Here is a 56,185-nt window from a genome sequence, read left to right as displayed (position 1 = left end):
TGAATCCGCCCTCGCCCTGGATCGGCTCGATGATGATCGCCGCGACGTCCGCGACCCCGACGTGCTTCTCGATGACGCCGATCGCCCGCTTGGCTGCTGTGGTGCCATCGAGCCCGTCTCGGTAGGGGTACGACATGGGCGCCCGGTAGATCTCCGGAGCGAACGGCCCGAACCCGGCCTTGTAGGGCATGTGCTTGGCGGTGAGCGCCATCGTGAGGTTGGTGCGCCCGTGGTAGCCGTGATCGAAAGCGACGACAGCCTGGCGTCCGGTGTGCTTGCGCGCGAGCTTCACCGCGTTCTCGACCGCTTCGGCGCCGGAGTTGAACAGCGCCGTCTTCTTCTCGTGGTCGCCGGGAGTGATCCGGTTCAGTGCCTCGGCCACGGCGACGTACGGCTCGTAGGGCGCGACCATGAAACAGGTGTGCGTGAACTGAGCCACCTGCTCGCGAACCGCAGCGACAACGGCGGGATGAGAGTTGCCGATCGAGGTCACGGCGATCCCGGACCCGAGGTCGACGATCGAGTTGCCGTCCGCATCGAGCAGGATGCCGCCGCCCGCGGCCACGATCGACAGGGGTGCGGTGTGCCCGACACCGGCCGACACGGCAGCAGCCTTGCGCGCCATCAACTCCTGCGAACGCGGTCCGGGGATGGCCGTCACCACGCGTCGCTCCTGCGGGAGAGTCGGTCCGCCGAGCGGAACTGTCGGGGATTCGAGTTGGCTCATGTCGCGAGGATAGCTGGACGATCGATCGCGCGCGACCCGTGCGCCTTGAACGTCGGAATCCGTCGCGATTCTGGTTCCACACGACGGCACCCGTCGTGCGAGAATCACTTCGTGATCAATGGAGACGTGTCCTGGTGGTGGCGGGACACCGGTGGCGTGCCGAACCCGCGTGAACCTCTCCCCGGCGACCTCGCGATGGACGTGTGCATCGTCGGGGCCGGGTACAGCGGCCTGTGGACGGCGTACTACCTGAAGACGCTGCAGCCCGACCTGCGCGTCTGCATCGTCGAGCAGAGATTCGCGGGCTTCGGAGCGTCAGGGCGCAACGGTGGATGGCTGACCAACTCGGTCACGGGCGGACGCTCGCAGTACGTCGAACGTCACGGACCAGACGCGGCGATCGCGCAGCAGAGGGCGCTGAATGAGACCGTGGACGAGGTGATCGACGTCACCCGGCGCGAGGGAATCGACGCCGATGTCGTCAAGGGCGGAGAGCTCGAGATCGCGCGGACGCCGGCTCAGCTGGCGCGACTACGGAAGGCTGCCGCGGAGGAGTCATCCTGGCCCCACACCGACGTCGTGGAGCTGGATGCCGCGGCGACGCGGGCCCGCGTCGCCGTCGCGGGGGTTCTCGGCGGTCTCTGGCATCCGCACTGTGCGCGCATCCACCCCGCCAAGCTCGCCTCGGGGCTTGCGGAGGTCGTGGAGCGGCTGGGCGTGGTGATCTTCGAGGGCACGACGGCGCGATCCCTCGAGCCCGGACGTGTCCAGACGGACCGGGGCACTGTGCGCGCGGATGCCGTCATCCGCGCCACGGAGGGCTTCACCGCGAACCTGCATGGCCAGCACCGGACCTGGTTGCCGATGAACTCGTCGATGATCGTCACCGAGCCCCTCCCGAGCGCGGCGTGGGATGACATCGGCTGGTCGGGAAGGGAAACGCTCGGCGACTTCGCGCACGTCTACATGTATGCGCAGCGAACCGCGGACGACCGCATCGCTTTCGGTGGGCGCGGAGTCCCGTACCGCTACGGATCGCGAGTCGACACCGACGGGCGGACCCAGGAGCGCACCATCCGCGCGCTTTCTCGACTACTCCACGATTTCTTCCCCGTCGCCCGACAGACGCCCCTTGCCCACGCCTGGGCAGGTGTGCTCGGCGTTCCGCGGGACTGGTCGGCAACCGTCGGTTACGACAGCGCGACCGGCATGGGCTGGGCGGGAGGCTACGTGGGGACGGGCGTGACGGCGACCAACCTCGCGGGCCGCACCCTCGCTGATCTCGTACTCCGCCGCGACACCGACCTCACACGCCTGCCGTGGGTCGGCCATCGCGCTCGCCGGTGGGAGGTCGAGCCGTTGCGATGGACGGCTGTGAACGCGATCTACACGGCATACCGCGGCGCCGACAGACTCGAGTCCCGCGGCGGATCACGAACGTCAGCGCTCGCCCGGATCGCGGATCTGATCGCGGGCCGCTGACAGCGGGCGGGAGTCCCGCCATACGCGCGCGGCGAGAGTCACTGGGGCGCGTGCGCCTCGAGAAACTCGTAGACATCCGTGGTGTCGACACCCGGAAAGGCGCCCGTCGGGAGGGTCGCGAGCAGCGTCCGAGGGGTGCGAACGTTGGGCCACGAGTGATCCCGCCACGAACTCTCGAGATCCGCGGGCGCCCGCCGGCAGCAGACATCGACGGAGTGCCGGGATACGCCACGGTTGGTGGTCTCACGCCCGATGAACCACTTCGTGTCGTCGAACCGCACGCCGACGCTGATCGAGTGCAGCCCCTCGGACGACGGCTCCACGCGCGCGGTGCACCAGTAGGTGCCGTTACCGGTGTCGGTGTATTGGAAATAGGGATTGAAACGGTCCGGGATGTCGAACACGACGCGACTGGTCCACTTCCGGCAGCACATCTGGCCTTCGATCGAGCCGAACCGGTCGGTGGGGAAGTTGACGTCGTCGTTCTCATACGCCTTCGTGATCGTTCCCGATTCGTGGACCTTCAGGAAATGCACCGGCATATCCAGATGGACCGTCGCAAGATTCGTGAAGCGGTGGGCGGCCGTCTCGTAGGAGACCGAGTACGCGTCGCGCAGGTCCTCGATCGACAGCGCCCGTCGCGCCTTCGCGTCGCGGAGGAATGGGACGACGTCATCCTCGGGCATGAGCAGTGCGCCGGTGAGGTAATTGATCTCGACCCGCTGCCGCAGGAAGTCCGCGTAGCTTGCCGGCTCAGCGTGCCCGAGGATCCGGCTGGCCAGCGACTGCAGCACGGCGGTGCGGGCGTCGCGCTTGCTCGCGATCGTGCTCGACAGATAGAGCCGTCCGTGCTTGAGGTCCAAGACGCTGCGCGTGGTCAGCGGCACATCCGACACGTAGTGGATCGTGAACCCGAGGTGGGCAGCGATGTCGGATGCCGTGCGCTGTGTCAGCGGTCCGCCACTGTGCCCCACGGCGTCCAGCAGTCGCCGCGCATGAGCCTCGAGGTCGGCGAAGTAGTTGTTCTGGCTCGTCATGAGCCGACGGAGGGACAGGTTCGCGCGGCGTGCAACCTCGGGCGTCGCGGCCCGCTCGTCGCGCAACCGATCGATCTCACCCTGCAGCGCGAGCATCGCCGCGAGAACCTCGTCGGGGATGGACCGACCGATTCGGAACGGTGCGATACCCAGCGCTTGGAAGGTGGGGCCGCGCATCGCCCGCTCGAGCGCCACCTCCATCGTCGCCCGCTCATCGAGCGGCTCGGACTCGAGCAGCGCGTCGAGCGTCGTGCCGAGTGCTCGTGCGATCGACCGCAGCAACGAGAGCTTCGGCTCGCGCCGTCCGTTCTCGATCATCGATAGCTGGCTGGGAGCTCGGTCCACCTCCGCGGCAAGGTCGTCCAGCGTCATCCCCCGCTCGGCGCGCAACTGCCTGATACGCCGGCCGATCGTGAGCGTGTCGACGGCGTCGTCGGCGTCCGTCGCGGTCAGGGGGAGGGACTCTTCCGGGGCGGCAAGGCTCGTCATGCCGGCGATTCTGTCACGGATGCAGAAGTTTGAGCAATCTTCACAGCTCAAGTGGTCACTCAACGCCACGAAGTTCACTCAGAGTGGTGTCACGACGCCCCTAGCCGACGAACCTCCTCGCCGGACGACACAGACAGGAAGGATGCGCCATGACTCCCTCCACGACCACACCGATGCCCACCCGTTCAGGGGCGGCACCGATGACGACAACCGAACCCACGATCGAGGTTGTCGGCCCCCTTCGTCCGCGGTATGACGAGATCCTCACCCCGGACGCACTCGGTTTCCTCACCGAGCTCCACTCGCGCTTCGCCGCGCGCCGCCACGACCGACTCGCCGACCGGATGCGGCGCCGGTTCGAGATCGGCAACGGCCACGACCCGCAATTCCGCGATGACACCGCCCACATCCGTGACGACGACGAGTGGCGCGTGGCGGGTGCCGGGCCGGGTCTGGAGGACCGGCGGGTTGAGATCACCGGCCCGACCGATCCGAAGATGACGATCAACGCGCTCAACTCCGGCGCGAAGGTGTGGCTCGCCGATCAGGAGGATGCCACCAGCCCGACGTGGAAGAACGTCATCGAGGGGCAGCTGAGCCTTTACGACGCGATCCGGGGGCAGCTCGAATACACCAGCCCCGAAGGCAAGAGCTACCGGGTGACGGCCGAGCAGACTCCGACGATCGTGATGCGCCCCCGCGGCTGGCACCTCATCGAGAAGCACCTGCGCTACACCGACCGCGCGGGACGCACGATGGACGCGTCGGGTTCGCTCGTGGACTTCGGTCTCTACGTCTTCCACAACGCCGCGCAGCTCATCGACAACGGCGTCGGGCCGTACTTCTACATCGCCAAGCTCGAGTCTTCGGAGGAAGCCAAGCTCTGGGATGACGTCTTCACCTTCACGGAGCGCTACCTCGGCATCGCGCACGGCACGATCCGCGCCACGGTCTTGATCGAGACCCTGCCTGCCGCGTTCGAGATGGAGGAGATCCTCTTCGAGATGCGCGACCACATCGCGGGCCTGAACGCGGGCCGCTGGGACTACATCTTCTCGATCATCAAGAACTACCGCGGTCGCGGGGCGCGCTTCGTGCTTCCCGATCGCAGCGAGGTGACGATGACGGTGCCGTTCATGCGCGCCTACACGGAGTTGCTCGTGAAGACGTGCCACAAGCGGGGAGCCTTCGCGATCGGCGGCATGAGCGCCTTCATCCCCAACCGCCGCGACCCCGAGGTCACCGAGCGCGCCTTCCAGAAGGTCGCCGCCGACAAGAAGCGCGAGGCCGGTGACGGGTTCGACGGCACCTGGGTGGCCCACCCCGACCTCATCCCCGTCGCGCGAGCCGAGTTCGATGCGGTGCTCGGCGACCGGCCCAATCAGCTCGACCGGCAGCGTCCCGACGTGAACGTGCGCGCCGCGGACCTGATCGACGTACACATCGGCCGCCCGATCACGGCGTCCGGCGTGTACGGGAACGTGTCTGTCGCCATCCGGTACATCGAGGCATGGCTGCGCGGCTTGGGGGCCGTCGCGATCGACAACCTCATGGAGGATGCCGCCACCGCCGAGATCAGCCGCTCTCAGATCTGGCAGTGGATCCACCAGGACCGTACGACCGAGGACGGCACCCCCATCACCCGGGAGTACGTCGAAGGCCTCATCGCGCAGGTGCTCGACGAGGTCTCGCGCTCCGAAGGCGATCGCTTCGACGACGCCGCGGCGGTGTTCCGCGAGGTCGCTCTCGGGACCGAGTTCCCCGCGTTCCTCACCCTGCCCGCCTACTCGCGCTATCTGGTCGAGACCGACTGATCGGAGCGGTTCGTCTCGCTTCGCTCGCTCAACGCCCCCGGTCGTTGAGCGAGTGCGGCGAGCCGAAACGCACCCCCTACCTCGAACAACACCGACGACCGAAGGACATGACATGACCGCCTACCAGGACGACATCGCCGCCATCCAGAGGCTCAAAGAGCAGCACGGATCCAGCTGGGATGCCATCAACCCCGAGTCCGTGGCGCGGATGCGGGCACAGAACCGGTTCCGCACCGGCCTCGAGATCGCCCAGTACACCGCCGACATCATGCGCCGCGACATGGCCGAGTACGACGCCGACTCGTCGCTGTACACGCAGTCGCTCGGTGTCTGGCACGGCTTCATCGGGCAGCAGAAGCTCATCTCGATCAAGAAGCACCTCAAGAGCACCAACAAGCGCTACCTGTACCTTTCGGGCTGGATGGTCGCGGCTCTGCGCTCGGAGTTCGGGCCGCTGCCTGACCAGTCGATGCACGAGAAGACCGCCGTGCCCGCGCTGATCGAGGAGCTGTACACGTTCCTCCGCCAGGCCGACGCGCGCGAGCTCGACCTGCTGTTCACGAAGCTCGACGCGGCGCGTGCCGCCGGTGACGACACGGCAGCGGAGTTCATCCAGTCTCAGATCGACACCTACGAGACCCACGTGGTGCCGATCATCGCCGACATCGACGCGGGCTTCGGAAACCCCGAGGCCACCTACCTCCTGGCCAAGAAGATGATCGAGGCAGGGGCCTGCGCCATCCAGATCGAGAACCAGGTCTCGGACGAGAAGCAGTGCGGCCACCAGGACGGCAAGGTGACGGTCCCTCACGAGGACTTCATCGCGAAGCTCACCGCCGTGCGCTATGCGTTCCTCGAACTGGGGATCGACAACGGGATCATCGTCGCGCGCACCGACTCGCTCGGGGCGGGGCTCACGCAGAAGCTCGCCGTCACGCACGCACCCGGGGACCTCGGCGACCAGTACAACTCCTTCCTGGATGTCGAGGAGATCTCGGACGCCGATCTCGGCAACGGGGATGTCGTCATCAAGCGGGACGGCAAACTGTTGCGTCCGAAGCGTCTGCCGTCAAACCTGTATCAGTTCCGTCCCGGGACCGGCGAGGCGCGCGTCGTGCTGGACTGCGTCACATCGCTGCGCAACGGCGCCGATCTGCTGTGGATCGAGACCGAGAAGCCGCACGTCGAGCAGATCGCCGGGATGGTGGACGCGATCCGGGCCGAGATCCCGAACGCGAAGCTCGTCTACAACAACAGCCCGTCGTTCAACTGGACGCTCAACTTCCGCCAGCAGGCCTACGACGCGCTCGCGGCAGACGGCAAGGACGTCTCGGCGTACGACCGCGCCGACCTCATGAGCGTCGAGTACGACGACACGGAGCTCGCGCGGCTGGCCGACGAGAAGATCCGCACCTTCCAGCGCGACGGCTCCGCCCGCGCGGGGATCTTCCACCACCTCATCACCCTGCCGACGTATCACACGGCGGCCCTGTCGACCGATGACCTCTCGAAGGGGTACTTCGGCGACGAGGGGATGCTCGCCTACGTGCGGGGCGTGCAGCGTCGCGAGATCCGTGAGGGCATCGCAACCGTCAAGCACCAGAACATGGCAGGCAGCGACATCGGCGACAACCACAAGGAGTACTTCGCCGGGGATGCCGCTCTCAAGGCGGGCGGTCAGCACAACACGATGAACCAGTTCAGCTGAACACCCATCCCACACGGATGCCCCGGGCGCACACCCGGGGCATCCGTGTGCCGCTGTTCCCGGGTGAGTGCTCAGGACGTGCGCGATAGGCACTCCGAGCAGGTGCCGACCAGAGAGCTCTGGACCGCGTCGAGTGCGAAGCCGCCGGTCGCGCGGGCCCGCCGGGCGGCGGACGCGAGAAGGTCCGCCGGCAGGGCGACGATGACCCCGCACGATCGGCACACACCGTGCAGATGTGCGCGGTGATGCTCCGCCGTCGCAAGGTGGTAGCCGGTCGAGCCCTGCGCGAGCGGGCGCGTCGTGACGATCCCGAGGGCGTCGAACAACTCGAGCGTGCGATAGACCGTTGCACGATGGATGCCGAGGTGAGTGAGCTGGGCGGCGACCTGCTCCGCGGTGCGATGCTTGTGCTCGCGCGCCAGGACTCCGATCACGGCGCGGCGCGCGGGCGTGATGCGCTCGCCGCGCGCCGTCAGCTGTGCCACGACCGCGTCGGCGAGGCTGCGGGGCGCCTCCGCATGAAGGTGCTCGTGCTGGTCCGACCCGCCCATTCCGCCATCGTGACACAGGGCCCGTCCAAAAGTCGGCCCGGCGCACAACATCGCTCTTGTATGGTGCGACTGAGTCGCAATAGTGTGAGCGCATCCTCGATCAAGAAGGTCGCCCATGCACGTCCCCGATGGATTCCTCAGCGTGCCAGTCTCGATCGCCACGGGCGTTGTGGCCGCCGGCGCGATCGGGCTCGCCCTCAGGAACTCCCGCGCGGAACTGCTCGATGACCGCAAGGCCCCGATGGTCGGGATCGTGGCGACCGTCATCTTCGCCACCCAGATGATCAACTTCCCCGTGGGTGCGGGCACGAGCGGGCATCTCCTGGGCGGCGCGCTGGCGGCCGTTCTCCTGGGCCCATGGACCGCGATCCTCGCCCTCAGCGCAGTCGTCATCGTGCAGGCCCTGCTGTTCGCGGACGGCGGGCTGACAGCCCTCGGCACGAACATCACTCTGATGGGGCTTGTCACCGTCACCGTCTCCTGGTGGGTGTTCCGCGGCCTGATCCGCGTGCTACCCGCGCGCAGATGGTCTCTCGCGGTCGGCGCGGCCATCGGCGGTCTGCTGTCGGTGCCGGCATCGGCGATCGCCTTCGTGGGCCTGTTCGCGATCGGAGGCCAGGTTGCCGTGCCCCTCGGTCCGGTCCTGACCGCGATGATCGGGTGGCACACCCTCATCGGGATCGGCGAGGCGATCATCACCGGGCTCATCGTCGCCGCCGTGCTCGCCTCACGCCCGGATCTGGTCTACGGGGCACAGTTCCAGCGTTCCGCTCCCGCGGCCATGACGGAGGCGGTCCCGACATGAGTGCGTCCTCGACACCGCGGGCGCGGATCTCCACGCGCGCCTTCACCCTGTGGGCGCTCGGGATCGCCCTCGTGATCTCCACCGCCGTCAGCATCTGGGCCTCATCGAGCCCCGACGGGCTCGAGTTCGTCGCAGGCGCCTTCGGCTTCGACGAGAGCGCAGCCGCGAGCGCGACCTCCGGTTCGCCGCTTGCCGACTACTCCGTCGTCGGCCTTGACGGGAACTGGCTGTCGGTCCTGATCGTCGGTGTCGTCGGGTGCGCGATCAGCTTCGCCCTCGCGTGGGGGCTCGGAAAGCTCGCGAAGCGGCGCGCATGAGGCGACAGAGGGGCACGTGAGCGCCATCGCCTGGGGCCATCGTGAAGGCGGATCCGTCCTGCACCGCCTGCCTGCGCGGACGAAGCTCATCATCACCGTCGCTTTTGCCGCCGTCGTCGTCGCCACGCCACGCGAGTGGTTCGCGGCGTTCGGCGTCTACGCGGTCATCGTGGTCACCGGGCTTGTCATCGCACGCGTGCGGCCACGCGTGATCGCCCGACGGATGACGATAGAGCTGCCCTTCGTCGTGTTCGCACTGCTCCTGCCGTTCATCGCGCTGGGTCCCCGCATCCGGGTGGGGCCGGTCGAGCTGGCCGTCGAGGGGATCTGGGGCGCGTGGGGGCTGCTCGCGAAAGCAACACTCGCCGTCGGCGCCGCCACGGTGCTCATCGCGACCACAGAGCCGCGGCGCATGATCCAGGCCCTCTCCGAACTGCGACTGCCTCACGTGCTCGTCTCGATCATGGGCTTCATGATCCGTTACCTCGACCTCATCGTCGACGAGTCCCGGCGCATGAAGATCGCTCGCGAGTCTCGCGGGTTCCGGGCGCGCGGACCCGGCTCCTGGGCGATCATCGCGCACGCGGCGGGGGCAGTGATCATCCGGTCGCACGCCCGCGGCGAGCGCGTGCACCTCGCGATGCTCTCCCGGGGAGGGTCGGGATGAGCGCAGCATCCGTGTCGGTGCAGCGCCTCGAGTTCGCCTACCCGTCGGGAGCGCGGGTGCTCCACGGCGTCGATCTCGAGATCGCGGCGGGCGAGCGCGTCGCCGTGCTCGGTCCGAACGGGGCGGGCAAGACGACCCTCATGCTGCATATGAACGGCATCCACCTTCCCCAGCGCGGGGCCGTGCGCATCGGGGACACGGAGGTCACGCGCTCAACCGTGGCCGACGCCCGACGGCGCGTCGGCGTCGTCTTCCAGGACCCGGACGATCAGCTGTTCTTGCCCACGGTCGGCGAAGACGTCGCATTCGGGCCCCGCAACCACGGGATCCGCGGAGCCGAGTTGGACGCGCGCGTGGATGCTGCCCTGACGCGCGTCGGATTGGAGCGCGAACGCGATGCCGCGCCGGGCCGGCTCTCGCTGGGTCAGCGGCGCCGCGCGGCGATCGCGACCATCCTGTCGATGGATGTCGACGTGATCGTCCTCGACGAACCGACGTCGAACCTCGACCCGGCCGCGCGCCGCGACCTCACACGCACGCTCGCCGAGGTGGACGCGACGATCGTCGTCGTCACGCACGACCTGCCGTACGCACTCGAACTGTGCCCCAGGTCGGTCATCCTCGACGGCGGACGGATCGTCGCCGACGGCAGGACGTCCGACATCCTCGCTGACGACGGGCTGCTCCGGGCCCATGGACTCGAGTTGCCCTGGGGATTCGATCCGCGCCTGCCCCGTCCCGTCCCGGCGCCCGGAGCCGAAACGCCTCTCAGCCGGCCGTCAGTCGGCGATTGACGCGAGCGAGTTGGCGTCTGATCCGTTCGTGCAGCCCTGTCGCGGTCTCGGCATCCGTCACTTCGGCGACGGCTCCCCAGTGGATCGCGACATGCTCACCCGGCTGCGCACTGTCCCCGAACGGCACCCCCACTCTTCTGGGCGCGTCATCGTCTTCGAGGACGAGCGTCCCCTCCCGGTATCGAAGTCGCGGCCCGACGACCGACCACTGCACCTCGGACGACTCGACGATCCGCGCCGGCAGGATCGCGCACGACTCGAGTACCTCCACGGGTTCGGACCGCCCCGTGCTCAGCAGCCGGGTCCAGGGATACACGCCGAACACGTGAAAGGCGTGGTGCGGTGCCGCCTCAGCGGCGAGTGACTCGTCGAGATACGCCCAGTAGGAGCCGGCTTGGGGGCCGATGATCGCCAGCAGATCCCGCCAGAAGGCTGACGGATCGATCGCGTCACCCTCGGCAGACCCGGTCCAGTATGCCCGCACCGCCCTCTCGTCGAGCGGGTCGCATCCGAGCAGCCGGCCGATGACGACCAGATACGGCCAAGCTCCTGAGAAACGGGCCGCCGCGGCACGGACGTCGACCTCGGCGCCCTCACCACGGGCGACCTGCGCGAGCAGCGGTGCACCGTCGGGCCCGCAGTAGCCTTTCTCGTTCGGATGGTAGGCGTACCGGGCGAACACGCGCTCCCCGGGTGGTCGGGCGCCCTCGCTCACGCGCGCGCCACGGCCTGCGCGGCCTCCCGATGCAGGCGACCGAAGTTGTAGTACGCGGCACATGCCCCCTCCGGCGACACCATGCACGTGCCGATCGGCGTCTCGGGCGTGCATGCGGTACCGAACACCTTGCACTCCCACGGCTTGATCACACCGCGCAGCACGCTGCCGCACTCGCACGCGGGCGGGTCTTCGACCCGCACGCCGGGCAGGGAGAACGTCTTCTCGGCGTCGAAGCGTTCATAGTCGGGATGGATGCCGTACCCGGACCGAGGGATGTACCCGAGGCCACGCCACTCGAACGTGTCCCGCACCGCGAACACCTGCTGCATCAGCGCGAGTGCCGCCGGATTCCCCTCCCGCCGCACGACCCGGGAATACTGGTTCTCAACCTCGCAGCGCCCCTCCTCGAACTGTCTGAGCAGCATCTCGACGGACTGGAGGATGTCCAGCGGCTCGAACCCGGTCACAACGATCGGCAGACCGTATTCGGCGGGGATGAAGTCGTACACGGTCGTCCCGACCACCGTCGAGACGTGTCCGGGACCGATGAAGCCGTCCAGGTCGAGGTCATCGGCATCCAGGATCGCCCGCAGCGGGGGTTCGATGAGCACGTGGTTGCAGAAGATCGAGAAGTTCCGCACGTCCAGGGCTGCCGCGCGGGCGATCGTGACCGCCGTGGAAGGTGCGGTGGTCTCGAACCCGACGGCGAAGAACACGACCTTCTTCTCGGGGTTGTCGATCGCGATCTTCAGCGCATCCAGCGGTGAATACACGAAGCGGACGTCCGCTCCGGCCGCCTGCGCCTGCAGGAGGCTGCCTTCGGTCCCGGGCACCCGCATCATGTCGCCGAAGGTCGTGAAGATCACACCAGGGCGGTGTGCGAGCCACACCGCATCATCGACGCGACCCATCGGGATGACGCACACGGGGCACCCGGGGCCATGCACGAGCTGGACAGCCTCGGGAAGCAGGTGCTCGAGGCCGTGCCGGTAGATCGTGTGGGTGTGGCCGCCGCAGACTTCCATGAACGAGAGCGTGCGCCCGAGTCGCTCCGTCTGGGCATCGATGACCTTCAGCAGAGAACGGGCGGCAGCGGGATCGCGGAACTCATCGACGAATCGCATCAGACGATCTCCGTTTCCATGAACGCTTCGAGCTCTTCGTCGTAGGTGCGCCCGAGCTTTCGAATCTGGTCGAGGGTGACATCCGCTTCCCGTTCGTCGATCCTGCTCATGGCGAAGCCCACGTGGACGAGCACCCAGTCCCCCACCTCGAGCGGCTCATCAGCGAGCAGGCGGGTGGAGATCACCCGGCGGACACCGCTGACCTCCACGGACGCGAGGTGCTCGTCGGCATCGACGACCTCGACGATCTCACCGGGTATTCCGAGACACATGGCTGACCTCTCTCTCAGCAGATCCGGGGAAGGGGGTCGCCGACGAGCATGTCGACGATGCGAGTGCCGCCGAAGGCGTTGCGCACGGCCACGATGTCGGAGGGGCTGGCGACCACCTCACCGATGACGGCAGCGATCTCGCCGCCGGGGAGCGACCGGAGCGCGGCAAGCGCGGCATCCGTGCGTGCCGCCGGAACGACGGCAGCGAACATCCCCTCGTTCGCGACGTAGAGCGGATCGATGCCGAGCATGTCGCACGCGCCACGAACGACGGGCGCGACCGGAACCGCCTCGTCATCGATGATGACCCCGTGGCCGGACGCCTGCACGAGCTCGTTGAGCACGGTCCCGAGGCCACCGCGCGTAGCGTCCCGCATCCAGCGCGTGTGCGGCGCGGCGTCCAGGAGCGCCTCGACGAGTCCGTTGACCGCGCGGGAGTCGGAGTGGATCTCTGCGTCGATCGCGAGGTTTCCGCGAGCGAGCATGACCGCCATCCCGTGTGCGCCGATCGGACCGGAAACGAGGATGCGGTCTCCGGGTTCGACCAGGGATGCGCCGAGCCGCCGCTCGTCGGGGACCGTGCCGATCCCGGCCGTCGTGATGAAGAGCTTGTCCGCGGCGCCCCGCGGCACCACCTTGGTGTCGCCCGCGACGATCTGGACTCCTGCGGTCTCGGCGGCCGCCCGCATGTCGGCCGCGATCTCGCGGAGGGTCTGCACGGGAAGCCCCTCTTCGATGACGAAGGCTGCGGTGATGGCCGTGGGCACCGCGCCGCTCACAGCGAGGTCATTGACGGTGCCGTTGACCGCGAGATCTCCGATGCTGCCGCCGGGGAACCGGATCGGGTTCACCACGTACGAATCGGTGGTCAGCGCGACTCGACCCGCCGGTCGAGCGAGCACCGCGGCGTCTCCGGGATCGCCGGGAGTGGGCGACCCGAACGCTTCGAAGAACACGGCGTCCACGAGGGCCGCGGATGCCTTCCCGCCTGCGCCGTGAGCCAGGGTGACCACCTCGTCGATCAGGCGGGGGCGGCGGCGGCGGAACGCCTCGATCCGCGCGAGAACTTCGTCCTCGGACTCGTTGAGTCGGTTCTTCCCCCGACGGGCGGTGTCGGATGCCGTGGGTTCAGCGGTCATGACATCACCGCCGAACGCGTCGGCACGACCACAGCGTCGGGGAGCGGAACCGTCGCGATCGCCATTCCCGCGTGAATGAGCACCAGATCGCCGGGCGAGACCCGACCGACGATGGTGACGTCGATCTGCTCGACACCGTCCGCAGTGCGCACCCGCGCGGGAGCGAACAGCACGGGTGGGGCCGCGACGACCTCGCCGAGGCGCCCCTCGTCGCTGCAGGTCACACAGACCTCGTCGGTGCACTCCACGACGGCCGGCTCCAATGCCGCGGCATCGTGTCGTAGGTCTTCCGCCAGCACGAGGATGCGGGACACGATCTCGGGACCTCCCTCGACGCACACGGTGGCCACTCCCTCGGGAGGGCGCTGTGACGAGCCCACCCAGATCCCGGCGACCCCCCACGCCGGGAGGCGCGCAAGCAATCGGTCGCGGTCGGGGAAGGCTCCCACGACGATCGCGGCGTCCCCGGTGCGGGCCGCGGACCGAAGCTCCGCGCACGGATCCTCGCCCGACACGACGGAGATGGTCGGCACATCCACGGGAGCGTCGGAGACGACGTGGACGGACCGGCCTAAAGCCCATGCCCGGGCGACATGAACGGCCGCGATGCGCAGGTCGCTCGCCGGTGCGGCGGTCACAGTCCGACCCTCGCTTCGGCAGCGATCGCGCCGTCATCGTCGACGATCCCGGCATCCTGCATCGCACTCATGACCTGATCCACCTGGTCGGCCGGGACCCGAGTGAGGGCGAACCCGGCGTGCACGATGACGTAGTCGCCGACCTGGAGATCGGGCAGGAAATTGAGCTTGACGTCCCGGGTCTCACCGGCGAAGTCGACCTCGGCGACGATCGCGCCGTCGGGCTCCTCCCACCGCTCGAGGATCCGGCCTGGAATCGCAAGGCACATCGGCTCACTCCCCTCCGCCGGACCGACCGGCGATCATCAGGTGTCCAGCGAGGGCTTGGCCGAGGCTCAAGCCGCCGTCTCCGGCGGGTACCCGACGGTGAAACATCGTCGGGACGCCGTCGCGGGAAAGTCTAGACCGCACCCCACGCAGCACGATGCGGTTCTGCGCGACCCCACCCGACAGGCCGGCCGCGTCAGCGCGCCCCGATCGGACGAGATCACTGAGCGCGGACGCGATCCACGTGGCGGCGCCGTCGTGGAACCTGCGCGCGAGGCACGGCACTGCCTCTCCTGCCCGCATCCGGTCGACGATGTCGGCGACAAGCGCCGGCAGGTCGCCGGGCACATCACCGTGGCCGCCGTGAACGCACGCGTCCGCTGCCGCCTCGAGCTCCATCGCTGCCTGCGCCTCGTACGTCATGCGTAGACGGATGCCGAGAATCGCCGCGACCGCATCGAAGACCCGGCCCAGGCTTGTCGTCGCGACGACCCCGGGGGCGTCCGGCGCGTCCAGCTGTGAAAGGACGAGGGCCAGCTCTGCCGGCGGCGCATCGAGCGTCGCAGGGATGGCGGACCCATCGATGTCCCAGTCCCGCAGGAGACCCGCCGCAGCGCGCCATGGCGCACGGGCGGCGGCGTCGCCACCGACGAGACGAAAGCTCGGCACATGCGCGGCGCGGTGGTAGTCGAGGGGGTCCGCCCCCAGCACCAGCACCTCACCGCCCCAGATCGTCCCATCATCGCCCCAGCCGGTGCCGTCGACGGTGGCGACCGCGACACGTGTACCGACGGCGCCGTGTTCGGCGAGCAGGCTCAGCGCGTGCGCGTGGTGATGCTGGACCTGGACCAGGGGGGTACCCGTGCGCTCGGCTTCGCGTTCGGCCCACCGCGTGGTCGCGTAGTCAGGATGCAGATCGGCGACGAGCAATGCCGGCGCACTCCGGTGCAGACCCTCGAACTGGACGACGCCGCGCTCGAACGCCTCCTGGCAGGCGAGCGACCCCATGTCGCCGATGTGCGCGGAGAGGAAGGCGCGCCCGTCGCGCACGATCGCGAACGTGTTCTTGAGTTCTCCGCCGACGGCCAGGACAACACCGGCACTCTCGGCGGGGGGCAGCCGAATCGGCAGCGGGGCGTATCCGCGGCTGCGCCGGATCGGAATCGGGTCCGGCGCGCCGTCATTTGCGACGAGGACCGAATCCTCAACGGGAACATGGATGCCGCGGTCGTTCGTGAGGAACAGATCGGCAATGCCCCCCAACACCGCGACGGCGTCATCGTCCCGATAGCACAGCGGGTCGCCCGAGACGTTCCCGCTGGTGGCGACGACGACGTCGGTCGGGTCCAGCAGGAGCTCGTGGACCGCGGCCGAGGGCAGCATGATGCCGATCCGCGACAGCCTCGGGGCGACGGTGGGCGCGAGGTCGAAGCCCTCCGCTGTGTCGGCGATGACGATGGGGCGCGCAGGGCCCGCCATGTCGCGTGCCGCCGTCGGGTCGAGCCTGGCGATGCGCGAGGCCTCCTCGATGGACCCCGCCATCACCGCAAACGGCTTGTCGGGCCGACGCTTGCGATCTCGCAGGCGTCGCACGGCAACGTCGTTGCGAGCGTCGCACAGCAGGGTGTATCCACCGAGGCCCTTGACCGCGATGATGCGCCCTTCTCGGAGCGCGGATCGAGTGGCTGACAGCGCCGCCGCTGCGGAGCGCAGCGGCGATCCGGTCGAATCGGTGAGCGTCAGAGTCGGACCGCAGTCGAAGCAGCTGATCGGCTGCGCGTGGTAGCGCCGATCGAGCGGGTCCTCGTACTCGGCCTGGCACGCGGCGCACATGGGGAAGACCGACATCGTCGTCAATGGCCGGTCGTACGGAAGATCCTGGATGATGCTCAGGCGCGGGCCGCAGTTCGTGCAGGTGATGAAGGGGTACCCGTACCGCCGATCGGTCGGGTCGCGCAGTTCGCGGCGACAGTCGTCGCAGCATCCGACATCCGGCGGGATCAGCGTACGAGCCCCCTCCGTGCGTCGGCTCGCGACGATCCGAAAGCCGCTCTCTCCCGGGATCACGTCCCGCGGGAGAGTGCTCATGTCGTCGATGTGCGCGAGCGCGGGCGCTTCCTCACGCACCGCCCGGAGGAACTCATCGATTGCCACAGGGTCTCCCTGCGCCTCGATGAACACGCTTTCGTCGTCGTTGCCGCACCAGCCCGTGATGCGGCACGCCGCGGCGGCACGGGCGACATGCGGCCGAAAACCGACACCCTGCACCACACCGTGCACGGTCACCGCCACGCGCGTGGTGGGCACGACAGCGACGCCGAAGCGTGGCGTGTCAGTGCCCGCCGCAGCCACAGCCCTCGGGGCCGCACGAGCCCGCCCCGGTTCCACAGGCGCCCGCCGATACTGCTCCGGGACCGCGGAACAGGGACTCGAGGCTCACGAATGCGACGGCGCGCGTCGAGTTCGGCGCCGCGGCGGGAGCGGTCGCCTCGGCCGTGGCGGACGGGTCGGGCATCCGGATGATGCCATGCATGCCGAGCAGCATCCGCACCGCCGGATCGTCGACGAGTTCGAAGAGCAGTTCCTTGCCCCGCGGGTCCTCGCGCAGCCTCCGCACGATCGCTGTCAGCCCGTCCTTCGACACGGCATCCAGGGCGAGCGCGAACTCCTCGGCGACGGCCCGGCTTGCGGGGTCGAGCCGGCTGATGTCCGCGACCGCCGCATCCAGTCGGGCAGCCGTGCTCTCCAAGGTGTCAGTGTCGAGCATCGTCATCGGATTCCTCCCCATTCGTCCTGGCGGGCCGGCATCACGCCGAGCTGCCCGCCGCCACCAACTGATCGCGCAGATCGCGCACGATCGCCGCCGAGTTCTCGTCGCCCTTCGAGGCGAACAGGAACTCCGCCTCGTCGAATCGTCCGCGCGCATCCTCCAGGAGCCCGAGATGAGCCAGCGCATTCCCCTGGTTGGAGAGCACGCGGGCGCGCCCGAGTGCATCCTTTTTCGGCGAGCGGGTGCGCAGCACCACCTCGTAGAGGTCCACCGCCTCCATCAGGTTGTCGCGCTGTCGGGCCGACGGGGCGTAGACGAGGGCATTCGCCAGGTTCAGCCGCGCGCTCGCCCACTCCTCGGCATCATCCTTCTCATCGAGCAGCCGCGCGGCGGTGCGCAGCGACTGGATCGCGATCCCGACGCGCAGCATGTCGGCATCGGACATGACCGGCGCCGCCAAGTACGCCGTGCCGAGATTCAAGTGGAGACGAGCGAACAAGGGCCGGTTGTCGGACTCATCCAGGAGGCGGAGCGCGTCGGTGTATCCCTGGATCGCTTCCGCGACCGACCGCCGACCTTCTATTGCCAGCCCGTGGATCAGTCCAGCGCGGTGATAGAGCGCTTCCGCATACGCCGACCGGAGATCCGTGCCCTTCAAGAGCGCAACGGCCTCATCGGCATCAGCGAGATCATGCGCGCGGCCGGCGAGCTCACTGAGGATCACACCCGCGAACGCGGACGCGATGCCGCGCGCCTGCTGGGCGGCGGCCCGCAGGCACTCCACCGCCTCGTCCTCGTCGCCATCGGCCAGCGCGTGGGCTGCTTGCGACGTGAGGACGAGGGCGGCTACCTCGCCCGTAGCCGATCCGACCTCGGGGGGGATGCTGGTGTGCCCCAGGGTGAAGGCGACGTGGTCGACCAGGGGGCGCCACTGCTCACCGAGCGCCGCGGTGACCTCCGCGCGCGTCACACTGTCGGGATCCACGACGAACAGGTTGTACCGATCCACTGGGCGATCGGATGCCGCGAAGACAACAGCGGCGTCCTCGACCCGTCCTTCGTAGGCAAGTCGGATGCCCTCGAGCACGTCCGGCCACGCCGCGGGGAGGCGGCCCGACACCAGCGACTCCCGAACGGCATCCGTGCCCTCGCCGACGACGAGCAAGAGCCCGGCCGGCAGCGGAAAGGCGCCGAGGGGCTGGGGACGGGCGATCTGGGTCATCAGGCACGCTCCTCGATGATGGTCAGCCGGCGACGCTTTCGCGACCACTCCGCGGAGACGAATCCCACCGGGTAGTCGTCGGCGAGCGCCTCTCGCAGCAGGACGCTTCGGTCACCCGCGACGTTTCGCTGCTTGAGCATGAGGCCGCCGGAAGCGGCGACGCCGACCGGCATCACGACGATCTCGCCCGTCGGGGCACGCAGGGCCGCAATCCGGTCGTCGGGGAAATGGGCGCGGGCGAACTGCGCGGGGAGCCGGAGGTGTCCCTCGGGCGTGAACTCCACAGTGACCTGCTCCACCTCGTCAGTCATCACCGGACTCCGCAAGGGACGCGATGCGCTGACGTACGATCTCGAGCGCCCGCTCGATGGCCGTGTCGACGACCGGGCTGAGCGGGTCACCGAAGGCGAAGGAGCCTCCCTCGATGAGGAGGACGTCGATGTCATCAGGCATGAGAGGACCCAGGAGCCACCGGCCGAAGGCAATCGCGTGGTCCCACCGGAAATCGTGGCTTCCCATCGCGCCGGCCGGGGGTAGTTCGGCGACGATGTCTCCGGGAACCGCGAACAGCGTTCCCGGCTCTGCTCCCGTGCGGGACGCATCGATGATCAACACCCTGTCCGCATGGCGCATCTCGAAAGCCACGCCCATACCGCTCGTCCCCCCGTCCGCGATCCGAATCCGGTCCGGAACCGGACCGGATTCCCACAGCCGCCGGATCAGGACAGGCCCCGCAGCGTCGTCCCCACGGAGAATATTGCCGCATCCGATGATGAGCAGATCGACGCGCGGATGCTCTTGTCCGTCGTCGATCAGACGCCACGGATGAACAGGCTCGAGCACCTGCGCAGGCTCTCCGCCGTGCGCCGCGTCTCTCGTTCCCTGCTCTCCCACGCTCAGCACATGTTGTTGATGACGAACGACGACATCTCCCGCCCGGTCTTGCCGTCGTACGCGTGCACGGTGCACACCAGGCACGCGTCGAAGCTGCGGGTGACGTGTCCCAGTTCGACGGGGTCTTCGAGGTCGTACACCGGAGCGCCGATGAGCGCCTTCTCGATCGGACCGACGACAGCGTCCTTGTCCCTCGGCCCGATGTTCCAGGCGCTCGGCGTGATGACGTTGTAGTTCGCGATCTTTCCGTCCTCGATCACGATCCAGTCCTGAAGCGCACCGCGCGCGGCCTCGGTGCCGCCGTACCCGCGCGCGGACACGGGGTCGGTGGGCTCCGCGAAGAACGAGCCGTGCAGGTCGATCTGGTTCAACCAGTTCTTCACGAGCTTGTAGTACTTCGCCGCCTCGTGCATGCGCGCGAGCTGACGCACCAGAACCGAAGGGCCCTTCTGCGCCATGACATCGGTGAAGAGCGGGTCATAGTCCTGGAAGTCCTTCGTCTGCGGCTTTCCCGCGACGACCTGCCGCGCCAGCGGCCCCGCCTCCAGCGGGAGACGTCCGACGCCGGGGACGTCGTAGCGCGGCGCCTTCGCGAACGAGTACTTGTCCTGCTTCGCGCCGAGTTCCGGGTCGATCGCGTTCTGCTCCCCATCGAAGGGGTGCACGACATCGTCGCCGCGGTAGAAGGAATGGGCGACGTCCTCGCTCACGCGCGCTTGGTCGTACTCGTGGTGGGAGCCGTTCGCGTAAACGCCAGACCGGACCACGAGAGCGTCGTTGCGTCCCTCGATGGTCGGCCGGTCATACGAAGCGGGATCGAAGTACGTGCCGGCGGCGATGTAGTTCCCCCAGCCCTGGCCGTACGTGTCGAGTCCGATGTCGAGGGCGTACCGGATGAAGAAGCCGCAGTCCGAATTGCGATGAGCGTCGCTCTCCTCCACCCACGCGAGGATGTCCTCCCACGTCTTGTTCTCGAGCCACCTGTCGACCGTGCAGCCGAGCCATTGCTTCTCGAGCCACGCGTTCTTCCAGTTGTCGAGAATCGCGTGCGAGCGCGTGACGTCACTGAGGGTGGGTGCACCCATGATGCCGCCGGGGACCATGAAGGAGGAGTGCGGCCACTGTCCGCCGAAGATGGCGTAGATCTCGACGGGCTTCTGGCTGAGCACGACACCGGGCTGGTAGCTCGTGCCGACGTAGGCCGAGAACCGGCGGCACGCCTCCTCGTACAGCGGCGACGCCTTGTATTTCTCGTGCGTGAGGTCGATCGCGAAGATCGCGTAGAAGTACCGCGGGATCGACTGCAGCGTCTCGACGGCCTGACCGATGTTGCGAACGAGCGTCGCGTTGTGCGGCACGAACGTCTGGAACGCGGTGTCCAGCGCGTAGCACGCCTTGTAGAGGTGGCTGCCGCCGCAGATCCCGCAGATGCGCGGGGTCATGATGAGCCCCGCGCGCATGTCCTTGCCGCGCAGGATCGTCTCGAATCCGCGGAACATCATCGCCTGGGTCCAGGCATCCGTCACGACGCCGTCTTCAATGGTGACGCGCACGTCCAGGTCGCCCTCGACACGGCCGAGGGGGCTGACGTGCAGATCGACGGTAGAACTCATGTGCTGTGCCTTTCGGGCTAGACGACGAACATGTCCTCTTTGGACCACTTGGGTGCGGAGATCCGCGCCGCGGCGGCCATGGCCATGTACGTGACGTGGTCCTCTCCGGGCGGGAGGTCCTTGGGGATGGCGCCGGCGATCAGCTGCGTCTTGAAGACCGATCCCGGCATGAGGTCGGCGAACGGGAACTCGGGCTCGGTGCACCCGAGGCAGGGCATACCTGCACGGGTCTTGGACGACTGGCGGTTCCAGAGGATGCGGTTGCACGGCGCGTGGGTCATCGGGCCGCGGCATCCGAACTCGTAGAACAGACACCCGGTGCGCGTGCCCTCACCGAAGCTCATCGTCGACTGCTTGAACTCGAAGAACGTGTTGCGGGTGCAGCCGTTGTGGACGAACTGGGTGAAGAAGGTCTGGGGTCGGTTGAGGTCATCGAGGGCGATGTCGCCGACGCGCCCGGTGGCCAGGGCGACGATGATCTGCGTGATCCAGTCCGGGTGCGCGGGGCAACCGGGGATGTTGATCACGGGCAGGCCCGACTTGCTGCGCCAGTCAGCGCCGAGGAAGCCACCCTTTGCCTTTCGGTGGAATTGGAGTCCCGTCGAGTCGCTGGGGTTGGGGGCCACCGCGGGCAGCCCCCCGAAGCAGGCGCAGTCGCCGATGGCCACGACGATGGATGCCGCCTCAGCGAGGTCTGTCACCCAGTCCTTCATGGGACGGTCGGCGAACATGTCGAAGCGACCGGTGCCGTCGGGGCCTTCGATGACGGTCCCTTCGAACACGAAGATGTCCAGCGGTCGCTTTCCCTCCGCGCAGTCCGTGAAGATCTTCTGCGCTTTCACCCCCATCTCGAGGCCGAGGGTCGGGTGCCAGAGCACCTCGAGTCCGAAGTCCACGATGAGGTCGACGACGCTGGGCTCGTCGGCGTTGAGGAACGACATGGTGTTCCCCGAACAGGCACCACCCTGCAACCACAGCACGCTGGTCATGGCCGCTCTCCTTCCGTTGCGGTCGCCTCATCCTCTTCGCGAAGGGAGCGACCGAGTTCCTTGACGATTCGCAGCGTGAAGGCCAGGCCCCGTCGAACGTCCGGATCGCGGGTCATGCCGCTGATCGCCAGGATGCTCGGCGGTTTCTGCTCCGCTTCGGCCTGCGCCTGCTCCGTGGCACGGCCCACGCCTGCGGCGAGGCGTGTCAGCAGATCAAGAAGCGCGGGTTCGAGCAGGCCCGAGGAGCCGATCTTCTCGACGAGGTCGGCATCCGCGACGTGCTCGAGCACGGGAATCGCCTGATCCGCAACCTTCAGGAGCGCAGGACCCGCGGCGACGGCGCGCTTGCCGACAGGGCTCTCCGTGACCATCGCCACCGCTTCGTGGTAGCTGGTCGCAACGTTTTCGACGATGTTGTCGGAGTGGGCGAAGAAGCCGCCGACCACGTCCAACAGGCCCGCGACCAGTTCGGCGTTGTCCAGCAGGTGGTTCAGGGATGCGACGGTTTCGGGATCCGCGAGGCGCTGGCGCAGTCGCTCGGCCTCGATGTCGGCGCCCGTGATCTCATTCACGTCGTCAGTGGTGAACACCGCGCTCATGCCATCGGCCTCCGATCAAGGCCCTCTGCGATGACGGGCCCCTGGCATGAATGTATCCCTCAAACGACACACGATGTATCCATCTGGCGCATGAACTATCCTGAATGCGAACCTCTCGGAGGCACTGTGACTCGTCCCCTGCGCACGCCACCGGCCCTCGCCGGCGCCCCATCGATTCGCACCGATGACCCGCGACTGCTGGCCGCCGAGATCAGTGCGATCCTCGGGCGCGCCACGCTCGCCACGCACGACGGCCGCGCCGCGCTCGACGGCGCACTGTTCGTCCGACAGTTCGACTCCATCTCGCTCGCGTACCTGGACATCGGCGCGGCCACGACCGTCGACATCCCCTCGGCCTCGGATGCCGTCATCGTGTGCATGAACCAGGGCGGGGGGCTCTCAGCGCGCATCGACGGGCTTCCGGTGCGCACGAGCACGGTGCAGGCGATCGTGCTCTCCCCGGGCGTCGGGGTACGTCTCGAGATGACTCCGGATGCCCCCCAGCTCCTGGTGCGCCTCGAGCGCGCGGCGGTCGAGGCCGCCCTCGCGCGGATGCTGGGTCGGCGCGTCGGTGAACCCCTGCGGTTCGACCCCCTTTTCGAGCTGAGCTCACCCGAGTCGATCCGCTGGAGCATTGCCGTGCAGCTGCTGAGCACCGAGTCCATGATCGACGGATCGCTCCTGACGCTTCCGTTCGGCCGCCAGAGCATCACCGATCTGCTGGTGTCGTCGCTCTTGCTGTTGCAGCCGTCGAACCACTCCGCAGCGCTTCGACAGGAGGCGGCATCCGGTCTCATGGCGGATGCGATGACGCACATCGAAGAGCACCTCGCCGAGCCGTTTCGCCTGGAGAGCCTCGCGCAGGCCGTGCATGTCTCACCGCGCCACCTGCAACAGTCCTTCCGTCGCCGGCTGGGCACGACCCCGTCCGCCTACGTGCGCGACCGACGGCTGGAGCGCGTGCGGGCCGAACTCGCCGACGCCGATCCGCGGCGCGGCGCGACGGTGGCAGGAATCGCCCAGCGGTGGGGATTCACCCACGTCGGGCGCTTCGCCATCCAGTATCGCGAGCGCTTCGGAGAGTCCCCCTCCCGCACGCTGCGAGCGCACTGACACGGCAGCTTCCCGGCGTGCGGACGCCGGCTCTAGGGTGAGGGAGCACAGAAGCAACAGCCGAGTCGTCGATCGGAGCAACGGATGCACGAGCTTTCGCTGTGCCGTTCTATCGCGGCGATCGCCGAACGATCCAGCGGCGGCCGCCCGGTGTTGTCCATCCAGCTGGACGTCGGTCAGCTCCGACAGGTGGTTCCCGAGACCCTCGTGTACTGCTGGGGCATCGTCTGCGAGAGTTCGCCCTCGTTGGCGGGCTCCCGCCTCGAGGTGACGTCGGTACCCGCCGTCGTCGCCTGCCGCGAATGCTCCGCCGACTCGACGATCACGGGTGTACCCATCCTCGTGTGCGCGTCGTGCGGAAGCGGTTCGGTGGTCGTACGATCTGGGGAGGAGTTCCTCGTCCGGTCAATGGAGGTCGGCGAGCAGGAGGGGATGTCAGATGGGTCGCTTTCACCGCCACGATGACGGGACTGTGCATTCGCACGACCACGATCACGATCACCACGACCACAACCACGACTCCGGTCATACCCACGGCGAGGACCACATCGGCGATCACTCCGGGTACGAAACCGGTGCGGAGCGGATCGACGTGCTCGAGCGGATCTTCAGCGAGAACGACGCCGCCGCGGCGCGGAATCGGCGCGCTCTGGATGCGGCATCCGTCGTCTCGATCAACCTGATGTCCTCGCCCGGAGCGGGAAAGACGACCCTCTTGGAGCGAACCCTGGCCGAACTCGAGGGGCGCGTGCGGGTCGGGATCGTCGAAGGCGACATCGAGACAGCTCTGGACGCGGACCGACTCACCGGCTACGGCGCGCAGATCTCCCTTCTGAACACCGGCAACGGGTTCGGTGGCGAGTGTCACCTCGACGCTCCCATGGTCGACCGCGCATTGCGCGGCCTCGAGCTCGATGCTCTCGACCTCGTCGTCATCGAGAATGTCGGAAACCTCGTGTGTCCGGCCGAGTTCGACACCGGCGCTCACCACCGCGCGATGGTCGCCTCGGTGACCGAGGGGGAGGACAAGCCCCTCAAGTATCCGGTGATGTTCCGATCGGTGGACGTGGTGGTCGTGAACAAGACCGACCTGCTCCCCCACCTGGATTTCGACCTCGACGCGTTTCTCGCGAATGTGCGCGCCGTGAACCCCACGGCGCGCGTCATCCTCACCAGCGCAAAGGCCGGGGACGGGCTCGACGAGTGGTTCTCCTGGATATCGGAGATCACCGCGTCGACCTCGGCGATCAGCGAGCGCTGACGTCGGCGGCGCCGGATCAGCGATCCGCCGATCCCGCCGCGGGTCAGGCGACCTCGCCGGCAGCGACGATCTCCGCGAGCCCGGCGACCCGCGAGAGGTGGTACACCCCGTAGGCGTCGGCTTCCCGGATGCGGCGCACATCGGCATCCGTCGGGCTCGTGTGAGCGAGGGTGGCGGTGAGCATCCGCGCGTGCATGAGCCCGCCCGCGAGGAACCCGAGCAGCATCAGGTACGGGACACTCACGGCGTATGCGTCCCGGGTCATCCCGAACCGCAGGAGCTGAGCGGTCGCGGATTGGGCTGACGCACGCGCCGTCTCAAGTCGATCTGCGGTGCGCGCCGCGACCGGATGGTCCACTCCCCGCAGCTGCGCGACCGCCTCCGAGACCTCGTCGAGCACACGCCCGACCGTCGCCCCGTCGTCGCGGATGACCTTTCGCCCGATCAGGTCGTTGGCCTGGATAGCGGTGGTGCCCTCGTAGATCGGCATGATCCGGGCGTCGCGGTAATGCTGCGGGGCACCGGACTCTTCGATGAAACCCATGCCGCCGTGCACCTGGATCGCGTCCGAGGTGATCCGCAGCGCCTCCTCGGTCGTCCAGCCCTTGAAGATCGGCACGAACAGTTCTGCCAGACGGATGCCGTCCTCGTTGTCGGCGCGGTCGAACAGGTCACCGACGAGGACGCCGAGCGCGCGCATCGCGCTGATCTCGCTGGCCATCGACAGCAGCAGGCGACGCACATCGGGATGCTCGGCGATGGGCGACCCCGCGGGACGGTCCAGGACCGACCCCTGCATGCGTTCCTCGGCATATGCCCGCGCCCGCTGGTACGCACGGTCGCTGATACCGGTGGCCTGCAGACCCATACCGACGCGGGCAGAGTTCATCATGACGAACATTCCGGCGAGCCCGCCGTGGAGCTCGCCGACGAGGTAGCCGGTTGCGCCCTCATAGTCCAGCACGCAGGTCGGGCTGCCGTGGATGCCGAGCTTGTGCTCGACCGAGACGGTCGTGACGGCGTTGCGCTCCCCCGCGTTGCCGTCGGCATCGAGCAGGTACTTCGGGACGACGAACAGCGAGATCCCCTTCGCGCCCTCGGGAGCATCCGGGGTGCGCGCGAGGACCAGGTGGACGATGTTGCCTGCGACATCGTGGTCGCCCCACGTGATGAAGATCTTCTGGCCCTTGAGCGACCACGAGCCGTCCCCGTTCGGCGTGGCCATCGTGCGGATCGCGCCGAGGTCGGTGCCCGCCTGCGGCTCGGTGAGGTTCATCGTCCCGGTCCACTCGCCGCTCACGAGCCGCGTGAGGTACTGCTCGCGCAGCTGGTCGGAGGCGTAGGCATCCAGCGCGTGGATCGCTCCCGTCGTGAGCGCGCTGCACAGCGCGAAAGAGGTGTTGGCCGCGTTCCACATCTCGCCCAGGCCCGCCTGTACGAGCGCCGGCAACCCGTCACCGCCCGCGGACTCGGGAGCCTCGGCGGTGATCCAGCCGGCCTCCACGACGGCGCGATAGGCCTCGGGGAACCCGGACGGGGTCTTCGCCTGGCCGTCCACGACCGTCACGCCCTCGCGGTCGCCGGATGCGTTCAGCGGTGCGAGCACCTCGGCCGCCAGCTCTCCCGCCGCCGAGAGGGCATCGACGGCATCCTCGGCGGACAACGCTCCCCCCGTGGCGCGCGCCACGAGATCGGTTCCGAACGCCTCGGCGAACAGGAACGCATAGTCGTCGACGGGAGGGACGTAGGCAGAGGTGTCGGCCATGGCGGACTCGCTTTCACACGGAAGTGGAACTGAGACTCATGATACGTGACACTCCGTGTCATCCGTCCGCGCAGCATCCATCTCTCTTCCCGCCGAACCCACATCTTCCGCGCCGAACCCACAGCTTTCGGCACGCAAGTCCTGTGGGCTCGCGCCGGACTCTGTGGGTTCAGCGAGGGTGGCAGGGGCGGGGCGCGGGGACCGGAGGGTCAGATGAGGCCGCGCTCCAGGGCTACCGTCACGGCGTGGGTGCGGTCGGCGACCTCGAGCTTCTCGAACACCTTCAGCAGGTGCGTCTTCACTGTCGACTCGCCGATCCCGAGGTCGGCGGCGATGAGCTTGTTACTGCGGCCGCGCGCCGCGAGGCGCAGTACCTCGATCTCACGTGGAGTGAGGGCCACGGATGCCGCGGGCTCCCGCATCCGTGACACCAGCCGCGCCGCGACCGCCGGCGACAGCGCCGTCTGTCCGGCGGCCACCGAACGGATTCCCGCGACGATCTCGTCTTGTGGGGCAGCTTTGAGAAGGTAACCGGCAGCACCCGCCTCGATCGCCGCGAGAATCTGGTCGTCGCTCTCGTAGGTCGTGAGGATGAGCACGCGCGGCGCATCCGGACCCGAAGCCACGATGCGCGCTGTGGCGGCCACGCCGTCGAGCACCGGCATCCGCAGATCCATGAGGACGACATCGGGCCGCTCGCTTTCGGCAAGTGCGACAGCCTGCGCGCCATCGGATGCCTGGCCGACGACCTCGAATCCCTCCTCATCGGCGAACAGGCCGGCAAGCCCCGCGCGCACGACGGGGTGATCATCAGCGAGCAGAAGACGGATCACGCGGTCACTCCCGCCCGCGGCAGCACGATCGTGAGCACCGCGCCCCGCCCCGGCTCCGAGACCACCTCGACCGAGCCGCCCGCGAGCGTCGCGCGGTCGCCGATGCCATCGAGCCCGAAGCCGGTCCGCGCCGCCGACGTGTCGAAGCCGACGCCGTCGTCGCGAACCGTCATCCGCACCCCGTCGACGTCGCTCGCGACAGCGACGGTCACCAGAGTCGCCTGGGCATGCTTGCGGACGTTCGCGAGCGCTTCCTGCAGGCAGCGAAGCAGCACCACCTGCTGCTCGCGGTCCAGATCCACTCCCGCCGCCACATCGACGTCGATCGCGAGACCGACCTCCGCCCGAAAGCGCGCGGCGAGGCGCTCGATGGCGGCGGCCAGTGCCTCGTCGGCGGGCACGGCAGCCATGCGGGCGACAAGCGCCCGCGATTCGGCCAGCGCCTCGCGCGCGGTCTGCTCGATCGTCGCAATCGCCTCCGCCGCGGCATCCGTTCGACCGTCCCTGGCCTGCCGGCCCGCACGTTCGCTCAGGAGGACGAGGCCCGCGAGGGTCTGGGCGAGAGTGTCGTGGATGTCGCGGGCGATGCGCTCCCTCTCCTCGGCGGCGCCGCGGTCACGACTGAGCGCCTCGATCTGCGACTGCGCGTCGGTGAGTTCGGTCACCAGGCGTGCCCGCTCCTCGCCGTACTCCGCGATGCTCGAGATCCACAGCCCGAGCGCGATGGAGAAGACGACAGCGAGACCGCCAGAGAGGAGGCCGTCCCAGAAGGACTCGAGTGTGAAACCGCCGCGAAAGAGGAAGCCGACGAACACGCCGAAACCGATCGCGGCCGAGCCGGCGATGCCGCCGCGTCGGGTGCGCACCGAGACCCAGACGAGCGGGTAGGCAAGCGTCTGCAGCATCGCCATGAAGGGCGCCGCAGCGACACCGATCCCGATCGAGATCGTCACCAGGATGACGAACACCGCGGCCAGCGGCGCGCTGCCGTTGCCACAAACCAGCCGCCGACCCATGGTGAAGTATGCGACGACGAGTAATGCAGCCGAGATCGCGACGAGGATCCGAGTCAGCAGATCGGGGGCGGCAAACACCAGGATGAGGGCGACGATGGCCGCTGCCACGGCAGGGACCACAAGGTCCCACCACCGTGTTTCGCTCATCGTCGCCCCTCCCGCTGCCTCTCGCGTGATCGCCTCAGGCTACGCGTCGCGTCGGATCCACCGGAAGGTGATCCGACTGATGACCAGCCCGACGACGAGCCAGACCACCAGCGCCACAGCCACCCAGCCCAGATCCCACGCGCCATTCTGCTCGAGCGCCGCGTACTCGGGCGGCAGGAAGACGGCGCGCATGCCCTTGGCCATCCACGCGAGCGGGAACACATTGGCGACGTTCTGCAGCCACTCGGGAAGCAGCCAGAAGAAGAGGTAGACACCCGAGATGAACTGCAGCACGAGCGCGACGGGGATGACGACGGCAGAGGCGCTGCGGGCGCTGCGCGGGATCGCCGACAGCGCGATGCCGAGGAATGCCGAGGTCGCAAGCCCCAACAGGAACACCCATGCGAAGGTGAGCCACGACTCGGGGTCGCTGGGAAGCTCGACGCCGAGGACGAGCGCCGCGAAGGCGAGCACCGCCGCCGCCTGGACGACGCCGGTCACAAGCACCTGCCCGATCTTTCCGACGAAGTAGCTCACCGGCGACAGCGGGGTACCACCCAGCCGCTTGAGCGTCCCGTCGTGGCGCTCGAGTGCGATGTCGATCGCGAGGTTCTGCAGACCCGACAGCAGGACGCCGGCCGCGAGCATTCCCGGCAGGTACATCGCCGCCGCCGACAACGGCGGAAGCCCCTGTCCGTAGCTGACTTCGCCGTCGGCGCCGAAGACCGTGCTGAACAGGGCGAGCATCAGGATCGGGAACAGGAAGGTGAAGAAGATCGACTCCGGCGAGCGCGTGTAGCCACGGATCTCGAACCCGGTGCGCCGGACGCCCTGGCGCAGCGTGTGGAACGGACTGAGCCTGGCGGCCGACACCGGACCGGTCGAGGTGTGAAGGGACGTACTCATCGCTGGGCCTCCGAAGTGAGAGAAGACGAGGGGGTGGATCCCGCGGTGGCATCGCGGTCGGTGGCCGCGCCCTCGGCATCCGCGTCGCTGGGCTCGGTGACCATGCCGAGGTAGATGTCTTCCAGGGTGGGGCGACGAATCTCGAGCTCTTCGGGTTCACCGCCCAGACGCTCGGCGAGCGCGCGGGTGAACCGCCACGGCTCGGGCGTGCGTTCGGTGCGACGGGTTCCGCTCTCGCGCCAGCTCACCCGCGGCATCCGGGCGTCCTCGCCGCCGAAGGTCGCCACCGGGCCGATGGCCTGCAGGACGCCCCGGTCGATGACGGCGACCCGATCGGCCAGTTGCGCCGCCTCGTCGAGATAGTGGGTGGTGAGCAGGATCGTGGTGCCTTCGCCCTGAAGTCCCCGGATGAGCCCCCAGAACTCTCGCCGCGCCTGCGGGTCGAACCCCGTCGTCGGTTCGTCGAGGAAGAGGAGCTCCGGGTTGCCGATGATGCCGAGGGCGACGTCGACGCGGCGCTGCTGGCCGCCCGAGAGTTTGGAGATGCGCGTGTTGGCCTTCTCCTCCAGACCCACAGCGGCGATCACCTCATCGACATCGCGCGGCCGGGGGTAGTACCCCGCGAACTGGCGCAGCTGCTCGCGCACGGTGAAGGCTCCTGCCTGTCCGGTCGTCTGCAACACGATCCCCAGACGCGCCTTCCACGCGAGTCCGCCGTGCCCGGGGTCATCGCCGAGCACCGTGACCTCGCCGCTCGTGCGACGCCGGTACCCCTCGAGGATCTCGACGGTCGTCGATTTTCCGGCACCGTTCGGGCCGAGCAGAGCGAAAGTCTCACCGCGGACGATGTCGAACGACACATCGTCGACCGCGGCTCGTGATCCGTATGTCTTGCGCAGGTTCCGCACCCGCACCGCATCGTTGTCCATGCTTCCAGCGTGCCGCAGCGGTCACCGCGGCAACAGCGGCCGATGGGCTGGTGGGGCATCCACCATTCGGTGGATGCCCCACCTCATCCGCTCCCGGGGATGCCTCACCCACGGCGACTACGATTGCTGCCGTGACCGAACGCGCTCCCCTCTCCCGCAAGCTCTCCGCCATCGCCGAGTCGGCGACCCTGAAAGTCGATGCGAAAGCGAAAGCGCTGCAGGCGGCGGGGCGGCCCGTCATCAGCTATGCCGCGGGAGAACCGGACTTCGCGACCCCGCAGTTCGTCGTGGATGCCGCCGCGGAGGCGCTCCGGGATACGAAGAACTTCCGGTACACGCCCGCGGCCGGGCTCCCGGACCTGCGTCAGGCGATCGCCGAGAAGACGCTGCGCGATTCGGGTCTGGAGGTCACGCCCGCCCAGGTGATCGTGACCAACGGCGGCAAGCAGGCTGTCTACCAGGCGTTCCAGGCCGTCGTGAACCCCGGCGACGAGGTGCTTCTGCCCGCGCCGTACTGGACCACGTATCCCGAAGCGATCCAGCTCGCCGACGGCATCCCGGTGGAGGTCTTCGCCGGCGCCGAGCAGGACTACAAGGTGACTGTCGAGCAGTTGGAGGCAGCACGCACCGACCGCACGACCACGCTCGTCTTCGTCTCGCCGTCGAACCCGACCGGCGCCGTGTACACCGAGGAAGAGACGCGGGCCATCGGCGAGTGGGCCCTCGCGCACGGCATCTGGGTCATCACCGACGAGATCTATCAGCACCTCGTCTATGAGGGCGCCCGCGCGGTCTCGATCGTCGAGACTGTCCCCGAGCTTGCGGGTCAGACGATTCTCGTCAACGGCGTGGCGAAGACCTACGCGATGACCGGGTGGCGTGTGGGCTGGATGGTGGGTCCTGCCGACGCGATGAAGCTCGCCGCGAACCTGCAGTCACACCTCACGAGCAACGTCAACAACGTCGCACAGCGGGCGGCGATCGCCGCGCTCACCGGACCGCAGGCCGACGCCGAACGGATGAGGCAGGCCTTCGATCGCCGTCGTCGAGTGATCGTCGCGGAGCTCTCGAAGATCCCCGGCGTGACCGTTCCGACACCGCTCGGCGCGTTCTACGCGTACCCCGATGTGCGGGGTCTGCTCGGACGCGAGTGGCGCGGCACACGTGTCGAGACCTCGCTGGAGCTTGCCGACCTGATTCTCGATGAGATCGAGGTCGCCGTTGTTCCGGGTGAGGCGTTCGGCCCCAGCGGCTACCTCCGCATGTCGTACGCGCTCGGCGACGACGCACTGCTGGAGGGCGTGCGCCGGATGCAGGACCTGTTCTCCTAGCATCGCCGTCGCCCGGGCCCGGCGGGCGGCTCCGGCCGAGTGCGCCGGCGGGACGACTACAGGTCGACGCCGACGAGGACCGGTTCGGGCTGCAGGATGAGGCCGAACTCGGCCTGTACCCGGCCCTGGATGAAGCGGGCGAGCTCCGCGATCTCCGCGGCTGTCGCGCCGGCATGGTTGGTCAGCGCAAGAGCGTGCTTGCTCGAGAGGGCGGCGCGGGAGCGCGGCAGATGGAACCCTTTGCGGATGCCGGAATGCTCGATGAGCCACGCCGCGCTGACCTTCACATCCGGCTCGGAGGTCGTCGCCGGCGGCACGTAGCCGTCGAAGGACTCGAGCGGGATGATGCGTACCGGGTCGGCGATCGCCACTTCTGCGTCGGGGCGCACGGGCCACCGGGGACAGTCGGGCGGGAGCGTCCGCGCGAAGGATACCGAGACCACGGCGTTCTGGAAGAAGGACCCCGCGCTGTAGGTATCGGGATCCGCGTCATCGAGCACCATGCCCTTGCGGGCGCGCGTGGCAAGGACGTGGTCGCGAACCCACTGCAGCGTGACCTCGTCGTCCTCGCCGAGGCCGAGAGCCTGCCGGAGCTGCGCGCCCCGCAGTCGCCGGGGAGCCGGCCCCACCTCGAGCAGATCGAGGGTCACCGAGAGGATGACCGCACGCCGAATCGGCTCGGACCCGTAGTGATGCTTGAGAACCGACGTCCGGAACCCGAGACCGAGTTCGGCTGCGGGCACGGTCGAGACCTCACCGCTGTCTGCGTCGATGAGCTCTACCTCCACCAGCGTCTGCACGATCTCCTGACCGTACGCGCCGACGTTCTGGACCGGCGCCGCACCCACGGTCCCGGGGATGCCCGACATCGCGGCGATGCCCGAGAGCCCCTCCGTCACGGTGTGCGCGACGAGGTCGTCCCAGTCGTGTCCGGCCTGGATCCGGAGGCGGGCGACCTGGGGCGCGGGTGCGGGAAGCCGCTCGATGCCGCGGGTGAGGATGCGCACGACGGTGCCCTCGAACGGTTCATCGCCCACGAAGAGGTTCGACCCGCCCCCGAGGACGAACCACGGCTCGCCCGTCGCCCACGCCTCACGAAGCGCTGCGACCAGCTCCTCCCGGTCGTGCGCGTCCCACATGCGGGCGGGCTCACCGCCGGTGCGCAGTGTCGTCAGGCTCGACAGCGGCCTGGGCGCGACCTCGGGCATCAGTCTCGGCGGGCGCGGAGGCGAGCCTTGCCCAGCACCGCGGTGTCGGCTGCCGTCACCGCGAGTTCGACGGTGACCGCCTCGTCGTCGATCGCGGTGATGGTCGCCCTGACGGTCACGTCGGCTCCGGCATCCGGGTCCACCACGACCGGCCGCGTGAAGCGGACGCCGTAGTCGAGGATGCGACCCGCATCTGCGAGCCAGGGCACGACAGTCTCGACGGCAAGGCCCATCGTGAGCATCCCGTGTGCGAGCACGCCGGGAAGTCCGACGGATGCGGCGACGTCATCGCGGTAGTGGATCGGGTTGAAATCCCCGGATGCGCCGGCGTAGCGCACAAGCGACTCGCGCGTGAGATGCACCGTACGTTCGGCGACGACATCCCCCACGGCGATACCGGAGGCATCGGTGACGTTCTCGGTCATTCGTCATCTCCTCCCACCAGCAGCACGGACGTCGCCGTGACGACGTGGGCGTCGTCTGCATCCGTGATGGTGGCCTCGCTCGTGACCATCGCGCCCTTGCCGAACGGGCGCACCTGCGTGATGGCAAGGGTCGCCACCAGCTCGTCACCGGCGACGATCGGACGGGTGTAGGCGAACCGCTGCTCGGCGTGGATGAGCCGGTGCAGTTCGATCCCGGAGTCCGGCACGGCGAGCAGCTGCTGCAGCGTGAGGTCCTGGATGACCATCGCAAAGGTCGGCGGGGCGACGACGTCGGCGTAGCCGAGCGCGCGCGCGGCATCGGGATCGGTGTGCTGGGGGTCATCCGCGAACACGGCGCGGGCGAACTCGCGGACCTTCTCGCGTCCCACGAGGTACGGCGCGGTGGGCGGGAAGTCCCGCCCCACCAGTTCAGGGTTCACAGGCACTAGCCCATCCTATCGAGCGACCCCGGACCGGTCCTTGGCGCGGTGGCTACCGCTTGGCGGATGCCGCGCTCCCCTCGATCACTGCGCAGACCGTGTCCCACCACTGCTGCGACGCCGCCCGAAGACCCGGCAGACGCTCCGCCGCCTCGCCCCGGATCTCGTCGGCCCTGGCGGTGAGGTCCGCCAGGAGACGTGGAGCATCCGGCAGATCATCCAGGTCGATCACGCTGCGCTGTCCCCAGTGACCGAGCGCACCGCGGAGCTTGATCCGGGTGTAGCGATCCGCCGACAGTGCCAGCACGGGCGTACCGGCCGGCGTGGCGAACACGGCGGGGTGGTAGCGGCAGGTGATGAGTAGATCGGCGCTGCGCACCAGGTCCGCGGCCTCCCGGGATGTGCCCGTCGGGACGACGGTGGACGGTTGAGACATGCGCGTGCGGATCCGCTCGTGCACTGCCGCATCGCCGCGTGGCGGCGCGGTCGGATCGAGCGGGCCGAAGTGAGCGTGAAACGACACCGGCCCGACCGCGAGCGCGGCGGCATCGACGAGCATCGCGATCCGTTGCTCGACCTCATCCGCCGGTCGTCCCGCAAACCACCCCGACAGGCTCACGACCACGCCTCCGCCAGCCCCACGCACCGGATCGCGCTCTGACAGACCGAGGAAGGAAGCGTCATCGACGTTCAGCGTCGCAGGCACCCCCCACGACGCCACGAGCGCGGCGGTGTCCGGCTCGCGCACCCCCACGAGGGCGGCCTCGCGCAGCATCCGTGCCACGACGGCGTCATCGGGCGCATCGAGGTCAGGACCGAGCGTCTGTCCGGTGACGACGACCGGCAGCCCTCGCATCCGCGCCATACTCACCAGCGTCGAGCGTTCGAACACGTGAGTGGGCCACCGGGACGCGAGGTTGCCGCCGCCAGCGTTCACCAGTGCCTCCGCCGCATCGAGCGCCGCGATGGTCTCTCGTGCCGGGTCCTCCGGCTCGAGCCTGGCCGTGCCTGCGGCGACCGCGAGCAGGTGCTCCGCGCGCCGCGCGGCCTCCACGCGACCCAGCCCCTCGAACCCGAGCCGCGGCACCGCCGGGATGCCGTACCGAGCGGCGGTCTCGGCGGGATGGGAGCTCACACCGATGGCGTCACGACCACGCTGCGCCAGCTCGACGACCGCGACCTCGAACATCGCCTCATCCCCGATGTGGAACATGCCCTCGAGCGCGCCGACATCACCGATGATGAGAACTGACACGGCTTTCTCCAGCGTTCGAGAAGAGGGGGAGGCCGCCACAGATCCGTGGCGTTGTCAACCCTACGGGGCCGCGGACGCAACGGTCACCTCGGGGCAGTACGATCACGGTGTCCGGGTGGGGGCGCCCGAACGCGCCACGAAGGGCGCCAAGAAAGGACCGCATGGGGATTCAGGCAGCGATGGACCGGGTGACCGGGGCCTCGACGATCGTCGAGGCGCTGCGCGCTGCCGATGACCTCGCCTTCGAAGCCGGGCGCGATCCCGGGGTACGCACGCTGCGCGTGCTCTCCGCCGCCCTCGCCGGCAGCGATGACATCGCGGCGATTGCGGCGGTGCACGCGCTGTCCGAGATGCTCGACGAGCAGGCGGCAGCGAGACTGGTGTCCCTTCTCGATGACCCCCGGCCTTTCGTTCGCGAACACTCCGCCTGGGCTCTGGGGCAGGGGCTGCCGCGCCTCGCCGCGGTCGCACGGCTGATCGCGCTCGTCCGACGCGGCGGGTTCACCGGAATGCTGGCCCAGCACACTCTCGAGAAGTGGTCAGTCGCCGCAGGTGACGTTCTCGCGGTCGCCCTCGAGTCGGTCCTCGCGGCTTCGGCGGACACGAACGATCCCGCGGCCCGCGCGCGCCTCGTCGAGACGCTGGGACTCGTCCGGCAGTCCTCGGCCACGCGGACCCTCCTGACGATCGCCCGCGACGACGCGGAGCACCTCGAGGTGCGCGAGGCCGCAGTTGCGGCCCTCGGACAGCGCTCGAGGGAACCCGATGTGCGGCGGGCGCTCGAACACCTCGTCGCGACCGGCGGACCGCTCTCGGACCAGGCCCGGTTGGCGGTCATCGATCTGGAGCCCCCGCCCGCGCACACGCGCATGGAGGACGCGGGGGCACTGACCATCGCCCAGCTGTTCCTGCACGCCGACATCGACCCACACCTGAGCAGTGCGGGCGCGGGCGACAACGGCGGGATCGCGACGCTGCTGGTACGACTGGGGGATGCGCTCACGCGCGATCCCGACGGCGTCCAGCGGGTCATCACCCTCTCGCGGGGATCTCTCTCGCAGGCCACTGCTGATCTGCTGGATGTCGCGTCGCTGGACACCGGCCACCTGTACGGTCATGTCCCGCTGGCCCCCGCGCCCACGCCCTCTGCGGCGGCGTGGCCCTTGCGCGTCCGGGCACGTCGCGGCATCCGTCGCCTGCTGCGCGCGGCGGGGCGCGTCGACGTGCTGCACCTGCGGATGGCCGACGTGGGATCGCTCGCCGCAGCCGACGTCGCCCGGGAACTGGGCATTCCCACCGTGTTCACCCTCGCTCCCGATCCGCACGGGGTCATCCAGTCGCTCGACCGGGCGGGGACGCTCACGCGCGAGAATTTCGGCGAGACGGACCTCGCCGAACACTTCTGGTTCCGCACCAGCCTGGTGCGTTCGCTCGCCGGTTCCGCCTCCCACAGCGTGCTCTTCCCCCGCCCGCACCTCGTCGACGATATGCGCTCCCTCGTGGGCATCGACCTCGACAGCGTCCCGGAGCGGCACACGATCGTGGCGGAGGGCATCGACCTGGAGGTCGTCGATCGCGCGGTGGCGCTCGTCGAGCGCGTCGATGGCACGACGGATGCCGATCCCGCGCTGGCCGAGCTCGCCGACCTCGTCGGCGCTCTCGATCCGCGGCGACGCGATCTGCCTCTCATCGTGAGCGTCGGCCGGATGCACCGTGTGAAGGGCATGGCGACACTCGTGGAGGCGTGGGCCGGCGGCGATCTCCGTGACCGCGCGAACCTGCTGATCATCGGCGGCGACCTGGAGAATCCGTCCCTGGACGAGCGGGAGCAACTCGATCGCATCGATGCGGCAGTTCCCGCATCCGAGCGAGCGGCCCGGGGACTCATCCTCGCGGGACATCGACCCAACGACGTCACGGCCCGGTGGGTCGCCGCGGCGCGCCTCGGGATCCCCGGTCGTGTCGGCGCGCACGGCGTGTACGTGTGCGCGAGCATCAAGGAAGAGTTCGGCATCGCGCTACTGGAAGCACTCGCGACAGGCCTCGTGGTCGTGGCGCCCGATGGCGGTGGCCCGGCGACGTATGTCGTCGACGGCGATACGGGCTTTCTCACCGCGACCTGGGATCCGCACGCTCTCGAGCACGCCACGCACCGCGCGCTGGACCGCGCCGGGCTGGCGGACCCGGCCATCGCATACCGCGCCCGCGTGATGGTCGCCGAGCGCTTCACGATTCAAGCGATGGCCGCCGCACTGGCGCCCGTGTATCGACGGGTGGCCGAGCAGGAGGCCGAACTCGTGCGGGCGGCGGAAACCGCATGACGCTGCTGGTCATCAGTCCCGACTACGCCTCGCATCTGCTCCCGCTCGCGACTCTCGCGACAGCCTGGCGTGAACGCGGAGAACACGTGGTGGTCGCGACCGGACCCGCGACCGAACCGATCGTGTCACGCTTCGGCTATCGCCGAGTGAACCTGCCGCTCGGTCGCGGAGCGAACGCGGGCATCATCCGGACGGCGCAGCAGCAGGCAGAGGAAGCCGCGTCACTGGAGGGATTCTTCGACGCGACGCGCCACGGGATGATCCCCACACTGCTGTATCAGGCACGGGAGCGCTTGACCGACCTCATGTGGCAGCCCGAGGATCGCGCCCGCGCGACCCTGGCGGTCATCGAGCAGACAAAGCCCGACGCGATCCTCGTCGACCACCTGGCGTTCAGCGCGCGACTCGCGCTGCACACCGCCGGGATCCCCTACGGAGATGTCGTGCTGGGACACCCGAGTGCGCTGCCGGTATCCGGAGAGGTGTACGGGTATCCGCCGGCATGGCCGCGTGCCTTCACGCCGTCCCGTGACGAGCAGCGCCAGCTCCGCGAGGTCTGTGTCGAGGTGTCGGCGCGGTTCACAGCGCAGTGGAACGAGGTTGCCGCACGCCTGGATCCGAGATCCCGCGGCGTCGAGGACGCATTCGCGACCCACGGCGAGCGCGTGCTGTACAACTATCCCGCCGAGCTCGCCCGAACCGACGGACGGGCGCTGCCCCCGCACGTCTTCCTCGGATCCACCCGACGCGCGGAGCCGGGAGACGATGAGGTGACGAGCTGGCTCGCCCGCGGCGAGCCGTTCGTCTACGTCAGCTTCGGCAGCTTCCTGTCCGTTCGCGGCGACGTGCTCGCCCGTGTCGCCGCGGCACTCCGAGGCATCGGCATCCGTGCGGCGATCTCGACGGGTGCCACCGACCCGGCGGAGCTCGGACCGACCCCGCCGGACTGGCTCGTGCGCGAGTACCTGCCGCAAGTGCGGCTTCTCGATCACGCCGCCGCCGCCGTCACGCACGGCGGCAACAACTCCGTGACCGAGGCCGTCGGAGCTGGCGTCCCGCTTCTCGTGCTGCCGTTCTCAACTGACCAGTTCGCCGGAGCTGCAGCAATCGAGCGCGAGGACGTCGGACGCGCTCTGGACCCCAATGCGGCAAGCAGCCACGATCTCACGCGCGCACTCTCCGAGCTGCTCGACCCCACGTGGGCGGGGCGGTCTACCCTGGAGGCGATCAGCGCCGATCAGCGCGCCGATCCGGGCCCCGAACGGGCCCATCAGTCGCTCACGGATCAGGCTGTGATGTCGTCCGGTAGCCCAACGAGGGCGGCCATCGCGGCACGGTTCCCTGAGGCATCGCGATAACGCTGCATCCGCGCCGCGTTCGCCTCGTACCCGGCGCCGGCGCGGACTTCGCCGACGTGGTGGAGCGCGTACACGCGGCCCTCGTGGCGACGGGGAGGCTGACCGAGCAGAGTCTGGTGAGCAAGGTTCCACGCGGCATCCTCGAATCCCCATCCTCGGAAACCGGCATCCTGCCCGCCGTGGCGCGCCCAGGTGCGCGGAGTGGCGATGTACACGCCCGAACAGGCCCCCGAGACGATCTGTTCCACGGCACAGTCCGCGAGCGGGACGCCGCGGGCGTAGTCGGCCGACCCGGAGGCACCGAGCCAGCGGTACTCCGTGTACGGGAGGTGCACCACGCCGCTGGTGCGCGCGGCCGCGATCGCCTCCCGCACCGGCCCGACCTCGGGGATCGTGTCGGCGTCGCCGATGACGACCACCTCGTCGGGAGCCGCCTCCGCCATCGCCCGGTTCCGGCACGCAGCGAGCACGAACGGAATGTCCCCCGTGTCGACCGTGCTCAGCGGAAGATCGGGAAGATTCTCGCGATACCACGACACCACGCGGTCGAAGGCGTCCAGACGCGAGGGGGCGGGGCGCCAGGGAAGGACGATGCGGGCGTCGGGCAGGGCGGGCAGAGGGCCAGCAGCGGCAGACAAGTCGGGTGATTGCACTCCACCATCATGCGACCGATCGGGGCCTGCTCCGAGCGCAGAGGACAATGATGAATGTGCCGAACCGCACTGCGGGACACACCCCGCACGCCGCAAGGAGCTCCCGTGTCGGAACTGTTTGACTACTTCGCCCATGTCGACCTGCCCACGCCGACGGTCGGCGTCGAGGAGGTCGAGCGTCTGTGCAGCCAGACATTCGGCCTCACGGTGGCCGCCCGGCCGCTGGGGAGTCAACAGGATCAGAACTTCCGCCTCTTCCGCCGTGGTTCGGATGAGGTGGTGGGGGTGCTGAAGCTGAGCAACCCGGTCTTCAGTGAGCTCGAGATCGAGATGCAGGATCTCGCCGCGCAGGCGGTGGCGAGGGCCGACTCCTCCGTGCGGGTACCGTGCATCGTGGTCGGACCTCGCGGTCCGATGCGGGCATGGTGGGAGACGTCGGAAGGACCGATCCACGCCCGCGTTCTGGAGAACATCTCCGGCCAGACGCTGACCGGGTCGAGGTACCTCTCGCCGCGCGTGGTCGAGCGCCTCGGCGACCTCGCAGGTCGAGTCAGCCTCGCGCTCGCCGGCTTCACACATCCCGCGAGCGGCCGCATTCTGCAGTGGGATCTGCGTCACGCGCGTCGCGTCATCGAGACACTGCTCCCTCAGGAGCCGGATGCCCGAGTGCGCACCGTCATCGAACGCGCCGTTGACGGCATCGCGACGCAGCTGGATGCTGTCGCGGATCGCCTTCCGATGCAGGCCGGTCATTTTGACATCACGGACGACAACGTGCTGCGTCGGGAAGACCGGGCTCTCCCCGACGCGGTGATCGACTTCGGTGACATCCTCCGCTCATGGCGAGTGGCCGAGATCGCCGTCACCGTGTCATCCGTGCTGCACCACGACGGCGCCGATCCCCTATCTACGATCCCCGCCATCCGCGCTTTCCACGCCAGGAGACCCCTCACCGGGGACGAGATCACCGCACTCTGGCCACTCGTGGTCCTGCGGGGAGCGACACTCGTACTCAGCGGGCGCGCCCAGGTACGGCTCGACGCGGGCAATGACTATGCGGCAAGGGCACTGGACCGCGAGTTCCGTGTCTTCGACAGGGCGACCTCGGTTCCCGCATCCGTCATGACCGAGGCGATCCGGATGGCGCTGCACCCAAGCGACCCGCTCCCGCCGCGCGCATGGCCCGGAGCGCCCCTCCTTCCGCTGCCGAGCGAGACCGTCATCCTCGATGCCGGTACCGTCTCCGCGCTGAACGACGAGGGCGGGTGGCTGCACGGGGGCACGCTGCAGCGGGCGGCGCTCGCTGCGCTGGACGGCGGGGCGCCGATGGTCGCTCTTCCCGCCTGGCAGGCCATCGCGACCGGCGCACCGCAGCGCACGCCCTCCGCACCCGAGACGGTTCCGACCGGCGCCACCGTGTGGCTGGCCGAGCCCCAGCGGGTGACGCGGCAGGACGGCGAGGTGACGGTGGGCGACGGGATCCTCACCTGGATGAGCGGCGACGAGGTCGTCACCGTCGCCGGTCTTCCCGAGGATGAGGCCTCGGATCTCCTTCCTGCGAGGACACCCCTCTTCGTACAGCGGCGTTCAGCCGCAGGCGATCGCCCCCCGGCGATGGTCGTTGCGACTCTGGCGCCCGCGTGGCGTGCCCTCACGGGCGATCCCGCCGCGGCGCTGGGGATGACCGCCGCAGCTGCGCGCGATGATGACATGCTCGGGCGTCGCCACCGAGTGCTGGCGGAGGTGCAGGAGCATTACTACGCAGCCCCGCCCCGAATCGAACGCGGGTGGCGAGAGTATCTGCTCGACCTCGACGGTCGCGTGTACCTCGACATGGTCAACAACGTCGCCTCCGTCGGGCACGCGCACCCGAAGGTCGTCGCAGCGGCGACACGGCAAGCGAACCTGCTCAACACGAACTCACGCTTCCATTACGGAGTGATCACCGAGTACGCCGAGCGCCTCGTGGGGACGCTGCCGGCGGAACTCGACACGGTCTTCCTCGTCAATTCGGGGTCGGAGGCCACGGATCTCGCAATCCGGCTCGCGATGGCCACCACCGGGCGCAGCGACATCGTCGCGATGCGCGAGGCGTACCACGGCTGGACCTTCGCGAGCGATGCAGTCTCGACCTCTCTCGCCGACAACCCGAACGCCGTCTCGACGCGGCCGGCGTGGGTGCACACGGTTGCTGCGGCCAACTCCTACCGCGGTGACCATCGCGGACCGGATGCCTGGCAGTACGGACCCGAGGCCGTCTCGACGATCGACGAGCTCGCGGAATCCGGACACCCCCCTGCCGGGATCATCTGCGAACCGTTCTTCGGGAATGCGGGCGGAGTCGCCCTGCCCGACGGCTATCTCCGGCAGGTGTACGACGCGATCCGGCGCCACGGCGGGGTGGCGATCGCCGACGAGGTCCAAGTGGGATTCGGACGGCTCGGCGAATGGTTCTGGGGCTTTCAGCAGCAGGGCGTCGTCCCGGACATCGTCGCCGTCGCCAAGTCGATCGGCGGAGGGCACCCGCTGGGCGCGGTCATCACGCGGCGCGAGATCGCGGACCGGTATCGCTCACAGGGATACTTCTTCTCCTCGACCGGAGGAGCGCCGGTGTCGGCAGCCATCGGGCTCGCCGTGCTGGAAATCATCGAGCAGGAGGGCTTGCAAGAGAACGCTCGCGTCGTCGGGTCGTACCTGAGGCAGCGCCTGGAGCGACTGGGCGACACGTATCCGATCGTGGGCACCGTCCACGGTTCAGGTCTCTACCTCGGCCTGGAGTTCGTGCGCGACCGCGGGACCTTCGAACCCGCGACGGAAGAGACGGCCGGGATCTGCGATCGTCTGCTGACCCTCGGTGTGATCATGCAGCCCACGGGCGATCATCAGAATGTGCTGAAGATCAAGCCGCCGCTGTGCATCTCGCGCGAGTCGGCCGACTACTTCGTCGATGCGCTGGATCGCGTGCTGCGCACGGGATGGTGACCGATCTCGACGCGGGAGGTTCAGGACCCGGAGCGCTGAGCCCGAATGGCGCGGAGGGCCATCTGCACCGCGATGAAGGCGACGAAGATCGAGAAGAGCACGTTCCCGATGAACGGGTCGACCAGGGTGGCGATCCAGGCACCCAGTGCTGTCGTGGTGCACGCCGCGATACCGATCGCGACAGCGGCGGGCAGGTCCACGTTCTTGCGCCGAATGTTGCCGACAGTTCCCGACAGTGCCGTCGGGATCATCATGAGCAGCGAGGTGCCCTTCGCTTCGAGATCGCTCGCCCCGAACAGGATGATGAGAACGGGCACGACCACGATGCCGCCGCCCACCCCGAGCAGTCCCGCGAGGATCCCGGTGATCAGACCGAGCAGGACCAGCCCGATCGTGGAGATGATCGTGAACTCGATCTCGGCATCCCGCGACGGGATCACGATGTACAAACTGATGATGACCAGGACGAGGAAGCCGACGAAGCCCCAGCGCAGCACCGGTAGCGGGAGCCGGTGCAGGAGCCATGTGCCGATCTGCGCACCGACGATCGCTCCGGCGGCGAGGATGAGTGCCGCGATCCACGAGACCGATCCGGTCAGGGCGTAGGAGACGACACCCACCGCGGCGGTCGGGACGATCGCCGCGAGCGAGGTGCCGGCCGCGAGACGCTGATTGAAGCCGAGGAAGAACACGAGCGCGGGCACGATCACGGTCCCGCCACCGACACCGAACAATCCCGACAACAGACCTGCAGCCAGTCCTACCAGTACCGCGACGATGTAGAAGCGCGCGGTGCGCGGCGGGGGTGTCGTGGTCATCTGCTCGCTCTCATCGGCGCCGGAACGCCGGCCGTGCCAGCCTACTCTTCCGACGCGGCAGCTCTGACGCCGCGCAGGGCCTGCGTCACTCCACGCTCACCAGGTCGTAGACAGCCCAGCCATCGTCATCCGGCACGAGCGTGTACTCGTACTCGACAACTTCTCGAACGGCTGGCTCGATCGGCTCGCCGTCCTGGTCGAAGTGGGCCAGATAGCTCTCCTGCGTCACCACCGTGTACTCGTACCCCGGACCACGGATGTCGGTCACGACGAGCGCGTAGTCCGAGTACCACTCGGTGAACGCGTTCGACTGTCCCGTGAAGGTCGCGCAGTCCTTGATCTGCACGACCTCGCGCAGCCGCTCCGTGGTGACATCGACGAACAGATCGCAGTCCGCGGTCTGCCAGGCTTCGTCGAACTCGTAGACCGCCTCGACAGCGCCGCGTTCGTCGTCGTTCTTCGGCTCAGCGGCGGCCGCGGCATCGACCCGACCGAAGCCGAGAATCGCCAGCGGGATCAGGACAGCGGCAAGCACCACGACGGCGAGCATCAGGATGCCCACAATGAGCCATACGATCCACGTGCGGCTGCGCTGCGGCGCGGTGGCAGCGACGAAGATACCCGATGACCCGGCATCCGTGGTTTCGGGCTCCGCGACGCTGGAGGGTTCGCTGTTCTCGGGCGAGAGCGGCGGTCGGTGGGACTGCTCGGGTGCGGGCGACGATCGGGGACGCTGCCAGGGGTCGGGCATGCCCTGCGGATGCGGCTGCACGTGCTCGGTCCACTGCTGTCCGTCCCACCACCGCAGGGCGCCGTGGCCGTCGTCGTACCAGCCCGGGGCGATCGCCGGCATCCGTTCTCGTTCCTCGTCGGTTCAGGGTTCGGCGTTCACTCTATCCGCGACACCGTTTGCTCTGCACCCGGCACGGGGCTCGCCCTGCGGTCAGTACTCGTAGCTGACGGAGCTGGCAACGATCCAGCTCGCTGCGAACCAGACCACCGGTGTCAGCACGGTGACCGCCGAGAGCACGAGGGCGATGACGGCGACGGTGATTCGGCGACGGGCACGGATGTCGAGAACGAGAGCGACGATGGCCATGGCGAGTGCGACGAGCGCCATGATCACGGTGATCGGGATCGTGAAGAACATCAGCGCCCAGGCCGCTCCCATCCCGGGGAGGTAGCCGAGCGGGATGACCAGTGCGGACACGAGCACAGCAATGATCGCGACGATCAGTGCCGTGACGCCGAGCGCCGAACGTCGGGCGGTGACGGGTGTGGAGGAGCTCACGCTGCGGAGTCTACGGCGAGCTACCGACGCCGGGGGTCGATCTTCACCCGGTGGGAGCTCGGCGCTGCCGTCAGAGGCTCGCGACGTAGCCGCCCGCGAAACCGCCGGTGAAGAACCACAGCGGCACGAACACGGCCATCAGAGAGAGCACCAACCCGGCGATCGACCACGCGAGCGTGCGTCGTGCGCGGATGTCGAGGATCAGGGCGATGATCGTGATGACCAGCGCAATCACCCCGACGATGATGGTGAACGGGAACGTCATCAGCAGGAACCACCACGCCAGCGCCATGTCGGGGAGGAAGCCGACCACGAAGACCACGAGCGAGGGAGCGATGGCAAGGACAGCCGCGGAGCACCCGATGATCGCAAGGATCGGGATACGCCGTGGCGCAGCCGGTGAGGGAGAAACGGATTCGGTCACGAGCGCATTTTAGGGCGCATCACCGATTCCGTATCCCATCCGAGTATCACTCGTCGGCGCGACCGACAAGGGGCGGGCGGGGGGAAGCCGGGAGGGCTATCGTGTGGTTCGACGGAACGTCGAAAGGAAAACCGATGGCAACTCAGTCCGATACATCGACGGCAGCCAAGAGCGAGACATCCGGTGCCCCGCGTAACGCTCGCCGGCCCGCGAAGGGCGGGGCGGGCGCGAAGCTCACCGATGAGCAGAATGCCGAGAGCGGCTTTCAGGCGTCCACGCAGCTCGGTGAGAACCTGCAGCGCGTGCTCGTCGACTTGCTCGAGCTTTCTCTCCAGGGCAAGCAGGCGCATTGGAACGTGGTCGGACGGAACTTCCGCGACACCCACCTGCAGCTCGACGAGATCATCGACGCTGCCCGCAGCCTGTCGGATGTCGTCGCCGAGCGGATGCGGGCTCTTCACGCCCTTCCCGACGGACGCAGCGACACGATCGCAGAGACCACCTCGCTGCCCGAGTTCCCCCACGGCGAGGTCGACACCGACGAGGTCGTAGACCTGATCACGGAGCGCCTCGAGGCCGTCGTCGCAACCTGCCGCGCCGTGCACGACGAGGTCGACGACGAGGACCCCACGAGCGCCGACATCCTGCACGAAGTTCTCGGGCAGATGGAGCAGTTCGCCTGGATGGTCAGCGCCGAGCACCGTATCCCCCAGGCTCGCTGACCGACCGTCGCGAGTGGGCCCGTTCGCGGGCCTCCCGAGAGCCTGGGCTGTACACCCCGGAACGAAGAAAGAGGCCCGCGAGGGGCCTCTTTCTTCGTAGCAGGAGCGGGGCTCGAACCCGCGACCTCACGATTATGAGTCGTGCGCTCTCACCAACTGAGCTACCCTGCCGCACGGCATCCATCGGTCACGAAGTGGATGCTGCGAGCCCCGAGTCAGGATTGAACTGACGACCCCTTCCTTACCATGGAAGTGCTCTGCCACTGAGCTATCGGGGCGTAGCCCGACCTCGCGGGCAACTAGAAGAGAATATCAGAGCACGGTCATCCGAAAGAACCGGCGACGTCTCTGATCACTGGTCGACGGTGATCGGTGCTTGGGGCACGGTAACGACCGTCGAGGCGACGTTGTGGGCTGCCAGCCACGCCATCGGCTCGGTGGGGGTCTTGCCGTTCAGGAGCACCTCGAAGTGAAGGTGCGGCCCCGTGGAGCGCCCCGTGGTGCCGACGGTTCCGACGACGTCGCCGAGCTTGACTACTTGACCGGCCTCCACGCGAAGCGATCCGTACTGCATGTGAGCGTAGTTCGTCGATACCAGCTCGCCGTTGACGATGCTGTCGATCACGACCTGCACGCCGTACGCCCCGCCGGCCTCGGTGGCGATCCGGACGATGCCATCGGCCACCGCGTGGATCTCGGCTCCCTGACCACCGGGGGCGAAGTCCACACCTTCGTGCAGCCGGCCCCAGCGCATGCCGTACGGAGAACTGATCGGCACACCGACGACGAACGGATACTGCACGGCAGCCGTGGAGTTGTTGACGTAGGTCGCAGCCGTCTCACGCACGCCCGCCTCGACGGCGAGCTCGGCCATCGACACCGCCGAATAGCCTTCCTCACGACTCAGGGCTGCCGTGGAGGCCTCAGCGGGCGCGACGTACGCCTGAATGTCCTCGACGGGCGGCTCCGTCCCGCCATCGGCGACAGCGACGATCGACGCGGTGGACCCCTCCCCGCCACCGGCGGCGGCGACGGCCTCCACCGGCGTGGTCATGCCGACGGCAAGCAGCCCGACGATTCCCATGACGCCAACGGAGAAAGAGGTCGTGGTGAGACGGCGCACAGACGCTGCTCGTGGACGGCGACGGGCGATGTGCTCCGGCGCTGGCGAAGAAGGGTCGCTCTGCCCGGATGCCTCAGCTGACGGCGCAGGCTCCGCGGGAAGGGTGGCTGTCGCCCCCGTTGCGCCGAACATGCGTACGGTCCGCTCGAAGATGTCGCCGTCGACCTCATCGGCCGGCGACTCGGGCTCGACGTCGGTCACGAAGCCGGGAAAGGACTCAGACGCCGCGTCGGCGACCGCGGGCAGGGGCGTGGCGTCGGCATCCGTATCGGCGATCACCGGCTCGTGTGGCGCGTCCGAGACGTGCACGTCGATCGGCCGGGTGACGGGTGCGGTCGCCGGCGCCTGGTTGATCGGCGTAGCCGCGACGGCGTCATCGAGCGGCAGGGCGTCGGTCGACGGGGCGATAGGCGTAGAGATCGAACGGCGCGCGCGACGGGTCAAAGGAGCCGCGGCCGCCGTGACCTCATCCGAGAGACGAACGTTCTCGACGTGTCGAGTGGCGTCGAGCCCTGCCCCGGCGAGTGCGTCAGCTTCGGCATCCGTCAGGGGTGCGTTGTGAGCACGCGAGCGCAGGCCCGCGGGCCGGGGGGTGGGCGGGTCTCCCGCGCGCTCCGAAGCACCAACGCCCCGGGCATCGGCGAGGGAACCAGTGGCTTCTGCGCCAACGCGACGGGTACGGCGCAACTCCGCCCGAGAGGGCCCCGATGACTCCGGCGCCTGCGCGGGCGCGGGAGTCGTGCGACTGGAACGGCGCGTGCGCGCTGCGTCAGCCGCAGGAGTTTCGGGGGTCACGGCGGTGGATCTCGCTCTCGGTCGTCGGGCACGACACGGGTGGTTCGGATGCTACTCACCCTGCTCTGCGACGGTTTCCCGGATGCGCAAAGAAGGTAACGATACGGTAAACGCTACCCGCTCCGACCTGAGAAAGCCATGGACGGGACCCCATTCTGGGGATTCCACAGTCGATTCCGCGGATCCGTTGTCAGGGTTGCGCGAGCCCGGACAGCCTCTCGTAGATGCCCGGTACCGCTGCGATCACCAGAACGCGGCCGGTCTCATCCGGCGGAAACACACCGAACCTCCCGCCGGATTCAGTCACGATGAGTCCAGCCGCAGCGTGGTCCCACGGCTTGAGGCCGCGCTCGAAATAGCCGTCGAGGCGACCTGCTGCGACCGAGCAAAGATCGATGGATGCCGCGCCCATCCGCCGGATGTCCCGCGCCATCGGCATCACGCGAGCAACGCGCGTGAGATCGCCCGCGTGTGTCGTCGGGTCGTAGCCGAAACCCGTCGCCAGCAGTGCTCCCGCGGCAGAAGCATCCGTCTCCACGCGGAGTCGCCGCTCACCGAGCCACGCTCCGCCGCCACGAGCGGCGTGGAACATCTCGTCCAGGGGTGGCACATAGACGGCGCCCGCAAGAGCGGTCCACTCCCCCGGATTCAGGGGGCCCTGCACTGCGGCAATGCTCACGGCATACGAGGGGATCCCGTACGCGTAGTTGACCGTTCCGTCGATCGGGTCCACGACCCACGTGATGCCGCTGGTGCCCGGATCGGCATCCGATTCTTCACCGAGGAAGCCGTCTGCGGGTCGGATCTCGCGCAGTCGGGCGCGGATCAGCGTCTCCACCTCGCGGTCAGCATCCGTGACGATATCGGCGATCGCGGACTTGGTCGCCGCAATCGAGACTCCTTCGCTGCGACGAACGAGGGCGAGCTGTCCCGCTTCGCGAGCGAGTGAGGTGGCGATGCTCTCGAGATACCCCGGGTCTGTGTCGGTCACCCCCTCACGCTAGCGCCCGGTCAACCCTGCCGCGGTGTCGCTTCGTGGTCGTCAGCCTCACCGCCCGGCGCCGACTCGGCAGCCGGGACGCCCGGCTCGCTCTCGGTCGTGGACACGGCTGGAGCTGGAGCATCGGCGGCGCCGTCCGCTGCGGAGGTATCAGCGATGTCGGCCGATGCGGGAGCGGGAGGAGGCGCGACGGGCGCGAAGATCTGGGCTCCCGGCGTGGGGTGGCCGGTGTAATACGCGTTCCAGTCGGGCGAACCATCCGGGAGCATCGGCAGCGGTGTCACACCGTCGACATACATGGGCCATGGAAGCAGTTCCTGCTGACCCGCGGCACCGGCCGCGGGCGGGGCTGCCGACCGGCCCGTCGACGCGGCAAGGGGCGACGCGCCCGCGGGTCCCGGCGCAACGAGCACATTCAGCAGGGGCACGAGCGCGGTGCCGACCGCGGCAAGGATGACGACCGCGACCACGACGCGCCAGTAGAACTCGGCGAAGGAGATCCAGTCTCCGAAGACGAGCGGCAGCAGCAGCAGGAGGGTGAGCAGAGCCACGAGTCCGACAGTGATCGGGGCGAGAATGCGCGTCGCGGGCACCGAGTGACGTAGCACGGCGCGTAGGAAGAACCGCGCGTGCAAGAGCGCAAGCTGAAGCACGAGGACCACGAGGAGGAAGCGGATGAATCGCTCAGGTCCGACGAAATCCCATCCGTAGAAGGACCAGGGCTGGGGCATCCAGATGAGGATGATGCCGGCAAGGAGCGCGACGACCCACGTGGCGATGCTGGCGATTGCGAACCACGCCGGGCGGCTCGGGGCGAGCCGGGCCTCCATGATCGCGATGCCGGCGAACCCGGCGAACAGCAACACGGTGATGAACGCTCGCACGATCGATCCGGTGTGCGGGCCGACGAGCACCCAGACGACGCAGATGAGCGCTGCCGCAACCAGCGCGCCGATCGCCACCCAGATCGCGGCGCGCGCATACGGAGACCGTGCGCCCAGCGACGGCTCCGGGATACCCGAGGTCGGAGGCGGCGACGGGACGTGCGGCGCGGGAGCGTCTGGCGGCGGCGTGGTCATGAATCCTCCTGAGGGTCGAGGTCGCTGTCATCCTCGCATGCCAGCCTCAGATAGGAACCCTCGATTGCGGACGACTGTGGACGAATCCCGCCGAGGGAGACGGTTGGGGGGACGGATTTCTGGCAGCCCGTCACTCGCTGTAATATTGCAACTCGCGCCTCCGGTCGACTGCACAAGCCGGGCGGGTGCGCACTCGGCAGGTTACCCAAGCGGCCAAAGGGATCTGACTGTAAATCAGCCGGCATAGCCTTCGGGGGTTCGAATCCCTCACCTGCCACCAAACGAAAGACGGGTCTCGCGACAGCGGGGCCCGTCTTTCGTTTGTAGAGCATCGCGGGTTCGAACCCCCGGGTGGGCCCACGCCGTCCGAGGCTCCGCGCGCTGCGCAGCAGCGTGTGGAGGGGCGGTGGGGACGAATCCCTCACCTGCCACCAAACGAAAGACGGGTCTCGCGACAGCGGGGCCCGTCTTTCGTTTGTAGAGCATCGCGGGTTCGAACCCCCGGGTGGGCCCACGCCGTCAGAGGCTCCGCGCGCTGCAAAGCGGCGCGTGGAGAGGCGGTGGGGACGAATCCCTCACCTGCCACTCTGTGAACAAGGGGTCTCGCGCAAGCGGGGCCCTTGTTCGTGCCGCCCGAGGCTCCACGCGCTGCGGGCTCGGAAGACCCGATCCTCGGCTCAGCTGCCGAGGTGTTCGGCGCCACCGGTGAGCGCCTCCGGCGTCCGCAGCAGCGCCCCCGGCACACGGCAGGTGGCGGCGGCGATGTCCATCGCGGTCGCGAGGACATCGGTCCACTCGTCGGCGGTCGTCGGGTCGCGCTGGACGATTCCCGCGACGAGAGCGGCGAGGGATGCGTCCCCCGCGCCCATCGTGTCGATCACCGCCCCCGGAAGGGAAGAGACGGGCTTGGTCACCGTTGCGGCCTCCGCGACCAGCGTCGCTCCCCCGGCGCCGCGTGTGGCAAGAACGGTCGGCACACCGAGTTCGCGCATGCGCGCCACCGCTGCATCGAGATCAGCCCCATACAGGAGACTCGCGTCGTCGTCACCGATCTTCACGACGCCCGCGCCGCGTGCGAGCGCCTCGAAACCACGACGGAACTCGTCGAGGTCCTTCATCATCCCCGTGCGCGGGTTGGGATCGATCACGAGCCGGTCCGATGCCCCGCCCACCGCGTCGATGAGCAGTGCCGTCTGTTCGGTGTCATCGAACGGATAGCAGCTGACGACGACGCGATCGGCATCCGCGATCGCGTCGCGCTCGGCCTGACCGAACTCGATCCGGCGCGCCTGCGCTGCCTCATTGAAGACATAGGTCGGTTCGCCGTCGACCCGCACGCTGACCGCGCGCGAGCTACCGAGCGGCGAGGGTGAGGGCAGGAGCCCCACGCCGTGGTCGGCGAGATAGGAGCGGATCTTCGCTCCCGCGTCGTCGTCGCCGACCATCGCGACAAGCGTGGTCGGCACCCCGAGCCGCGACAGTCCGACCGCCACATTCAGTGCAGCGCCGCCGACGAACTCACGTACACCTGCGTCATCGCGCAGCTCATCGATCAGCGCATCGCCGATCACCACCACCGAACTCATGCCGGGGCTTCTCCGTTCTCGAGGACGCGCGCGACGAAAGCTTCCGTGCGGCGTCGGGTTCCGTCGATCTTGAGGTCTACGCTGCCGCGCATCTCACTGGGCGCGAGGGGTGCGGCAAGGCGAACGTTGTCGTGACAGGACAGGTCGGTGCAGATGTAGGTGCCGATGCTGTCGCCCTGGGCACCGGCATTCCCGGCGCGGCGAGCCGTGAACAGTGAGACCTGATTGCCGGGCTGCATCGTGTGGCACAGGTTGCACATCGCTGCCCGCGCGCGCGACGAACTCTCGGATGCTCGAAGCACGACGCCCCGGGGTTCACCGCCGACCTCTGCCACCAGGTAGCCGCGGCCCCGGAACTCCGGATCCCGCCATGCGAGAAAGTCGAAGTGGTACCAGTCGGTCGTGCGGGCACTGAGGGGGACCTCGATGACCCTGAGCTCGTCGGGTGCGGCGTTGACGAACGACGCACGAAGCTCCTCTTCCGTGAGCGGGCGCATGCCACCTCCTGGTCTCAGTCTACGAAGCGCGGTCGGATGAGGCCGCTGCTGCGGTCTCCGAGGCCCTCGCGTCTAGACTCCCTGCATGGCTGATTCATCGTTCGACATCGTGAGCAAGGTCGACCACCAGGAGGCCGACAACGCCCTCAATCAGGCGCGCAAGGAGGTCGAGCAGCGCTACGACTTCAAGGGCACGGATGCCTCGATTGCCTGGAGTGGCGAACAGATCCTCATCAAGGCCAACTCCGAAGAGCGCGCCAAGGCGGTTCTCGACGTGTTCCAGTCCAAGCTCATCAAGCGGGGCATCTCTCTCAAGAGCCTCGACTCGGGCGAGCCGGTTGCCAGCGGCAAAGAATACCGCATCGTCTCCAGCCTCAAGGACGGGATCTCCCAGGAGAACGCGAAGAAGATCAACAAGATCATCCGCGATGAGGGTCCGAAGTCCGTCAAGTCGCAGATCCAGGGCGACGAGCTGCGGGTCCAGTCCAAGAGCCGCGACGACCTGCAAGAGGTCATCCGCATCCTCAAGGCCGCCGACCTCGACGTCGACCTGCAGTTCGTCAACTACCGGTGAGGTCGGCTGGTGCCGCTGGGCAGGAGGACTCCGGCCAGCGCTCCTACCCGGTCGCCGATGTCGCGGGGCCGGCGGACTCGTCGATCCGCCGCAGCCTCTCGATGAGGTCGGTGACCTGCGCGTCGGTGAACAGCGCGTCCGGTCCCTCGGGCGCGATGCCGGTGAACGGGTCTTCGTAGAGGCGGCGAGGGTCAAGATAGCCCGAGATCGAGAGCTGCTCGATGATCAGATCGACGAAGACGTGCTGGCGGTGGCTGAAACCGGGCGCGGAGACGAAATCGGCGAGCGCTTCTTCGGCGGCAGAGCGATCGAGACCGACGATGGAGCGGATCAGCCGGCCGAGTCCACCGGCGTCGGTGGCCTGGGAACGCAACTGGGAGGCATCCACTCCCCCGGCGTTCACGAGGATCGTCTCGAGCTCCTCGAGGTCGAGCGCCGTCAACTCACGACCGGTGCGCAGCTTGCGCAGGGCGAGGTTGTCGGCGTGGGTGTCGAGGAAGCCCGACACCTTCTCGCGGAACGCGCGGCGATCGAGTCCGGGCATGATCCGCACGATATCGACCTCACGGCGCTCGGCGACGGTATCGGCGAAGTCCGTGTAGATCGGATGCTGGCCACGGGCGTCGATCAGACGCACGAGATCGCGTAGCCGGGCGCGCACGGATTCGAGATTCGTGAGGGTTGCGGCATCCCACCACTCCGGATCGCCGATGGCTCCCAGGAGTGCCGCCTGCTGGTCGACGGCGGGGATGCCTCGGCGCTGATGCAGGGCGGAAGCGACGTCAATGACCCGCGCGATGATCGCCTGCGGCACCGGGTCGCCGGCGGCAACGGCCACTTGCGCCTCGAGCAGCAGCAGATCGAACCTCTTCGCGGCTTCGTCGGTGTCGGATTCGGATGCCGTCGGCAGCCCCGCGAGCGTCGCCGCGTCATCGAAGTCGGCGGCAGTGAACCGCTGCCATGCCTGGGCGGGGACGAACCGGTCCACGGTGCGCAGGTGCTTGCGGACCAGGAAGTTCTCGCGGTTCATGCCGCCCACGGCGGCGTGCAGCCGTGCCGCAAGGTGCTCGCGCAGCGGGACGGCATCCGGATCATCGCGTCCTGCGAGCAAGCCGAGTAGCCGCAGGCGCGCCAGGAAGGATCGCTCCGTGACGGACGGGGCGCGCGTTCCGGATGCCTCGGCGATGTCGGCGTTGAAGTACTCGATGTTGCCGCACACGTCGAAGATGACGAAGTCGGTCTTCGGCTGGCCGGGGCCGTACAGGTCGGGGCGGAGCCGGGTGCCGCGCCCGACCATCTGCCAGTACTTCGTCTGCGAATGCACGGGCTTGAAGAACACGAGGTTGACCACGTCGGGGATGTCGATGCCGGTGTCGAGCATGTCGACCGAGATGGCGATGTAGGGTTTCGCGCCCGGCGTGGCGAACCTGTCGATCAGCGTCTGCGCGTATGGGCCGGAGGCGTGGGTGACGACCTCGGCGACCTCGCCGCGGTGTTCGGGGAAGTGGGCGTCGAAACGCTCCTGGATGAACTCGGCGTGCCGCTGGTTCTTCGCGAAGATGATCGTCTTGCCCAGCACGTCCCCGCCGGAGACGTAGCGGCCTTCGTCGAGCAGGATCTCGAGCACGGTGTCGACGGTGTCGGCGTTGAACAGCCAGCGGTTGATGACGGCAGCATCCACTTCGTCGGGGATCTCACCGTCCTGCCATTCGAGTGCGTCCCACTGCTCGCGCTCTTCGTCGGTGAGCTCGGCATAGCGGATGCCGCGACTCATGAATCCGAGGTCGATCACGCGGGCGACGGGAGGCACAAGGTAGCCGCCGGCGATCGCGTCGTCGAGTTCATAGGCCTCGGTAGGCACGCCGTCGTCGAGGCCGAAGAGGCGGTAGGTGTTGTGATCGATGTCGGCGCGGGGCGTGGCGGTGAGGCCGACGACGAGCGCGTCGAAGTAGTCGAAGATCTCGCCGTAGCGGTGATAGATCGAGCGGTGTGCCTCATCGACGACGATCAGGTCGAAGTACCCGGGGCCGAAGCGCCGCAGGTTGTCGTCTCCGGCATCGATGAGGTTCATCACCGTCGCGTACGTGGAGACGAACACCCTTCCCTCGCTGTCGCGATCGGTGAGCAGGTTCACCGGCGCACTGTCGGGAAGGTGCGCTTTGAACGCGCCGACGGCCTGGGCGACGAGTGCGGTACGGTCGGCCAGGAAGAGGACCCGCTTGACCCAGTTGGCCCGCTGGAGCACGTCGATGAGCGCGATCACGGTGCGGGTCTTTCCGGTGCCGGTGGCCATGACCAGCAGTGCGCGGCGGCGCTGCTGTTCGAAAGCATCGGCGACGGCTCTGATCGCACGGAGCTGATAGGGCCGTTCGACGATGGCCCGGTTCACCTCGACCGTGCTGAGCGGCCTGAGTGTCGAGCGGCGCTGGATCGCGAGGACGAGTTCGTCTTTCGTGTGGAATCCGGCGACTTTCCGCGGCGGATAGCGCCGATCGTCCCAGTACCACGTCTCGTAGCCGTTGGTGTAGAAGATGAGCGGACGCTGACCGAAGTCCCGCTCGAGGGCATCGGCGTACAGCCGTGCCTGCTCGCGACCTTCTTTGGGACTCGTCGAGGTGCGCTTGGCCTCGACGACTGCGAGCGGCTTGCCGTCGTCGCCCCACAGCACGTAGTCGACCTTTCCGCTGCCGGAGGGACTGGGGATGCCGGTGACCGGCCACTCTCGGTCGCGAGCGTCGTCGAGGGCCCAGCCTGCTTCGTGCAGCAGCAGGTCGATCAGCTGCTCGCGCGTCTCGGCTTCGGTCGCGTCGGTGGGGTCGGCGATGTTGTGTGCGGCGTTGCGTTGGGCGTTCTCGGCTTTGAGCCGCGCGATCTCTGCGCGCAACTCCTCAATCTCGGCCTGCGCCTTCACTCCGAGAGCCGCCGCTTCGCTCAGCTGCGCGCGGGCGTCGTCGAAGTCGGCTTGGATCTTGAGGAGTTCGGCGCGCGCCTGCCGCACGATCGACGCGGGTGCCGGCGGGACCCTGTCGAGAACGAACCGCTCGGGCTGCGGCGCTGCCGGGTCGCCGTAGCAGTGGTGAAGCCAGAGGCACACCCGGTGAAGCTGTTCGAGCGATCCGCGCGCCCGCGCGAGCGGCATCTCGTCATCCTTGTGGACGGCGTCGTTGCCGACCAGGCGGATGATCTTGAGGCTCCCGCAGATCGATTCGCCGACGGTGTCGCGGAAGGGCTTCTGTGCGGTGAGGTTGGCGAAGGTGTCGTCGTAGGGACGCGGAAGGTCCTCAGCGGAGTAGACCCAGGCAGTAAACAGCTCGGCGGCGCGGCGCGCGTAGGTGGCGGATGCTCGCGGGTCGGCACGCAGGCACGCTTCGGCGCGCGCGGCGGCGTCACCGACCTGCGGCCACGCCTGCACGACGAAGTCGAAGTTCCCCACCGAACCGCTCCTCTGCCAGGAGCCGCCGACCGACCCCTGAGCCGATGCTACTGGGGCGGCACGCGGTGGCGTGCTGTGTCAGGCGTGCCGTGTCAAGCGGCGGTCTGGGGGTAGAAGGCGGGGAGGTGTCGTTCGGGTGCGACGACGTACCGGCGTCCATGCGGAGATACCCACTCGAGGGACCCGTCACTGAGGTGGGTGATGATCCACCCGCCGTGGTGCTTGACGGTGTGATGGCCCTGGCACAACGGTGCCGTGTTGGTC

53 protein-coding genes and 3 tRNA genes (1 of these 56 cut by a window edge) are annotated in these 56,185 nt (G+C 68.4%); 17 read left to right on the top strand and 39 right to left on the bottom strand.

All coding sequences use genetic code 11. The features are described from left to right. Positions 1-727: the 5' portion of a 4-aminobutyrate--2-oxoglutarate transaminase gene (gabT, locus tag ACSGC5_RS01920; protein WP_434968916.1), read on the bottom strand. 629 nt of this gene lie to the left of the window's left edge; only the first 727 of its 1,356 coding nucleotides appear in the window; it begins with the start codon at positions 725-727; the stop codon falls past the left edge of the window. Positions 728-838: 111 nt separating this feature from the next. On the opposite strand from gabT, the gene ACSGC5_RS01915 reads away from it, so the two are divergent. Continuing rightward, positions 839-2,209 (top strand): NAD(P)/FAD-dependent oxidoreductase, encoded by a 1,371-nt coding sequence (locus tag ACSGC5_RS01915; protein WP_434968915.1) that lies wholly within the window; start codon positions 839-841, stop codon positions 2,207-2,209. 38 nt (positions 2,210-2,247) lie between these two features. Here the strand turns inward: ACSGC5_RS01915 and ACSGC5_RS01910 are convergent, their stop codons facing one another. Next, entirely contained in the window at positions 2,248-3,735 is a 1,488-nt protein-coding gene (locus ACSGC5_RS01910; protein WP_434968914.1) for a helix-turn-helix domain-containing protein, read from the bottom strand. Positions 3,736-3,908: 173 nt separating this feature from the next. On the opposite strand from ACSGC5_RS01910, the gene aceB reads away from it, so the two are divergent. Both aceB and ACSGC5_RS01900 read left to right on the top strand, forming a co-directional pair. Then, positions 3,909-5,549, top strand: coding sequence for a malate synthase A (gene aceB, locus ACSGC5_RS01905; RefSeq protein WP_434969145.1), 1,641 nt, complete (start codon positions 3,909-3,911; stop codon positions 5,547-5,549). A 112-nt stretch (positions 5,550-5,661) separates the two neighbouring features. Continuing rightward, on the top strand, positions 5,662-7,257 hold the full coding sequence (locus ACSGC5_RS01900) for an isocitrate lyase (protein ID WP_434968913.1): 1,596 nt from the start codon (positions 5,662-5,664) through the stop codon (positions 7,255-7,257). A gap of 71 nt (positions 7,258-7,328) precedes the next feature. On the opposite strand, the gene ACSGC5_RS01895 is transcribed toward ACSGC5_RS01900, so the two are convergent. Continuing rightward, positions 7,329-7,808 carry a Fur family transcriptional regulator gene (locus ACSGC5_RS01895; RefSeq protein ID WP_434968912.1) on the bottom strand — a complete coding sequence of 160 codons (480 nt, stop codon included), beginning with the start codon at positions 7,806-7,808 and terminating at the stop codon, positions 7,329-7,331. Between the two features lie 115 nt (positions 7,809-7,923). On the opposite strand from ACSGC5_RS01895, the gene ACSGC5_RS01890 reads away from it, so the two are divergent. Genes ACSGC5_RS01890 through ACSGC5_RS01875 form a run of 4 tightly spaced genes read left to right on the top strand, consistent with a single transcriptional unit; the run spans position 7,924 to position 10,391 of the window. Next, on the top strand, positions 7,924-8,613 hold the full coding sequence (locus ACSGC5_RS01890) for an energy-coupling factor ABC transporter permease (RefSeq protein WP_434968911.1): 690 nt from the start codon (positions 7,924-7,926) through the stop codon (positions 8,611-8,613). Next, a complete protein-coding gene (locus ACSGC5_RS01885) occupies positions 8,610-8,930 on the top strand; it encodes a PDGLE domain-containing protein (RefSeq protein WP_434968910.1) in 321 nt (106 codons plus the stop codon). The genes ACSGC5_RS01890 and ACSGC5_RS01885 overlap by 4 nt, the downstream gene beginning before the upstream one ends. A gap of 16 nt (positions 8,931-8,946) precedes the next feature. Further along, positions 8,947-9,597, top strand: coding sequence for a cobalt ECF transporter T component CbiQ (gene cbiQ / locus ACSGC5_RS01880; RefSeq protein ID WP_434968909.1), 651 nt, complete (start codon positions 8,947-8,949; stop codon positions 9,595-9,597). Then, positions 9,594-10,391, top strand: a complete 798-nt coding sequence (locus ACSGC5_RS01875) for an energy-coupling factor ABC transporter ATP-binding protein (protein ID WP_434968908.1) — start codon at positions 9,594-9,596, stop codon at positions 10,389-10,391. The genes cbiQ and ACSGC5_RS01875 overlap by 4 nt, the downstream gene beginning before the upstream one ends. On the opposite strand, the gene ACSGC5_RS01870 is transcribed toward ACSGC5_RS01875, so the two are convergent. From ACSGC5_RS01870 to ACSGC5_RS01805, 14 genes are read right to left on the bottom strand one after another with little or no spacing between them, the layout of a single operon-like run. Then, a complete protein-coding gene (locus ACSGC5_RS01870) occupies positions 10,366-11,106 on the bottom strand; it encodes a DUF6390 family protein (RefSeq protein WP_434968907.1) in 741 nt (246 codons plus the stop codon). The two genes, ACSGC5_RS01875 and ACSGC5_RS01870, sit on opposite strands and share 26 nt — an antisense overlap. Next, entirely contained in the window at positions 11,103-12,233 is a 1,131-nt protein-coding gene (gene hypD / locus ACSGC5_RS01865; RefSeq protein WP_434968906.1) for a hydrogenase formation protein HypD, read from the bottom strand. The genes ACSGC5_RS01870 and hypD overlap by 4 nt, the downstream gene beginning before the upstream one ends. Next, positions 12,233-12,505, bottom strand: coding sequence for a HypC/HybG/HupF family hydrogenase formation chaperone (locus ACSGC5_RS01860; protein WP_434968905.1), 273 nt, complete (start codon positions 12,503-12,505; stop codon positions 12,233-12,235). The genes hypD and ACSGC5_RS01860 overlap by 1 nt, the downstream gene beginning before the upstream one ends. A 14-nt stretch (positions 12,506-12,519) precedes the next feature. After that, on the bottom strand, positions 12,520-13,644 hold the full coding sequence (gene hypE, locus ACSGC5_RS01855) for a hydrogenase expression/formation protein HypE (RefSeq protein ID WP_434968904.1): 1,125 nt from the start codon (positions 13,642-13,644) through the stop codon (positions 12,520-12,522). After that, positions 13,641-14,282 carry a hypothetical protein gene (locus tag ACSGC5_RS01850; protein WP_434968903.1) on the bottom strand — a complete coding sequence of 214 codons (642 nt, stop codon included), beginning with the start codon at positions 14,280-14,282 and terminating at the stop codon, positions 13,641-13,643. Before ACSGC5_RS01850 ends, hypE begins: the two co-directional genes overlap by 4 nt. After that, positions 14,279-14,551: a HypC/HybG/HupF family hydrogenase formation chaperone gene (locus ACSGC5_RS01845; RefSeq protein ID WP_434968902.1), complete on the bottom strand. Its 273-nt coding sequence runs from the start codon at positions 14,549-14,551 to the stop codon at positions 14,279-14,281. Before ACSGC5_RS01845 ends, ACSGC5_RS01850 begins: the two co-directional genes overlap by 4 nt. A gap of 4 nt (positions 14,552-14,555) precedes the next feature. Next, positions 14,556-16,856 (bottom strand): carbamoyltransferase HypF, encoded by a 2,301-nt coding sequence (gene hypF, locus ACSGC5_RS01840; RefSeq protein WP_434968901.1) that lies wholly within the window; start codon positions 16,854-16,856, stop codon positions 14,556-14,558. Between the two features lie 25 nt (positions 16,857-16,881). Beyond that, complete coding sequence (locus tag ACSGC5_RS01835; protein ID WP_434968900.1) at positions 16,882-17,322, bottom strand: hypothetical protein; 441 nt, start codon at positions 17,320-17,322, stop codon at positions 16,882-16,884. 34 nt (positions 17,323-17,356) lie between these two features. Beyond that, positions 17,357-18,541, bottom strand: a complete 1,185-nt coding sequence (locus tag ACSGC5_RS01830; protein ID WP_434968899.1) for a hypothetical protein — start codon at positions 18,539-18,541, stop codon at positions 17,357-17,359. Next, positions 18,541-18,852, bottom strand: a complete 312-nt coding sequence (locus ACSGC5_RS01825; protein WP_434968898.1) for a hypothetical protein — start codon at positions 18,850-18,852, stop codon at positions 18,541-18,543. The genes ACSGC5_RS01830 and ACSGC5_RS01825 overlap by 1 nt, the downstream gene beginning before the upstream one ends. Beyond that, positions 18,845-19,384 (bottom strand): hydrogenase maturation protease, encoded by a 540-nt coding sequence (locus tag ACSGC5_RS01820; RefSeq protein ID WP_434968897.1) that lies wholly within the window; start codon positions 19,382-19,384, stop codon positions 18,845-18,847. The genes ACSGC5_RS01825 and ACSGC5_RS01820 overlap by 8 nt, the downstream gene beginning before the upstream one ends. 53 nt (positions 19,385-19,437) lie before the next feature. Then, positions 19,438-21,048 (bottom strand): nickel-dependent hydrogenase large subunit, encoded by a 1,611-nt coding sequence (locus ACSGC5_RS01815; RefSeq protein WP_434968896.1) that lies wholly within the window; start codon positions 21,046-21,048, stop codon positions 19,438-19,440. A gap of 17 nt (positions 21,049-21,065) precedes the next feature. Continuing rightward, complete coding sequence (locus ACSGC5_RS01810; protein ID WP_434968895.1) at positions 21,066-22,037, bottom strand: hydrogenase; 972 nt, start codon at positions 22,035-22,037, stop codon at positions 21,066-21,068. After that, positions 22,034-22,636: a DUF1641 domain-containing protein gene (locus ACSGC5_RS01805; RefSeq protein WP_434968894.1), complete on the bottom strand. Its 603-nt coding sequence runs from the start codon at positions 22,634-22,636 to the stop codon at positions 22,034-22,036. Before ACSGC5_RS01805 ends, ACSGC5_RS01810 begins: the two co-directional genes overlap by 4 nt. A gap of 126 nt (positions 22,637-22,762) precedes the next feature. On the opposite strand from ACSGC5_RS01805, the gene ACSGC5_RS01800 reads away from it, so the two are divergent. The 3 genes from ACSGC5_RS01800 (at position 22,763) to hypB (ending at position 25,010) form a co-directional block, all read left to right on the top strand. Then, the gene (locus ACSGC5_RS01800) at positions 22,763-23,749 is read left to right on the top strand and encodes an AraC family transcriptional regulator (protein ID WP_434968893.1); all 987 of its coding nucleotides are present in this window, start codon (positions 22,763-22,765) and stop codon (positions 23,747-23,749) included. A gap of 84 nt (positions 23,750-23,833) precedes the next feature. Next, complete coding sequence (locus ACSGC5_RS01795; protein ID WP_434968892.1) at positions 23,834-24,214, top strand: hydrogenase maturation nickel metallochaperone HypA; 381 nt, start codon at positions 23,834-23,836, stop codon at positions 24,212-24,214. Beyond that, entirely contained in the window at positions 24,189-25,010 is an 822-nt protein-coding gene (hypB, locus tag ACSGC5_RS01790; RefSeq protein WP_434968891.1) for a hydrogenase nickel incorporation protein HypB, read from the top strand. Before ACSGC5_RS01795 ends, hypB begins: the two co-directional genes overlap by 26 nt. Positions 25,011-25,053: 43 nt before the next feature. On the opposite strand, the gene ACSGC5_RS01785 is transcribed toward hypB, so the two are convergent. The 5 genes from ACSGC5_RS01785 to ACSGC5_RS01765 all read right to left on the bottom strand — a co-directional run bounded on the left by ACSGC5_RS01785 (position 25,054) and on the right by ACSGC5_RS01765 (position 30,606). Then, positions 25,054-26,775, bottom strand: a complete 1,722-nt coding sequence (locus ACSGC5_RS01785; protein WP_434968890.1) for an acyl-CoA dehydrogenase — start codon at positions 26,773-26,775, stop codon at positions 25,054-25,056. A gap of 209 nt (positions 26,776-26,984) precedes the next feature. Further along, entirely contained in the window at positions 26,985-27,608 is a 624-nt protein-coding gene (locus ACSGC5_RS01780) for a response regulator (RefSeq protein WP_434968889.1), read from the bottom strand. After that, positions 27,605-28,771, bottom strand: coding sequence for a sensor histidine kinase (locus ACSGC5_RS01775; protein ID WP_434968888.1), 1,167 nt, complete (start codon positions 28,769-28,771; stop codon positions 27,605-27,607). Before ACSGC5_RS01775 ends, ACSGC5_RS01780 begins: the two co-directional genes overlap by 4 nt. 39 nt (positions 28,772-28,810) lie before the next feature. After that, a complete protein-coding gene (locus ACSGC5_RS01770) occupies positions 28,811-29,677 on the bottom strand; it encodes an ABC transporter permease (RefSeq protein WP_434968887.1) in 867 nt (288 codons plus the stop codon). Beyond that, entirely contained in the window at positions 29,674-30,606 is a 933-nt protein-coding gene (locus ACSGC5_RS01765) for an ABC transporter ATP-binding protein (RefSeq protein WP_434968886.1), read from the bottom strand. The genes ACSGC5_RS01770 and ACSGC5_RS01765 overlap by 4 nt, the downstream gene beginning before the upstream one ends. A 131-nt stretch (positions 30,607-30,737) precedes the next feature. On the opposite strand from ACSGC5_RS01765, the gene ACSGC5_RS01760 reads away from it, so the two are divergent. Next, positions 30,738-31,937, top strand: a complete 1,200-nt coding sequence (locus ACSGC5_RS01760; RefSeq protein WP_434968885.1) for a pyridoxal phosphate-dependent aminotransferase — start codon at positions 30,738-30,740, stop codon at positions 31,935-31,937. A 56-nt stretch (positions 31,938-31,993) separates the two neighbouring features. Here the strand turns inward: ACSGC5_RS01760 and ACSGC5_RS01755 are convergent, their stop codons facing one another. The 4 genes from ACSGC5_RS01755 to ACSGC5_RS01740 are packed head-to-tail and all read right to left on the bottom strand — an operon-like array spanning position 31,994 to position 35,265. Next, entirely contained in the window at positions 31,994-33,145 is a 1,152-nt protein-coding gene (locus ACSGC5_RS01755) for a UDP-N-acetylmuramate dehydrogenase (protein ID WP_434968884.1), read from the bottom strand. Next, positions 33,145-33,570, bottom strand: coding sequence for a MaoC/PaaZ C-terminal domain-containing protein (locus ACSGC5_RS01750; protein WP_434968883.1), 426 nt, complete (start codon positions 33,568-33,570; stop codon positions 33,145-33,147). The genes ACSGC5_RS01755 and ACSGC5_RS01750 overlap by 1 nt, the downstream gene beginning before the upstream one ends. Beyond that, entirely contained in the window at positions 33,567-34,016 is a 450-nt protein-coding gene (locus ACSGC5_RS01745; RefSeq protein WP_434968882.1) for an FAS1-like dehydratase domain-containing protein, read from the bottom strand. The genes ACSGC5_RS01750 and ACSGC5_RS01745 overlap by 4 nt, the downstream gene beginning before the upstream one ends. 46 nt (positions 34,017-34,062) lie before the next feature. Continuing rightward, a complete protein-coding gene (locus ACSGC5_RS01740) occupies positions 34,063-35,265 on the bottom strand; it encodes a polysaccharide pyruvyl transferase family protein (protein WP_434968881.1) in 1,203 nt (400 codons plus the stop codon). 161 nt (positions 35,266-35,426) lie between these two features. Here ACSGC5_RS01740 and ACSGC5_RS01735 point away from each other — a divergent pair, with 161 nt between their 5' ends. Beyond that, positions 35,427-37,586: a glycosyltransferase gene (locus ACSGC5_RS01735; RefSeq protein ID WP_434968880.1), complete on the top strand. Its 2,160-nt coding sequence runs from the start codon at positions 35,427-35,429 to the stop codon at positions 37,584-37,586. Next, positions 37,583-38,944 (top strand): glycosyltransferase, encoded by a 1,362-nt coding sequence (locus ACSGC5_RS01730; protein ID WP_434968879.1) that lies wholly within the window; start codon positions 37,583-37,585, stop codon positions 38,942-38,944. Before ACSGC5_RS01735 ends, ACSGC5_RS01730 begins: the two co-directional genes overlap by 4 nt. Here ACSGC5_RS01730 and ACSGC5_RS01725 read toward each other — a convergent pair. Continuing rightward, positions 38,872-39,597: a hypothetical protein gene (locus ACSGC5_RS01725; RefSeq protein ID WP_434968878.1), complete on the bottom strand. Its 726-nt coding sequence runs from the start codon at positions 39,595-39,597 to the stop codon at positions 38,872-38,874. The two genes, ACSGC5_RS01730 and ACSGC5_RS01725, sit on opposite strands and share 73 nt — an antisense overlap. 105 nt (positions 39,598-39,702) lie before the next feature. Between ACSGC5_RS01725 and ACSGC5_RS01720 the strand changes: the two genes are divergently transcribed. After that, positions 39,703-42,579 carry an aminotransferase gene (locus ACSGC5_RS01720; protein WP_434968877.1) on the top strand — a complete coding sequence of 959 codons (2,877 nt, stop codon included), beginning with the start codon at positions 39,703-39,705 and terminating at the stop codon, positions 42,577-42,579. 20 nt (positions 42,580-42,599) lie between these two features. Here ACSGC5_RS01720 and ACSGC5_RS01715 read toward each other — a convergent pair whose 3' ends face one another. The 4 genes from ACSGC5_RS01715 to ACSGC5_RS01700 all read right to left on the bottom strand — a co-directional run bounded on the left by ACSGC5_RS01715 (position 42,600) and on the right by ACSGC5_RS01700 (position 45,112). Next, on the bottom strand, positions 42,600-43,397 hold the full coding sequence (locus tag ACSGC5_RS01715; RefSeq protein ID WP_434968876.1) for a sulfite exporter TauE/SafE family protein: 798 nt from the start codon (positions 43,395-43,397) through the stop codon (positions 42,600-42,602). Between the two features lie 85 nt (positions 43,398-43,482). After that, entirely contained in the window at positions 43,483-44,250 is a 768-nt protein-coding gene (locus tag ACSGC5_RS01710) for a DUF2510 domain-containing protein (RefSeq protein WP_434968875.1), read from the bottom strand. 90 nt (positions 44,251-44,340) lie between these two features. Continuing rightward, a complete protein-coding gene (locus tag ACSGC5_RS01705) occupies positions 44,341-44,688 on the bottom strand; it encodes a hypothetical protein (protein ID WP_434968874.1) in 348 nt (115 codons plus the stop codon). A gap of 70 nt (positions 44,689-44,758) precedes the next feature. Continuing rightward, the gene (locus ACSGC5_RS01700) at positions 44,759-45,112 is read right to left on the bottom strand and encodes a hypothetical protein (RefSeq protein ID WP_434968873.1); all 354 of its coding nucleotides are present in this window, start codon (positions 45,110-45,112) and stop codon (positions 44,759-44,761) included. A 134-nt stretch (positions 45,113-45,246) separates the two neighbouring features. Here ACSGC5_RS01700 and ACSGC5_RS01695 point away from each other — a divergent pair, with 134 nt between their 5' ends. After that, positions 45,247-45,834: a Dps family protein gene (locus tag ACSGC5_RS01695; protein WP_434968872.1), complete on the top strand. Its 588-nt coding sequence runs from the start codon at positions 45,247-45,249 to the stop codon at positions 45,832-45,834. A gap of 97 nt (positions 45,835-45,931) precedes the next feature. Here ACSGC5_RS01695 and ACSGC5_RS01690 read toward each other — a convergent pair. The 5 genes from ACSGC5_RS01690 to ACSGC5_RS01670 all read right to left on the bottom strand — a co-directional run bounded on the left by ACSGC5_RS01690 (position 45,932) and on the right by ACSGC5_RS01670 (position 49,831). Continuing rightward, positions 45,932-46,005: transfer RNA gene (locus tag ACSGC5_RS01690), tRNA-Met, on the bottom strand. Positions 46,006-46,040: 35 nt separating this feature from the next. After that, positions 46,041-46,112: transfer RNA gene (locus ACSGC5_RS01685), tRNA-Thr, on the bottom strand. Between the two features lie 74 nt (positions 46,113-46,186). Beyond that, positions 46,187-47,752, bottom strand: coding sequence for a peptidoglycan DD-metalloendopeptidase family protein (locus tag ACSGC5_RS01680; protein ID WP_434968871.1), 1,566 nt, complete (start codon positions 47,750-47,752; stop codon positions 46,187-46,189). Positions 47,753-47,942: 190 nt separating this feature from the next. Continuing rightward, positions 47,943-48,743, bottom strand: coding sequence for an inositol monophosphatase family protein (locus ACSGC5_RS01675; RefSeq protein ID WP_434968870.1), 801 nt, complete (start codon positions 48,741-48,743; stop codon positions 47,943-47,945). Positions 48,744-48,763: 20 nt separating this feature from the next. Further along, positions 48,764-49,831: a hypothetical protein gene (locus ACSGC5_RS01670; protein WP_434968869.1), complete on the bottom strand. Its 1,068-nt coding sequence runs from the start codon at positions 49,829-49,831 to the stop codon at positions 48,764-48,766. Positions 49,832-50,026: 195 nt separating this feature from the next. Between ACSGC5_RS01670 and ACSGC5_RS01665 the strand changes: the two genes are divergently transcribed. Next, positions 50,027-50,111 (top strand) — tRNA-Tyr (locus tag ACSGC5_RS01665). 397 nt (positions 50,112-50,508) lie between these two features. On the opposite strand, the gene ACSGC5_RS01660 is transcribed toward ACSGC5_RS01665, so the two are convergent. Further along, positions 50,509-51,417 carry a carbohydrate kinase family protein gene (locus ACSGC5_RS01660; RefSeq protein ID WP_434968868.1) on the bottom strand — a complete coding sequence of 303 codons (909 nt, stop codon included), beginning with the start codon at positions 51,415-51,417 and terminating at the stop codon, positions 50,509-50,511. Then, positions 51,414-51,914, bottom strand: coding sequence for an FBP domain-containing protein (locus ACSGC5_RS01655; protein WP_434968867.1), 501 nt, complete (start codon positions 51,912-51,914; stop codon positions 51,414-51,416). The genes ACSGC5_RS01660 and ACSGC5_RS01655 overlap by 4 nt, the downstream gene beginning before the upstream one ends. An 85-nt stretch (positions 51,915-51,999) precedes the next feature. Here ACSGC5_RS01655 and ACSGC5_RS01650 point away from each other — a divergent pair, with 85 nt between their 5' ends. Beyond that, positions 52,000-52,488, top strand: coding sequence for a YajQ family cyclic di-GMP-binding protein (locus tag ACSGC5_RS01650; protein WP_434968866.1), 489 nt, complete (start codon positions 52,000-52,002; stop codon positions 52,486-52,488). 43 nt (positions 52,489-52,531) lie between these two features. Here the strand turns inward: ACSGC5_RS01650 and ACSGC5_RS01645 are convergent, their stop codons facing one another. After that, on the bottom strand, positions 52,532-55,921 hold the full coding sequence (locus ACSGC5_RS01645; RefSeq protein ID WP_434968865.1) for a DEAD/DEAH box helicase family protein: 3,390 nt from the start codon (positions 55,919-55,921) through the stop codon (positions 52,532-52,534). Positions 55,922-56,185 lie beyond the last annotated feature (264 nt).

This window comes from Microbacterium sp. bgisy207 (genome assembly GCF_965345035.1).
Taxonomy (GTDB): Bacteria; Actinomycetota; Actinomycetes; order Actinomycetales; family Microbacteriaceae; genus Microbacterium.
The sequence above is the reverse complement of the archived record's forward strand: the minus strand, read 5'-3'. Positions and strand labels throughout refer to the sequence as shown.

What these genes read in the sequence shown, in the direction of transcription:
- hypB (WP_434968891.1), top strand. Translation starts at nt 24,189, where the DNA reads ATGGGTCGCTTTCACCGCCACGATGACGGGACTGTGCATTCGCACGAC.
- ACSGC5_RS01845 (WP_434968902.1), bottom strand. Translation starts at nt 14,551, where the DNA reads ATGTGCCTTGCGATTCCAGGCCGGATCCTCGAGCGGTGGGAGGAGCCC.
- ACSGC5_RS01750 (WP_434968883.1), bottom strand. Translation starts at nt 33,570, where the DNA reads ATGACCGAGAACGTCACCGATGCCTCCGGTATCGCCGTGGGGGATGTC.
- ACSGC5_RS01730 (WP_434968879.1), top strand. Translation starts at nt 37,583, where the DNA reads ATGACGCTGCTGGTCATCAGTCCCGACTACGCCTCGCATCTGCTCCCG.
- ACSGC5_RS01890 (WP_434968911.1), top strand. Translation starts at nt 7,924, where the DNA reads ATGCACGTCCCCGATGGATTCCTCAGCGTGCCAGTCTCGATCGCCACG.
- ACSGC5_RS01785 (WP_434968890.1), bottom strand. Translation starts at nt 26,775, where the DNA reads ATGGCCGACACCTCTGCCTACGTCCCTCCCGTCGACGACTATGCGTTC.
- ACSGC5_RS01810 (WP_434968895.1), bottom strand. Translation starts at nt 22,037, where the DNA reads ATGACCAGCGTGCTGTGGTTGCAGGGTGGTGCCTGTTCGGGGAACACC.
- ACSGC5_RS01650 (WP_434968866.1), top strand. Translation starts at nt 52,000, where the DNA reads ATGGCTGATTCATCGTTCGACATCGTGAGCAAGGTCGACCACCAGGAG.
- ACSGC5_RS01670 (WP_434968869.1), bottom strand. Translation starts at nt 49,831, where the DNA reads ATGACCACGCCGCCGCCAGACGCTCCCGCGCCGCACGTCCCGTCGCCG.
- ACSGC5_RS01695 (WP_434968872.1), top strand. Translation starts at nt 45,247, where the DNA reads ATGGCAACTCAGTCCGATACATCGACGGCAGCCAAGAGCGAGACATCC.
- ACSGC5_RS01660 (WP_434968868.1), bottom strand. Translation starts at nt 51,417, where the DNA reads ATGAGTTCGGTGGTGGTGATCGGCGATGCGCTGATCGATGAGCTGCGC.
- ACSGC5_RS01755 (WP_434968884.1), bottom strand. Translation starts at nt 33,145, where the DNA reads ATGCCCGAGGTCGCGCCCAGGCCGCTGTCGAGCCTGACGACACTGCGC.
- ACSGC5_RS01860 (WP_434968905.1), bottom strand. Translation starts at nt 12,505, where the DNA reads ATGTGTCTCGGAATACCCGGTGAGATCGTCGAGGTCGTCGATGCCGAC.
- ACSGC5_RS01885 (WP_434968910.1), top strand. Translation starts at nt 8,610, where the DNA reads ATGAGTGCGTCCTCGACACCGCGGGCGCGGATCTCCACGCGCGCCTTC.
- ACSGC5_RS01830 (WP_434968899.1), bottom strand. Translation starts at nt 18,541, where the DNA reads ATGACCCAGATCGCCCGTCCCCAGCCCCTCGGCGCCTTTCCGCTGCCG.
- ACSGC5_RS01835 (WP_434968900.1), bottom strand. Translation starts at nt 17,322, where the DNA reads ATGACGATGCTCGACACTGACACCTTGGAGAGCACGGCTGCCCGACTG.
- ACSGC5_RS01775 (WP_434968888.1), bottom strand. Translation starts at nt 28,771, where the DNA reads ATGAGCGAAACACGGTGGTGGGACCTTGTGGTCCCTGCCGTGGCAGCG.
- ACSGC5_RS01900 (WP_434968913.1), top strand. Translation starts at nt 5,662, where the DNA reads ATGACCGCCTACCAGGACGACATCGCCGCCATCCAGAGGCTCAAAGAG.
- hypD (WP_434968906.1), bottom strand. Translation starts at nt 12,233, where the DNA reads ATGCGATTCGTCGATGAGTTCCGCGATCCCGCTGCCGCCCGTTCTCTG.
- ACSGC5_RS01715 (WP_434968876.1), bottom strand. Translation starts at nt 43,397, where the DNA reads ATGACCACGACACCCCCGCCGCGCACCGCGCGCTTCTACATCGTCGCG.
- hypE (WP_434968904.1), bottom strand. Translation starts at nt 13,644, where the DNA reads ATGACCGCTGAACCCACGGCATCCGACACCGCCCGTCGGGGGAAGAAC.
- ACSGC5_RS01815 (WP_434968896.1), bottom strand. Translation starts at nt 21,048, where the DNA reads ATGAGTTCTACCGTCGATCTGCACGTCAGCCCCCTCGGCCGTGTCGAG.
- ACSGC5_RS01910 (WP_434968914.1), bottom strand. Translation starts at nt 3,735, where the DNA reads ATGACGAGCCTTGCCGCCCCGGAAGAGTCCCTCCCCCTGACCGCGACG.
- ACSGC5_RS01735 (WP_434968880.1), top strand. Translation starts at nt 35,427, where the DNA reads ATGGGGATTCAGGCAGCGATGGACCGGGTGACCGGGGCCTCGACGATC.
- ACSGC5_RS01825 (WP_434968898.1), bottom strand. Translation starts at nt 18,852, where the DNA reads ATGACTGACGAGGTGGAGCAGGTCACTGTGGAGTTCACGCCCGAGGGA.
- ACSGC5_RS01805 (WP_434968894.1), bottom strand. Translation starts at nt 22,636, where the DNA reads ATGAGCGCGGTGTTCACCACTGACGACGTGAATGAGATCACGGGCGCC.
- ACSGC5_RS01795 (WP_434968892.1), top strand. Translation starts at nt 23,834, where the DNA reads ATGCACGAGCTTTCGCTGTGCCGTTCTATCGCGGCGATCGCCGAACGA.
- ACSGC5_RS01765 (WP_434968886.1), bottom strand. Translation starts at nt 30,606, where the DNA reads ATGGACAACGATGCGGTGCGGGTGCGGAACCTGCGCAAGACATACGGA.
- ACSGC5_RS01655 (WP_434968867.1), bottom strand. Translation starts at nt 51,914, where the DNA reads ATGCGCCCGCTCACGGAAGAGGAGCTTCGTGCGTCGTTCGTCAACGCC.
- ACSGC5_RS01710 (WP_434968875.1), bottom strand. Translation starts at nt 44,250, where the DNA reads ATGCCGGCGATCGCCCCGGGCTGGTACGACGACGGCCACGGCGCCCTG.
- ACSGC5_RS01875 (WP_434968908.1), top strand. Translation starts at nt 9,594, where the DNA reads ATGAGCGCAGCATCCGTGTCGGTGCAGCGCCTCGAGTTCGCCTACCCG.
- ACSGC5_RS01770 (WP_434968887.1), bottom strand. Translation starts at nt 29,677, where the DNA reads ATGAGTACGTCCCTTCACACCTCGACCGGTCCGGTGTCGGCCGCCAGG.
- ACSGC5_RS01895 (WP_434968912.1), bottom strand. Translation starts at nt 7,808, where the DNA reads ATGGGCGGGTCGGACCAGCACGAGCACCTTCATGCGGAGGCGCCCCGC.
- aceB (WP_434969145.1), top strand. Translation starts at nt 3,909, where the DNA reads ATGCCCACCCGTTCAGGGGCGGCACCGATGACGACAACCGAACCCACG.